The organism is Ruegeria sp. AF5 (assembly GCF_056541905.1).
The window spans coordinates 1-57,671 of record NZ_JBQFYZ010000006.1 but is presented as its reverse complement, the minus strand read 5'-3'; the positions used below and the strand labels follow the sequence as shown (position 1 = coordinate 57,671).

At 57.0% G+C, this 57,671-nt stretch carries 50 protein-coding genes (1 of these 50 running past the window's edge); 22 read left to right on the top strand and 28 right to left on the bottom strand.

Translation table 11 applies throughout. The features are described 5' to 3' along the window. On the bottom strand, nucleotides 1-49 hold the start of the coding sequence (locus ACR0DS_RS10830) for a coiled-coil domain-containing protein (RefSeq protein ID WP_267365200.1). The gene continues 1,031 nt to the left of window position 1, outside the view; only the first 49 of its 1,080 coding nucleotides appear in the window; the start codon lies at nucleotides 47-49; its stop codon lies beyond the left edge, outside the window. Between the two features lie 285 nt (nucleotides 50-334). Between ACR0DS_RS10830 and ACR0DS_RS10825 the strand changes: the two genes are divergently transcribed. Continuing rightward, entirely contained in the window at nucleotides 335-1,810 is a 1,476-nt protein-coding gene (locus ACR0DS_RS10825) for an NAD-dependent succinate-semialdehyde dehydrogenase (protein WP_480483897.1), read from the top strand. A 167-nt stretch (nucleotides 1,811-1,977) separates the two neighbouring features. Here the strand turns inward: ACR0DS_RS10825 and ACR0DS_RS10820 are convergent, their stop codons facing one another. The 7 genes from ACR0DS_RS10820 to ACR0DS_RS10790 form a co-directional block, all read right to left on the bottom strand. Further along, a complete protein-coding gene (locus ACR0DS_RS10820) occupies nucleotides 1,978-2,904 on the bottom strand; it encodes a DMT family transporter (RefSeq protein ID WP_209507228.1) in 927 nt (308 codons plus the stop codon). 170 nt (nucleotides 2,905-3,074) lie between these two features. Further along, on the bottom strand, nucleotides 3,075-3,542 hold the full coding sequence (locus ACR0DS_RS10815; protein WP_209599221.1) for an Hsp20 family protein: 468 nt from the start codon (nucleotides 3,540-3,542) through the stop codon (nucleotides 3,075-3,077). 122 nt (nucleotides 3,543-3,664) lie between these two features. Then, nucleotides 3,665-4,480, bottom strand: coding sequence for a trypsin-like serine peptidase (locus tag ACR0DS_RS10810; RefSeq protein WP_480559459.1), 816 nt, complete (start codon nucleotides 4,478-4,480; stop codon nucleotides 3,665-3,667). Then, nucleotides 4,477-5,268, bottom strand: a complete 792-nt coding sequence (locus ACR0DS_RS10805; protein WP_480483895.1) for a trypsin-like serine peptidase — start codon at nucleotides 5,266-5,268, stop codon at nucleotides 4,477-4,479. Before ACR0DS_RS10805 ends, ACR0DS_RS10810 begins: the two co-directional genes overlap by 4 nt. A 120-nt stretch (nucleotides 5,269-5,388) precedes the next feature. Then, nucleotides 5,389-6,702, bottom strand: coding sequence for a glycolate oxidase subunit GlcF (gene glcF / locus ACR0DS_RS10800; protein ID WP_480488163.1), 1,314 nt, complete (start codon nucleotides 6,700-6,702; stop codon nucleotides 5,389-5,391). A 4-nt stretch (nucleotides 6,703-6,706) separates the two neighbouring features. Then, nucleotides 6,707-7,807 carry an FAD-binding protein gene (locus ACR0DS_RS10795; protein ID WP_480559461.1) on the bottom strand — a complete coding sequence of 367 codons (1,101 nt, stop codon included), beginning with the start codon at nucleotides 7,805-7,807 and terminating at the stop codon, nucleotides 6,707-6,709. Nucleotides 7,808-7,856: 49 nt separating this feature from the next. Next, nucleotides 7,857-9,296 (bottom strand): FAD-linked oxidase C-terminal domain-containing protein, encoded by a 1,440-nt coding sequence (locus ACR0DS_RS10790; protein WP_480559463.1) that lies wholly within the window; start codon nucleotides 9,294-9,296, stop codon nucleotides 7,857-7,859. Between the two features lie 80 nt (nucleotides 9,297-9,376). Between ACR0DS_RS10790 and ACR0DS_RS10785 the strand changes: the two genes are divergently transcribed. Both ACR0DS_RS10785 and ACR0DS_RS10780 read left to right on the top strand, forming a co-directional pair. Beyond that, entirely contained in the window at nucleotides 9,377-10,087 is a 711-nt protein-coding gene (locus ACR0DS_RS10785) for a DUF599 domain-containing protein (RefSeq protein ID WP_480559464.1), read from the top strand. Between the two features lie 35 nt (nucleotides 10,088-10,122). Next, the gene (locus tag ACR0DS_RS10780; RefSeq protein ID WP_480559466.1) at nucleotides 10,123-10,470 is read left to right on the top strand and encodes a hypothetical protein; all 348 of its coding nucleotides are present in this window, start codon (nucleotides 10,123-10,125) and stop codon (nucleotides 10,468-10,470) included. A gap of 3 nt (nucleotides 10,471-10,473) precedes the next feature. On the opposite strand, the gene ACR0DS_RS10775 is transcribed toward ACR0DS_RS10780, so the two are convergent. From ACR0DS_RS10775 to ACR0DS_RS10760, 4 genes are all read right to left on the bottom strand, one after another. Beyond that, a complete protein-coding gene (locus ACR0DS_RS10775; protein ID WP_480559468.1) occupies nucleotides 10,474-10,959 on the bottom strand; it encodes a flavodoxin family protein in 486 nt (161 codons plus the stop codon). A 1-nt stretch (nucleotide 10,960) separates the two neighbouring features. Beyond that, nucleotides 10,961-11,431, bottom strand: coding sequence for a 23S rRNA (pseudouridine(1915)-N(3))-methyltransferase RlmH (gene rlmH, locus ACR0DS_RS10770; protein WP_480559470.1), 471 nt, complete (start codon nucleotides 11,429-11,431; stop codon nucleotides 10,961-10,963). Nucleotides 11,432-11,475: 44 nt separating this feature from the next. After that, the gene (gene rsfS / locus ACR0DS_RS10765) at nucleotides 11,476-11,835 is read right to left on the bottom strand and encodes a ribosome silencing factor (RefSeq protein ID WP_480520080.1); all 360 of its coding nucleotides are present in this window, start codon (nucleotides 11,833-11,835) and stop codon (nucleotides 11,476-11,478) included. A 164-nt stretch (nucleotides 11,836-11,999) separates the two neighbouring features. Beyond that, on the bottom strand, nucleotides 12,000-13,352 hold the full coding sequence (locus tag ACR0DS_RS10760; RefSeq protein ID WP_480559472.1) for a mechanosensitive ion channel family protein: 1,353 nt from the start codon (nucleotides 13,350-13,352) through the stop codon (nucleotides 12,000-12,002). A gap of 116 nt (nucleotides 13,353-13,468) precedes the next feature. Between ACR0DS_RS10760 and ACR0DS_RS10755 the strand changes: the two genes are divergently transcribed. From ACR0DS_RS10755 to ACR0DS_RS10730, 6 genes are all read left to right on the top strand, one after another. Continuing rightward, the gene (locus ACR0DS_RS10755; protein ID WP_245220657.1) at nucleotides 13,469-13,564 is read left to right on the top strand and encodes an isopropylmalate isomerase; all 96 of its coding nucleotides are present in this window, start codon (nucleotides 13,469-13,471) and stop codon (nucleotides 13,562-13,564) included. Nucleotides 13,565-13,607: 43 nt separating this feature from the next. Beyond that, nucleotides 13,608-15,011: a 3-isopropylmalate dehydratase large subunit gene (leuC, locus tag ACR0DS_RS10750; RefSeq protein WP_480483887.1), complete on the top strand. Its 1,404-nt coding sequence runs from the start codon at nucleotides 13,608-13,610 to the stop codon at nucleotides 15,009-15,011. A gap of 37 nt (nucleotides 15,012-15,048) precedes the next feature. Beyond that, the gene (locus tag ACR0DS_RS10745; RefSeq protein ID WP_480483886.1) at nucleotides 15,049-15,591 is read left to right on the top strand and encodes an HdeD family acid-resistance protein; all 543 of its coding nucleotides are present in this window, start codon (nucleotides 15,049-15,051) and stop codon (nucleotides 15,589-15,591) included. Between the two features lie 41 nt (nucleotides 15,592-15,632). Then, the gene (gene leuD, locus ACR0DS_RS10740; protein WP_480559474.1) at nucleotides 15,633-16,238 is read left to right on the top strand and encodes a 3-isopropylmalate dehydratase small subunit; all 606 of its coding nucleotides are present in this window, start codon (nucleotides 15,633-15,635) and stop codon (nucleotides 16,236-16,238) included. A 333-nt stretch (nucleotides 16,239-16,571) separates the two neighbouring features. Further along, entirely contained in the window at nucleotides 16,572-17,402 is an 831-nt protein-coding gene (locus tag ACR0DS_RS10735) for a hypothetical protein (RefSeq protein ID WP_480483884.1), read from the top strand. Next, nucleotides 17,399-18,427 (top strand): endonuclease/exonuclease/phosphatase family protein, encoded by a 1,029-nt coding sequence (locus ACR0DS_RS10730; protein WP_480483883.1) that lies wholly within the window; start codon nucleotides 17,399-17,401, stop codon nucleotides 18,425-18,427. Before ACR0DS_RS10735 ends, ACR0DS_RS10730 begins: the two co-directional genes overlap by 4 nt. Here the strand turns inward: ACR0DS_RS10730 and ACR0DS_RS10725 are convergent. Then, complete coding sequence (locus tag ACR0DS_RS10725; RefSeq protein WP_480559477.1) at nucleotides 18,424-19,326, bottom strand: Rossmann-fold NAD(P)-binding domain-containing protein; 903 nt, start codon at nucleotides 19,324-19,326, stop codon at nucleotides 18,424-18,426. The genes ACR0DS_RS10730 and ACR0DS_RS10725 overlap by 4 nt on opposite strands. 84 nt (nucleotides 19,327-19,410) lie before the next feature. Between ACR0DS_RS10725 and ACR0DS_RS10720 the strand changes: the two genes are divergently transcribed. Further along, nucleotides 19,411-20,304, top strand: coding sequence for a LysR family transcriptional regulator (locus ACR0DS_RS10720; RefSeq protein ID WP_209599231.1), 894 nt, complete (start codon nucleotides 19,411-19,413; stop codon nucleotides 20,302-20,304). A gap of 3 nt (nucleotides 20,305-20,307) precedes the next feature. On the opposite strand, the gene ACR0DS_RS10715 is transcribed toward ACR0DS_RS10720, so the two are convergent. Beyond that, complete coding sequence (locus tag ACR0DS_RS10715) at nucleotides 20,308-20,835, bottom strand: redoxin domain-containing protein (protein WP_480559479.1); 528 nt, start codon at nucleotides 20,833-20,835, stop codon at nucleotides 20,308-20,310. Between the two features lie 91 nt (nucleotides 20,836-20,926). Between ACR0DS_RS10715 and leuB the strand changes: the two genes are divergently transcribed. Continuing rightward, entirely contained in the window at nucleotides 20,927-22,030 is a 1,104-nt protein-coding gene (gene leuB, locus ACR0DS_RS10710; protein WP_209507247.1) for a 3-isopropylmalate dehydrogenase, read from the top strand. A 75-nt stretch (nucleotides 22,031-22,105) separates the two neighbouring features. On the opposite strand, the gene ACR0DS_RS10705 is transcribed toward leuB, so the two are convergent. Beyond that, nucleotides 22,106-24,268, bottom strand: a complete 2,163-nt coding sequence (locus tag ACR0DS_RS10705) for a transglycosylase domain-containing protein (protein ID WP_480559481.1) — start codon at nucleotides 24,266-24,268, stop codon at nucleotides 22,106-22,108. Between the two features lie 259 nt (nucleotides 24,269-24,527). On the opposite strand from ACR0DS_RS10705, the gene ACR0DS_RS10700 reads away from it, so the two are divergent. Beyond that, nucleotides 24,528-24,866, top strand: a complete 339-nt coding sequence (locus ACR0DS_RS10700; protein WP_209507249.1) for a P-II family nitrogen regulator — start codon at nucleotides 24,528-24,530, stop codon at nucleotides 24,864-24,866. A gap of 33 nt (nucleotides 24,867-24,899) precedes the next feature. Beyond that, nucleotides 24,900-26,225: an ammonium transporter gene (locus ACR0DS_RS10695; RefSeq protein WP_480488173.1), complete on the top strand. Its 1,326-nt coding sequence runs from the start codon at nucleotides 24,900-24,902 to the stop codon at nucleotides 26,223-26,225. A 72-nt stretch (nucleotides 26,226-26,297) separates the two neighbouring features. Here the strand turns inward: ACR0DS_RS10695 and ACR0DS_RS10690 are convergent, their stop codons facing one another. The 4 genes from ACR0DS_RS10690 to ACR0DS_RS10675 form a co-directional block, all read right to left on the bottom strand. After that, nucleotides 26,298-27,482 (bottom strand): amino acid aminotransferase, encoded by a 1,185-nt coding sequence (locus ACR0DS_RS10690; protein WP_480559483.1) that lies wholly within the window; start codon nucleotides 27,480-27,482, stop codon nucleotides 26,298-26,300. After that, the gene (gene sseA / locus ACR0DS_RS10685) at nucleotides 27,482-28,336 is read right to left on the bottom strand and encodes a 3-mercaptopyruvate sulfurtransferase (protein ID WP_480488175.1); all 855 of its coding nucleotides are present in this window, start codon (nucleotides 28,334-28,336) and stop codon (nucleotides 27,482-27,484) included. Before sseA ends, ACR0DS_RS10690 begins: the two co-directional genes overlap by 1 nt. Nucleotides 28,337-28,429: 93 nt before the next feature. After that, nucleotides 28,430-28,699 (bottom strand): CBU_0592 family membrane protein, encoded by a 270-nt coding sequence (locus ACR0DS_RS10680; protein WP_480483876.1) that lies wholly within the window; start codon nucleotides 28,697-28,699, stop codon nucleotides 28,430-28,432. Further along, nucleotides 28,696-29,259 (bottom strand): helix-turn-helix domain-containing protein, encoded by a 564-nt coding sequence (locus tag ACR0DS_RS10675; RefSeq protein ID WP_480483875.1) that lies wholly within the window; start codon nucleotides 29,257-29,259, stop codon nucleotides 28,696-28,698. Before ACR0DS_RS10675 ends, ACR0DS_RS10680 begins: the two co-directional genes overlap by 4 nt. 108 nt (nucleotides 29,260-29,367) lie before the next feature. On the opposite strand from ACR0DS_RS10675, the gene ilvD reads away from it, so the two are divergent. Then, complete coding sequence (ilvD, locus tag ACR0DS_RS10670) at nucleotides 29,368-31,200, top strand: dihydroxy-acid dehydratase (protein WP_480559485.1); 1,833 nt, start codon at nucleotides 29,368-29,370, stop codon at nucleotides 31,198-31,200. A 380-nt stretch (nucleotides 31,201-31,580) separates the two neighbouring features. Here ilvD and ACR0DS_RS10665 read toward each other — a convergent pair whose 3' ends face one another. After that, nucleotides 31,581-32,399: a sulfotransferase family protein gene (locus ACR0DS_RS10665; protein ID WP_209599235.1), complete on the bottom strand. Its 819-nt coding sequence runs from the start codon at nucleotides 32,397-32,399 to the stop codon at nucleotides 31,581-31,583. A 143-nt stretch (nucleotides 32,400-32,542) separates the two neighbouring features. Between ACR0DS_RS10665 and ACR0DS_RS10660 the strand changes: the two genes are divergently transcribed. After that, nucleotides 32,543-34,120 (top strand): DUF5928 domain-containing protein, encoded by a 1,578-nt coding sequence (locus ACR0DS_RS10660; protein ID WP_480559487.1) that lies wholly within the window; start codon nucleotides 32,543-32,545, stop codon nucleotides 34,118-34,120. Between the two features lie 316 nt (nucleotides 34,121-34,436). After that, complete coding sequence (locus ACR0DS_RS10655) at nucleotides 34,437-38,036, top strand: flavoprotein (protein ID WP_480559489.1); 3,600 nt, start codon at nucleotides 34,437-34,439, stop codon at nucleotides 38,034-38,036. On the opposite strand, the gene ACR0DS_RS10650 is transcribed toward ACR0DS_RS10655, so the two are convergent. The 3 genes from ACR0DS_RS10650 to ACR0DS_RS10640 all read right to left on the bottom strand — a co-directional run bounded on the left by ACR0DS_RS10650 (nucleotide 38,033) and on the right by ACR0DS_RS10640 (nucleotide 43,494). Then, nucleotides 38,033-39,196: a hypothetical protein gene (locus ACR0DS_RS10650; protein WP_480520108.1), complete on the bottom strand. Its 1,164-nt coding sequence runs from the start codon at nucleotides 39,194-39,196 to the stop codon at nucleotides 38,033-38,035. The two genes, ACR0DS_RS10655 and ACR0DS_RS10650, sit on opposite strands and share 4 nt — an antisense overlap. A gap of 20 nt (nucleotides 39,197-39,216) precedes the next feature. Continuing rightward, a complete protein-coding gene (locus ACR0DS_RS10645; protein WP_480559491.1) occupies nucleotides 39,217-42,492 on the bottom strand; it encodes an adenylate/guanylate cyclase domain-containing protein in 3,276 nt (1,091 codons plus the stop codon). Nucleotides 42,493-42,588: 96 nt separating this feature from the next. Beyond that, nucleotides 42,589-43,494 (bottom strand): LysR family transcriptional regulator, encoded by a 906-nt coding sequence (locus tag ACR0DS_RS10640; protein WP_480559493.1) that lies wholly within the window; start codon nucleotides 43,492-43,494, stop codon nucleotides 42,589-42,591. 103 nt (nucleotides 43,495-43,597) lie between these two features. Here ACR0DS_RS10640 and ACR0DS_RS10635 point away from each other — a divergent pair, with 103 nt between their 5' ends. The 5 genes from ACR0DS_RS10635 to ACR0DS_RS10615 are packed head-to-tail and all read left to right on the top strand — an operon-like array spanning nucleotide 43,598 to nucleotide 49,364. After that, nucleotides 43,598-45,040: an aldehyde dehydrogenase family protein gene (locus ACR0DS_RS10635; protein ID WP_480559495.1), complete on the top strand. Its 1,443-nt coding sequence runs from the start codon at nucleotides 43,598-43,600 to the stop codon at nucleotides 45,038-45,040. Beyond that, nucleotides 45,040-46,014, top strand: coding sequence for a membrane dipeptidase (locus tag ACR0DS_RS10630; protein WP_480559497.1), 975 nt, complete (start codon nucleotides 45,040-45,042; stop codon nucleotides 46,012-46,014). The genes ACR0DS_RS10635 and ACR0DS_RS10630 overlap by 1 nt, the downstream gene beginning before the upstream one ends. A gap of 4 nt (nucleotides 46,015-46,018) precedes the next feature. Continuing rightward, nucleotides 46,019-47,707 (top strand): hypothetical protein, encoded by a 1,689-nt coding sequence (locus tag ACR0DS_RS10625; RefSeq protein ID WP_480559498.1) that lies wholly within the window; start codon nucleotides 46,019-46,021, stop codon nucleotides 47,705-47,707. Continuing rightward, a complete protein-coding gene (locus ACR0DS_RS10620; RefSeq protein WP_480483864.1) occupies nucleotides 47,704-48,333 on the top strand; it encodes a DUF3726 domain-containing protein in 630 nt (209 codons plus the stop codon). The genes ACR0DS_RS10625 and ACR0DS_RS10620 overlap by 4 nt, the downstream gene beginning before the upstream one ends. An 11-nt stretch (nucleotides 48,334-48,344) precedes the next feature. Then, complete coding sequence (locus ACR0DS_RS10615; RefSeq protein WP_480559500.1) at nucleotides 48,345-49,364, top strand: Ldh family oxidoreductase; 1,020 nt, start codon at nucleotides 48,345-48,347, stop codon at nucleotides 49,362-49,364. 41 nt (nucleotides 49,365-49,405) lie between these two features. On the opposite strand, the gene ACR0DS_RS10610 is transcribed toward ACR0DS_RS10615, so the two are convergent. Next, nucleotides 49,406-50,713 (bottom strand): aminotransferase class I/II-fold pyridoxal phosphate-dependent enzyme, encoded by a 1,308-nt coding sequence (locus ACR0DS_RS10610; RefSeq protein ID WP_480559502.1) that lies wholly within the window; start codon nucleotides 50,711-50,713, stop codon nucleotides 49,406-49,408. Between the two features lie 96 nt (nucleotides 50,714-50,809). Between ACR0DS_RS10610 and ACR0DS_RS10605 the strand changes: the two genes are divergently transcribed. Then, entirely contained in the window at nucleotides 50,810-51,688 is an 879-nt protein-coding gene (locus ACR0DS_RS10605; RefSeq protein WP_480483861.1) for a LysR family transcriptional regulator, read from the top strand. Nucleotides 51,689-51,949: 261 nt separating this feature from the next. Here the strand turns inward: ACR0DS_RS10605 and ACR0DS_RS10600 are convergent, their stop codons facing one another. The 4 genes from ACR0DS_RS10600 to ACR0DS_RS10585 form a co-directional block, all read right to left on the bottom strand. Then, entirely contained in the window at nucleotides 51,950-52,378 is a 429-nt protein-coding gene (locus ACR0DS_RS10600) for a phasin family protein (protein WP_480559504.1), read from the bottom strand. A gap of 143 nt (nucleotides 52,379-52,521) precedes the next feature. Next, nucleotides 52,522-53,646 carry an ABC transporter permease gene (locus ACR0DS_RS10595; RefSeq protein WP_480559506.1) on the bottom strand — a complete coding sequence of 375 codons (1,125 nt, stop codon included), beginning with the start codon at nucleotides 53,644-53,646 and terminating at the stop codon, nucleotides 52,522-52,524. Beyond that, entirely contained in the window at nucleotides 53,647-56,343 is a 2,697-nt protein-coding gene (gene rbbA / locus ACR0DS_RS10590; protein WP_480559508.1) for a ribosome-associated ATPase/putative transporter RbbA, read from the bottom strand. It abuts the gene before it with no gap. Continuing rightward, nucleotides 56,340-57,335, bottom strand: a complete 996-nt coding sequence (locus ACR0DS_RS10585; RefSeq protein WP_480483857.1) for an HlyD family secretion protein — start codon at nucleotides 57,333-57,335, stop codon at nucleotides 56,340-56,342. The genes rbbA and ACR0DS_RS10585 overlap by 4 nt, the downstream gene beginning before the upstream one ends. Between the last annotated feature and the right edge of the window lie 336 nt (nucleotides 57,336-57,671).

The following is a 57,671-nucleotide window of genomic DNA, read 5'->3' as shown; positions in this document are numbered from 1 at the left end:
CTTTCGTTTGCGTTTCTTTGATAAGCGCTTCGAATTGCTGGTTCGACATCTCTGCTGTCCTTTTTTCTTTAATTACCCAATAAGATAGGGAATGTTACGGTCATTTACATCCCCTTGAGTCCAAAAATCACGCAAACTCTGGCAAACTTGGGGTGGAAAGGAAAGCCACGTGATCGCAACCTGACGTAGAACTCAACGCTGCGACTATGCTGCAACGATTGGGCCTGAAAATAATTTGATCAAATCTGGGCTGATCGACCCGCATCGGTGGACATAGACAAAGCCCTCAACACCTGATTGGGTGCGGCAACTCAACTTCTGCGCGGAGAATGACATGCTGGACGCAACGACCGATCTGAAATCAATTCTGAAGAATCCTGACTTGCTTGTAACCAAAGCCTATATCGGTGGTCAGTGGGTGGACGGTGACAACGGAACTTTCGACGTGACCAACCCGGCCCGGGGCGATGTGGTGGCCAAAGTGGCCGATGTCAGCCGAGCGCAAGTCGCCGGAGCAATTGCACAGGCCGAAGCCGCGCAAAAGGAATGGGCCAAGTTGACCGGCAAGGAACGAGCGGTGATCCTGCGGCGCTGGTTCGACCTGATGATGGAGAACGCCGAAGATCTGGGCAAGATCCTGACCGCGGAGCAGGGCAAACCACTGGCTGAGGCCATCGGCGAAGTCGGCTATGGTGCCTCCTTCATCGAATTTTTCGGGGAAGAGGCCAAGCGCGTGTATGGCGAGACCATCCCGGGGCATCAGCGCGACAAACGGATCATGGTGCTGAAACAGCCCATTGGTGTAGCGGCCTCGATCACACCCTGGAACTTTCCCAACGCCATGATCACTCGCAAAGCAGGACCTGCGCTGGCGGCGGGGTGTGCTTTTGTTGCCCGCCCGGCGGCAGAAACGCCACTTTCCGCGCTGGTTCTGGCGCGTCTGGCGGAACAAGCCGGCGTGCCAGCTGGCGTGTTCAACGTAGTGCCTTCTTCCCAGGCCAGCGAGATCGGCAAGGAGTTTTGCGAAAACCCCGGTGTACGCAAGCTGACCTTTACCGGCTCGACCGAGGTGGGGCGCATCCTGCTGCGGCAAGCTGCTGATCAGGTCATGAAATGTTCGATGGAACTGGGCGGCAATGCACCCTTTATCGTGTTTGATGACGCGGATCTGGATGCTGCGGTCGAAGGCGCGATGCTGTGCAAATTCCGCAATAACGGCCAGACCTGTGTCTGTGCCAACCGCATCTATGTACAGGCCGGTGTTTACGACGCGTTCGCTGCCAAACTGAAAGCGGCGGTCGAAGCCCTGAAAATCGGCGACGGTCTGGCCGAGGGCACCACAACCGGTCCGCTGATCAATGCCGATGCGGTCGCCAAGGTGGAAGAGCATATCAAGGATGTTACGGACAAGGGCGGCGCCGTTCTGACCGGCGGCTTGCCTCACGATCTGGGCGGTACGTTCTTTCAGCCGACCATCGTGACCGGAGTGACTCAGGACATGATGGTGGCGCAGGACGAAACCTTTGGCCCGCTGGCCCCGCTGTTCAAGTTCGAGGATGAAGATGACGTGATCGCAATGGCGAATGACACAATCTTTGGCCTGGCCTCGTATTTCTATGCAAAAGATCTGAGCCGCGTCTACAAAGTGGCCGAAGCGCTGGAATATGGCATTGTCGGCGTGAACACCGGCATCATCTCGACCGAGTTGGGCCCGTTCGGCGGCGTCAAGCAATCCGGTCTGGGTCGCGAAGGCAGCCACCACGGCATGGAAGACTATCTTGAGATGAAATACGTCTGCATGTCGGTCTGATCTGGCGGCCATCGCCTTGGGGCGGTGGCCATTCTGCCCACAGGCGAAGCGTTGTTCCGGTCAAACGGGCCGGTGACGGCTGGGCAATGACCTTATTTCACCAAGCATGAATTCCCTGCGGGCAAGCTTCGTGGGGACTTTTCTATAGGCCCGATCCGATCCCAAACTTACGTCTTCTCCTCTTTGGCTATCACGGTCGTTACGGTGCGCGTCACCCGACTTCTGGTGATTGCAATCGCTCCTAAAACCAAAGCACAGGCTATGGCTTGCGCAGTAGTGATTGCTTCTCCAAACGCAAAGAACCCGACTGCAAACATCGTGGGCAATTCAATGCTTCCGACAACTGCAGTTTGAGAAGCGCCGATCAGCGGCGAACAGATCGTGTAGACAAGCTGCGGCACAAGCGCCGTGACCAATCCAATTCCAATGATCAGAACCCAATCGGACTGACCGTCAGGAAGCAGCGTGGAAACGTCTGCACTCAGCATCAAAGGCAAAAGCCCAAGAACCGATCCCAGCGACACCGAGGCGATACGTGCAAGTGGCGCAATTCGGGACAACCTGTGGACCAAAACAGAAATCCCGAAGCCAAAACCAAATGGCGCAGCCAGCGAGATTAAAAGCGTAGGAATGTGCTCGAACGGAACGGATGCTGGCGAGCCTGCTATGATGGCAGCCAGAATGATGAGGCCAGACGCAAGAAACGCGCGCCTTGTGGGAGTATCTGCGAACAAAGCCCACGCAATGATCAACGTGAAAACCGGATATGTCATATAGAGCACGCCCACCGTCGATGCGGGCAGTGTCTTTAAGGCTGTGACATATCCAATCCAGCCAAGCCCCATCACCACTCCGACCGCAAGACCCCAACAAATCTCGCGCCAGGCTTTTCGGTGTACGATGAGCACTGGCAGTAACAAAACCGCTGGAACGATGTAGCGATAGAATGCGACCGCGAAAGGTGCAACGCCCTGCTCAGTCAGCCCCCTGCTGAAATAGGGAACAAGCCCGAAACAGATTGAAGCAAAAAGAACGCCAACAACCGCAAGCGGTTGCGGAATAGCCGGTCTGGTCTGCGTGGATGTCGTCGACATCTGCAAGTTCTAGCACAGGTTCGCGATGAGTGTAGCCGAGTTTACCGGGCCGACGCATTGATGAGCATAGGCGCTGACATCAAAAAACAACGCCCCGCGTCTGGAGGAACGCGGGGCGCGGGTGTTGCGGCAGTCCGGGAGGAGGAGACTGCCGCCAGGCTTTCAAAGCCTCAGTTCACGGCCTTGGCGTCAACCACGTCTTTTTCGATGGCTTTAGCCGAGGTAATTTCGATCCGGCGCGGTTTCAGGGCCTCGGGCACTTCTCGCTTCAGGTCGATGTTCAGCATTCCGTTTTCATGGCTTGCGCCGGTGACACGGACATGATCGGCCAGAGCAAAGCGACGCTCGAACGCGCGGGTTGCGATGCCGCGATGCAGATAGCTGCGGCTCTTGTCCTCGGATGCCTTCTTACCGGCAACAACCAGCGAGTTTTCTTTCACTTCAACGGACAGGTCGCTTTCCGAAAAACCAGCGACGGCCACCGAGATACGGTACGTGTCGACATCGGTTTTTTCGATGTTGTAGGGCGGATAGCTTGGCTGTGCCACATCATTGGTCAGAACGCGATCCATCATGTCGGCGATCTGGTCAAAGCCAATGGTGGCGCGGTGCAGCGGTGCAAAATCAAATGTACGCATGTGTCATATCCTCAGTCTTGAGCGATTCACGATCTGGCCCTCCGGCTGGACGGACCAATGTTGATGACGGACCCCGTTGTGGCGATCCGATATCAGTGACATGGGAAGCGATTTGACCGAGTTCAACCCCCGCCGGAGCTGATGAATTTCGCACCAGACCCGGACGTGCCGGACCCAGCCTGTAACCGGCGGATCGTAGCCGTTGGTTTTGGCGCATCGCGCCGCATGATAGACTTGAGTTCGGCCACTATCTCGTCAAGCTCCATGCCGAACCCCACCTTTCTGCGACCGTTCGTGCCTACCGCTGAAACCACGGACAAAACCTGCCAGCGCGAGCCGTTTTTTGCCAGAATGGCGGATCCGGAAGACCCGAAGGTGACGTCGCAATCAAAAGTGATCAGGCCCTGCCTGCGATCCAATACGCGGCACGACCTTTCCCGCGTGATCGCCTCGGATCGTCCGCGCCCATACGAGGCTATGCTGATCTCGTTTCCCGAAACTCGCCCGCTGTGCAACACGAAAGGATCGGCAATCGAAAACGGGATGGGCTCATTCAGCCGCATCAGGGCGACATCCATCCGAACGCCTTCGTGCGAAAGCGGGTTATTTGAAGCGTAGCCGGGCAGAACGGCAATTTGCGTAATCTGACGCTCGGCCAACGCGCTGCCGTTGCTCAGACCCGCACGAAACGTGATGTCTTCGGGCGCGTATGTTTCCCCGGTACGGCGGTCGACAGCACAATGGGCAGCGGTCAGCACCATGTCCTGCGCGATCAGAGTACCTGTGCAATAGGACTCTTCGCGCACATCCAGCCGCCCGATTGCTTCCCAACCGTAAAGGTCGTCCCGGTCTGTCAGCTTGCGTTTGTTGGCTTGCGCATGGGATGCGGTCGCCAGAACACTCAGGCCCAAAAGCAGACTTAGAAAGACCTTGGTCATGGCCGGATAAACCTTGCACCGACGTTCTTGCCCGTCCCCGAACCGGAGGTCGACAATCCAAATCCGTGCCCGGCAGACAGCTCGTCTCGCAGCAATTGCAGCGAATGTTCAACCGCAGTTCCGATCGCAACGCTCTGGCCATCCATGCTGGCCTTTGCCGCCACAACCGACACGATCTGAGGGCGCGCGCCTGTAAAAGAAAAAACCGGTGCTCCTGAAGACCCGAAGTCGACGTCGCAAGACATGATCATAACGCCTGCCTGCCGGTTCATGACCGAACAAACCTGTTGCAACGAAGGCGCTTCTGACCGGTCATGTGCATATGACACCACGCCTACTTCCGCACCCCGGCGCGGCTGATCTCCTGATTCAAACGGAATGACCGATGTGTTGCGGATCGGCTGCCAAAGCTCGATCAGGGCGACATCTGCGCCGACACGGTCCGTCGACGACTCAGCACTGAATTGATAATCCGGGTGAATTACAGCTTGTCTTGCCGTTCGATATGCCAAAGCGCGGCCCAGCCGCCACCCGGCCAGAAATTCGATATCGGACGGGTTCACCCGCTGCCCGGACACCTTGTCGAACAGGCAGTGCGCCGCTGTCAGCACAAGGGTCGGCGACACAAGCGTTCCGGTGCAGAACCCTTTTCCGGCAATATCCAGACGACCGACAGCCATCCATTCGCGCCCGGAATCCGAGGTCTCCAGGCTTTCCAGCCTGGTGTCCTGTGCTGTAGCCGCCATCGGCAAAGCACAAAGAACAATCGCCTTAATCCATTTGCGCACTCGGGTCTCCGGGGACTCACTCTGAAGCTTTTGTCCTACGTGTCACGTTGGGCAAAAATAGGGCGATCGGTGTTCAGGTGAATTTCCTGAGGAAATGATGCGGGGCGGCATCAGAGTGGCTTATCGCAAAATTGGAACAGAATCTCCTGCCCGTTGCAACGCGGGTGGTTTCGGCCCCCCTGTTGCCCAATCCAGCAACTCGACCGTATGAACGACTGGCACTTGGGTGCCGGACCCGATTTGCATCATGCAACCGATATTGCCTGCGGCGATGATATCGGGCTTCTTCGCCTCAAGTGTTTTGATTTTGCGCTGCTTCAACTGACCCGAGATTTCCGGCTGCATCAGGTTGTAAGTCCCCGCGCTGCCGCAACACAAATGGCTGTCGGCGGGCTCGACCACTTGGAACCCGGCACGTTTCAGCAGGTCTTTGGGATAGGTCTTGATCTTCTGCCCATGCTGCAGCGAACACGCTGCGTGATACGCAACTGTGAGGTCCTGATCACGCCCTTCGGGCAAATTCAGTTGCATAACCAGCTCACTGATATCCATCGCGATACCCGAGACCCGTGCAGCATCATCCGATAGCGTGTCGTTCCGGAACATATGCCCGTAATCCTTGACCGTCGTCCCACAACCCGAGGTGTTGATCACGATGGCGTCCAATCCGTCGCCGTCCATCTCGCGAACCCAAGCTCTGATATTAGCGATTGCGGCTGCATGGCTGTCTTTCACCTTTCCCATGTGATGGGTCAGTGCTCCACAACATCCAGCACCCTCAGCCACCACAACCTCACATCCCAGCCGGGTCAGCAGACGGATCGTGGCGTCATTTATGTCGGTATTCAGCGCTTTCTGCGCGCAGCCCGTCATCAGGGTCACCCGCTTTTTCCGCTCGCCTTCGGGCGCAAAGCTTTGTGGATCATCATTACGGCTGACCGACGGAATGTTCTTGGGCGCCATGTCCAGCATGGCACGCAACCGGGCATCTGGCATGAGAAACCGAAACGGGCGACCCAGTTTCGCCCCGATCAGGGCCCAGCGAAAGCGCATCGGATAGGGCAGGATCTGCGCAAGAACCCAACGCAAAATGCGATCCGTCAAAGGGCGTTTGTAATTCGCCTCGATATATTCCCGCGCGTGATCGACCAGATGCATATAGTGCACACCTGACGGGCAAGTGGTCATGCAAGCCAGACAGGACAGGCACCGGTCGATATGTTTGACCGTCTTTTCGTCGGGCTGCCGCTCGTTTTCGAGCATATCCTTGATCAGATAGATGCGCCCGCGCGGACTGTCCAACTCGTCGCCAAGAACCTGATAAGTCGGGCAAGTCGCCGTGCAGAATCCGCAATGGACGCAATTTCGCAGAATTTCGTTTGCGCGCTTGGTTGCCGGGTCTTGCAGCTGCCGTTCAGTGAATGATGTCTGCATAAACCTATCCCATCAGCCCTGGATTGAACAAACCACGTGGGTCAAACTTCGCGCGCAATCCCTTTGTCAGGGTCGAGACGGCCGCGGTCTCCGGTTGAAAGCGCCCCAGTCGCGCGACTGTTTCTGCATCCGCTCGTACAAGTGTCGCGTGGCCAGAAAACACACCCAGACGCGCGCGCAGATCCGTACCTTTCGGGACGCGCAGCCAGACAAGCCCGCCGCCCCAGTCAAAAAGCAACTGATCCGCTTCGGCACGCGCTGAAACTTCGGCCGCATCTCCGGGTTTTACAGAAAGCCGCCAGACATCCCCGTCCTGCCCCTGAAACGGATGAGCATCGCGGATACCAGCCCAAAGCGTGTCTGCATCCGCTTCCTCTGAAATCTCTCCAAACCGGGACAGTTCAGCCGCCAATTTGCCTGTGCGATATGCGACCGCGTCCGTGAAGCCTTCGACCCTAAGCAGGGCTTTCCCGGCGTCGGGATCATACGCGGCCCCCGTTACTTCGAACGGCGATCTCAGCGCAGCGGACAGAACCCGAACCGCAGTTCCAGCTTCCCGGACCCCAACAGATAATGTTGCCACCCGTTCCGGTTTTGGAAGCACCTTCAGCGAAACTTCGGTCAAAACTCCTAAAGTACCCCACGACCCGCCCATCAATTTGACCAGATCGTACCCGGTGACGTTCTTCATCACGCGGCCACCGTTCTTGATCACCTGCCCGCGCCCATCGACATAGCGTACCCCCAGCAGAAAATCCCGGCAGGCTCCGACCTGAATCCGTCGCGGGCCCGAAATATTGGCGGCGACAACGCCGCCAATGGTCGGTTCACCCTGTGTTCCCAGCAAACCGCGATGATCCATCGGCTCAAACGCCAGGTGCTGGCCCTCTGCTTCCAGCGCCGCCGTGATCTCGGCCAAGGGCGTCCCTGCCCGTGCAACAAGGGTCAGCGCCCCGGGTTCATATAGCGTAATACCGCGCAAAGCTCCGGTTTCGATTTCCGCATACGGGCTGGCAATTCCACGCGTCCCGCCACCGACAACGCGTACAGGGTTTTCTAACCCGGCCACCAGCTTTGCCAGATCGGCCTCAGTCTCAGGTCTCATCGGCTTCATCTTTTCCAAAATACTCCGGGGGCAAGGGGGCGGCGCCCCCTTATTCTGCAGCCATACGCCGCGGCTCCGACACGTCGAGCGGAAACACTTTGGCCGCGTTCAGCAGCCATTTGGGATCGAAAACGTCCTTAACCGCCATCTGCGCCTCAAGGTCGGCAGGTGAATATTGATGAGACATCAGATCCCGCTTTTCGATCCCCACACCATGTTCCCCAGTCAGACAGCCGCCCTCGTCAACACACAGCTTCAGAATCTCTGCCCCAAAAGCTTCGCATTTTTCCAGATCGCCGGGTTTGTTGGCATCGAACAAGATCAGCGGATGCATATTTCCGTCGCCCGCGTGGAACACATTTCCGACCGGCAACCCAAACTCCTCACTCAATTCTCCGATACGACGCAGAACGGTTGGTAGGGCTGACACCGGGATCGTGCCATCCAGACACATATAATCGTTCAATTGTCCCATGGCACCGAATGCAGATTTCCGACCCAACCAGATCTTGGCGCTTTCCTCAGCCGACTGGCTTTCGCGCAATTCAACCGGGTCATGGCGTTTTGCTATCTCGATGATTTTCGAAAGCTGAAAATCTATTTCAGCGTCAGACCCCTCCACTTCGACGATCAGCAGCGCGTTGCAATCGGGATACCCGGCATGGGCAAAGTTTTCGCAGGCCCTGATGCACAATGTATCCATGAACTCGATCGCGACCGGCAATATGCCCGATTGGATGATGTCCGAGACACACTGCCCCGCAACCTCATTGTCATTAAAACCCATCAGGACCGGTCGTGCGCCCTCGGGCTTGCGAAGAATACGCAGCGTGGCCTCGGTCACCACACCCAGTTGACCTTCGGACCCACAGGTGACGCCCAACAGATCCAGACCTGGTGCATCCAGATGCGCACCACCGATTTCGACAACGCTGCCGTCCATCATGACCATGGTCACGCCCAACAGGTTGTTTGTTGTTACCCCATATTTGAGGCAATGCGCTCCGCCCGAGTTCATCGCGATATTGCCAGCAATGGCACAGGCCAGCTGTGAAGACGGATCGGGGGCGTAGAAGAAATCCTCTTCCTCGACCGCACCGGTAACGCTTAGATTGGTGCGACCCGTCTGTACTTTGATGAAGCGGTTGTCATAGTCGATTTCCAACACCTCATTCATCCGTGCGACGCCCAGAATGACGCAATCCGCGGTCGGCAAGGCTCCACCGGCCAGTGAAGTGCCCGCGCCGCGCGGCACCACAGGCACGTTTTCGTCATGACAAATGCGCAGAACATCCGAAACCTGCTGTGTGCTTGACGGCAGCACGGCCAGCATTGGCGGGCATTTATAGGCCGTCAAAGCGTCACACTCGTAAGCGCGGGTTTCGGAGGGGTCATGGATGATCGCATCTTCGGGCAGAACCCGCGACAGCCGCGCAACAAGCGCAGATTTCCGGCTCAGAACATCCGGGCTTGGCTTTGGCATCTCCATGGCATTCCTCTTTTTGGTAATATTATATTACCAATTTATCGCACTGGCAAGTTCCCATGCCCGGCCTTACTGTCGCGGTCATGACCTGGATCGAACGTGCCGCTCTTTTTGCCCCTCTGGACTATGCATCGCTGCTTCTGCTGCTGGTTGCTTGGCTCTGGATTGGGTGGAAAATTGAACATCCGTCACCGCAGAGGCAATCCGTAGCCCTTATGATGGACGATTATCGGCGCGACTGGATGCGCGAGATGGTGACCCGCCAACCGCGTATGTTTGACGCACAGGTCGTGGCGGCCATGCGGCAGGGCAGTACATTTTTCGCGTCGACCACGATGATTGCCATCGGGGGCGGGCTGGCCCTGCTGGGCAACACCGAAAGACTGGCAGGCGTCGCAATCGACCTCGCCATCGGCAGTGCTCCGGCAATGGTCTGGGAGATCAAGATCCTTTTCGTCGTATTGCTGCTGGCCAACGCATTTCTGAAATATGTCTGGGCGCACCGCCTTTTCGGATATTGCGCCGTGTTGATGGCTGCAGTTCCCAATGACCCCGAAGACCCGCAAACCTATCCTCGCGCCGGTCAGGCGGCCGAGATCTGCGTTACCGCCGCGCGCAGCTTCAACCGCGGTCTGCGCGCCACCTATTTTGCACTGGCGTCGTTGGCATGGTTTCTTGGACCTGTCGCGCTCATTTTGGGTACAGCGGTCACGTTTGGCGTCTTGTATCGGCGCGAGTTCGCCTCACATTCCCGGGAAATACTGATGGCCCGAGCCGCCAGCACGGATACGTGATACCGATGCGCTACCTCACTGGCTAGACTGGTGCGATGCGATACTTGATTCTCTGTGCCTTAATGGCCAGCCCTGCCCTTGCCGACCCGCCAACAATCGAACAGGTCCGCACTAGTGCGAACGGCGATACATGGCGGTTCGATGTAACGATCTGGCATTCCGATACGGGTTGGGATCATTACGCCGACGGCTGGCGTGTTCTGGATATGGATGGAAACGAATTGGGAATGCGCGTGCTGCTCCATCCACACGAAACCGAACAACCCTTTACCCGCTCTTTGGGTGGGATGGTCATTCCAAAAGGCCAGAACCAGGTGCAAATTCAGGCACGGTGCATCGTCGATGGATGGAATGAAGGCACCACGGTTGTCAAACTGGATTGACCCTCAGAAAATACCTATGGCCAGACCCGCACCCAAAGCGGCTCCTGTCTCGCGGCATTGATCCAGCTGGTCTTGCGGGATTGTCTTTTCGGCCAAAATGGCCTCGGGCGATTGCGCATGGGTGCAAATGATCAGCGGAGGCTGAACAGCTTTCAATCGCCAACCGGTGGCTATCCGTGCGATCTGACGGGCGGCGTTTTCGCCATCTGATCCTGCGCAAATCATCTGCGCATAGGGTCGGCCTTCTAGTTTTCCCAGCACCGGGTAGTAGCAGCGGTCGAAGAATTCCTTCATCAGACCCGAAATTGCCGCCAGGTTTTCTGGCGCGCAAAAGATGTAGCCATCGGAGGCCAGCAGATCTTCCGGCCCGGCTTGATTGGCTGGAATAAGCTTTGTGTCAGCCTCACCTCGCGCTGCTTCGGCCGCCGCTTCGGCCATCTGCCGGGCACCGCCTGTGCGGGAGTGATAAACGATCAGAAGCTGCGCCATGTCAGACCCGGTGGTAGGGGCCACCTGACAGAATGGTCGCGGCCCGGTAAAGTTGCTCGGCCAGCATCACACGGACCAGCATATGGGGCCAGACCATCGACCCGAGTGAAATGGAAAAATCCGCCTCGGCCCGCAGAACCGGGTCGATTCCATCCGCGCCACCGATAACAAATGCCAGGTCCTGCCGGCCCGCGTCGCGCCAATCACCCAGCTTCTTCGCGAAATCGGGCGAGGACATGACCCGCCCCCGTTCATCCAGCGTGCACAACACTGCCCCTTTGGGTAGGGCCTTGCGCAGCAGCGCGGCCTCGGCTGCCATGCCTGCGTTTTTCTTGTCTTCAACCTCGATCACCTGCGCAGGCCCAAGGCCCAGCGCACGGCCGGTCCGGTCAAAACGGGTCAGGTAATCGTCAAGCAGTGTCTTCTCGGGTCCGGCGCGCAATCGCCCGACCGCAACTATGCTGATACGCATATCTCTCTCGCCTCCGGCCTGTTAATGCAGGCCGGGATGGCGCCTCAGTTCGCCGAGGCGCTGCTGCCCTGAGGCAGCCACATCTTTTCCAGCTGATAGAATTCACGCACTTCGGGGCGGAAGATATGGACGATGACGTCGCCCGTATCGATCAGCACCCAGTCGCCGGTGTCCTTGCCTTCGACCTTCGAGGTGAAACCGAATTCCTGCTTGATGCGATCCGTCAGCTTTTCCGCCATGGCCGAAACCTGACGGGTCGACCGACCCGAGGCAATCACCATGTGATCCGCAACCGATGATTTGCCCTGCAGGTTGATCTGCACGACGTCTTCGGCCTTGTCATCGGAAAGTGAGGAAAGGATTCGTTCAAGCAGCTTGTCGCTGATTGACTGAGAGTGGGCCATTATGTTGACCCCATCATCGGCGGGCAAACCCGCCTGTGTATGTAGAGACAGGACATAGTCCTCCTTTGCTGCGCGCCGTGAAACCCCGGCGCCGGGGTACTAATAAGGTAGCAAGGGGAATGCAACATTTCAATGAATGCACGCTGCGGGGCGTACACAGACGCTTACTCTGTGATGATCTGTTGCGCAGTTGCGCCGTCCGACAACAGCCGGACTTCGCGCTGCGGGAAGGGGATCGAGATACCTTCTTCCTTAAATGCGTCCCAGAGCGCCAGATAGACGTTGCCCCGGATATTGGTCAGCCCCTTTGTCGGGTCGCTGATCCAGAACCTCAGCACATAGTCCACGCTGCTGTCACCAAATCCGGTGATGTGGCAAACCGGTTCATGTTTGCCGCCGCTCAGGACCCGGGCAACCGCCTTCACCGCCCTGATTGCCGTCGCGCGCACTTTATGCGGATCGTCGTCATAGCTGGTACCAAAATCCAGATCCAACCTTACGAACCGGTCGGAATGAGACCAGTTCACCACCTGGTTGGTAATCAGATCTTCGTTTGGGATCAGGTACTCGCGCCCGTCCCGTGTTACGACCGACACATATCGCGCGCCAAGCGAGTTGATCCAACCGAACGTATCCCCCAACGAGATCACATCGCCCGGCTTGATCGAGCGGTCCATCAGGATGATGATCCCCGATATCAGGTTCGACACCACTTTTTGCAAACCGAACCCGATACCCACGCCGATGGCGCCAGACAAAAGCGCGATGCCGGTCAGATCGAACCCTAACGTTCGGATCGCAGCCATAAAGACTGCCCCGTAAAGCAGAACCTGTATGCCTTTTGACAATAGCACCTGCATGGACGGGGTTATGTCGTCATTGCTTTGCAATGCGCGTTCGGCTGCGCGCGTGCCGATACGGGCCAGTGTCAGCAGGATGCCAATCAGCAATGTGGCTTTGAGAATACCAAGGGCCGAAATATGCAGGTCCCCGATGGAAATCGCCACTCCGTCAAGAAAACCCGCGACATCATCCGTCAGATTCAGTGCGACTAGCGTTGCGTAGATCCACATTGCCCACTTGAAAATCCGGCGAAGCGTGCGGTTTTGGACCAGTCTCGCGACCAGTGCTATTGCCAGCCATGCCGCCGCCAGCGTAGCTATCACCCCGATGATATAGCTGCGCGACGGCCAGGTGAGCTGCTGCATGATCAGATACAATGCCCACGAAAGCAGGATGAAGTAGACCAGCGCCAACCGCCGCATCAACTGTACCAGAACCCGCAGCCGCCATTTCGGCCATCCCGTGCGTGAACGGGCCCAAGCATCCCATTTGGATTGGGTCAGGAATTTCAGCAGCAAAGCCAGCGCCCACAGCAACAGGATGATGAGCAATTGATATTGTCGCCAGCCTGGCGTGACGATCAGATCAAGCAGCCTCTCGAATTGCGCGGAAAAAGCCGCAACCATGTTGTTATAGAGGTCGGTCAGCGTACTTGGGATCAGGTCTTGGTTCATGCACGTCTCCTGCGGGGCCAGCTTGGACAGCAATGCAGGGCGATGCAAGCCTGACACTGGTTTTGAACCTTGATTGCCGGAAGGGCGCGGTATATCTGAACCGCATGAGACTCAATGTGGCCCAACTTCAGAATCTGGAAGATCGCGCGCGCTTGCGTGAACGGTTCTTTGGCGCTGCCCGCACGGTTCTGGCGCGCCTATCCGTCGCCTGAGCCAACTCGCCAGCTATTTCTCATTACATACGGGAGAGGACCGATGTCCCCCAAGACACTCTATGACAAGATCTGGGATGCCCATGTCGCGCACGAAGCCGATGATGGAACCTGCCTGCTTTATATCGACCGCCATTTGGTGCACGAAGTCACCAGCCCGCAGGCATTTGAAGGGCTGCGCATGGCAGGCCGTAAAGTGCGCGCGCCGGAAAAAACCATCGCTGTACCGGACCACAACGTGCCGACCACACCGGACCGCGTGAATGGGATCGAAAACCCGGAATCACGCATTCAGGTCGAGGCGCTGGACAAGAACGCCAAGGATTTCGGCATTCACTACTACCCGGTGAATGACGTGCGCCAGGGCATTGTCCACATCGTTGGACCGGAACAGGGTTGGACCCTGCCGGGTATGACCGTTGTCTGCGGCGACAGCCACACAGCGACCCACGGTGCATTCGGCGCGCTGGCCCACGGCATCGGTACGTCCGAGGTTGAGCATGTTCTGGCCACGCAAACGCTGATCCAGAAGAAGTCCAAAAACATGAAGGTGGAAATCACCGGCAAGTTGCAACCGGGCGTGACCGCCAAGGACATCACTCTGGCTGTGATCGGTGAGACCGGCACTGCTGGCGGTACCGGCTATGTCATCGAGTATTGCGGCGAAGCGATCCGTGATCTGTCGATGGAAGGTCGCATGACCGTCTGCAACATGGCGATTGAAGGCGGGGCTCGTGCCGGCCTGATCGCGCCGGATGAAACAACGTTCGACTATGTCAAAGGCCGCCCGCACGCGCCGAAAGGGGCGCAGTGGGAAGCGGCTCTGACATGGTGGAAAACGCTTTACACCGACGAAGACGCGCATTTCGACAAGGTCATCACTCTGCGCGGCGAAGACATCGCGCCGGTCGTGACCTGGGGCACCAGCCCCGAGGACGTTCTGCCGATCACCGCAACCGTCCCGAACCCCGAGGATTTCGAAGGCGGCAAAGTCGATGCAGCCCGCCGCTCCATAGAGTATATGGGACTGAAAGTCGGCCAGAAGCTGAGCGAAGTTGAGATCGACACCGTCTTTATCGGCTCGTGCACCAACGGCAGGATCGAGGACCTGCGAGCCGCCGCCGAGATTCTGAAAGGCAAAAAGATCAAGGACGGCATGCGCGCCATGGTCGTTCCGGGCTCGGGCCTCGTCCGCGCGCAGGCCGAAGAAGAAGGTCTGGCGGATATCTTCAAAGAAGCCGGTTTCGAGTGGCGTCTGGCAGGATGTTCGATGTGTCTGGCGATGAATCCCGACCAGTTGCAACCGGGTGAACGCTGCGCCGCGACTTCAAACCGCAACTTTGAAGGCCGTCAGGGCCGGGGCGGGCGTACCCACCTGCTAAGCCCGGCAATGGCCGCCGCAGCGGCAATCACAGGACGGCTGACAGACGTTCGTGAAATGATGTAAGCTACCCTCATAACTGGATATTTGAGGGATTGAAGACATGAGTGACTGGACAAAATGGCTATTGCTTGGACTTCTGTCCATCGTGTTCGGCATCTTTGTGCTGGGCGCACCGGTCGTGGCATCAATTACCGTGACGGTGTTCACAGGTGTATTGCTGTTGATTTCGGGCGCATTGCAGGTTGTTGGCGGCTTCACAGTCGAAGGGACCGGCAACAAGATACTGTCACTTATCATGGGTGTCGTGATGCTGTTTCTGGGCTGGTCCTTTCTGGATCACCCACTGCAAGGAACGCTGACACTGGCAACCGTCTGCCTGATCCTGTTCATGGCTGGCGGCATTGCCCGCGTGATCCTGTCGTTCCAGATGCGTGGAACACAGTATTTCTGGGCGACGCTGGTCTCGGGCATCATGTCGATTGTTCTTGCAATCCTGATCTGGCGCTTTGCTGCAATGGACCCTTCAGTGCTGCTGCAATTGCTGGGCATCCTGCTGGGGATCGAGATGATCTTTAACGGGCTCGGCCTTGTCTTCATGGCGTTCTTCGTCAAGGACGCACCAAAAGAAACGAAACAAGCTTAACGCGGGGTCTGGGCGCGGCCCTCTCCCGCAGGAGTGTGAACATGGATAAGTTTGAAAAAGTCCACGGGGTGGCCGCCCCAATGCCGCTGATCAATATCGACACCGATATGATCATCCCTAAAGTGCACCTGAAAACCATCAAACGGTCGGGCCTGGGTGTCGTTCTGTTCGACGAGATGCGTTATCACGATGACGGTCAGGAGAATGAAGAATTCGTCCTGAACAAGCCCGCCTATCGCGAGGCCGAGATTCTGGTTGCTGGCGACAACTTCGGCTGTGGGTCCTCACGCGAACACGCGCCCTGGGCGATCAAGGATTTCGGCATCAAGGTCGTGATCTCGACCAGTTTTGCCGACATCTTCTTCAACAACTGTTTCAAGAACGGCATTCTGCCGATTGTTGTCGGGGCAGAACACCACGCGATCCTGATGGATGATGCGCATAAAGGCGAAAACGCCCGCATGACCGTACATCTGGAAGACCAGCAGATCACCACATCGGACGGCGTCGTGATCGATTTCGAAATGGATCCTCACCGCAAGCACTGCCTGCTGAATGGTCTGGATGATATCGGGCTGACGATGGAAAAAGATCATCACATCGACAAGTTCGAGGATCACGCCAGTCAGGCCCGTCCCTGGGTGTGATTCTGGGGACGAATCTGTGGATACTCAACCTGACGGGGTCGCCAAGGCGGCCCCGCTCGCATTCTTGGGGTTGATTTTTCGATAACCACAACATGTGGGTATCAATTTGAGATACACGTCGGATTTGCGTCGAAAATGATGCAATACCGCACCAGTTGCGCCATCTTTTTGCCCGAAATCCCGTGTTTTCTGCACCTCGGCTTGAGCAAAATGCCGCTTATCGTTCATGTTGACGCTGAAGAGGCATCCGTCAACGTCAGACGAAGCGACGGGCACAAGTTGGAAACAAGTCGACAAAGATCGGCTGATCCGGTTTGAAAAAGGGTTCGGATAGTGATTGCGCGCACAACAGGGGCGGCGATACGCGGTATACTTGTTGCACTTATGGTGCTGACACCTGCGTTGTACCTGCCTGTCTCATCTACGAACGGGACCGAGATACTGGTCTTTCTCGCGATCCTCGCGTTTATCCTGACCTTTGCCGAATACAATTCCGCCTTTCCCAGCTTCATCGAATTCCGCGACGCGCCCCCGGTCAATCGCCTTCGGTTTGTCGGCCTGATGTCGATGGTCACCTTTCTGACGCTGATCTGCAAAAACGCCTTTGAACCAACGCAGTTGACCACATTCTCTTATTCGGTTGGTTTGGCTGTCGCAAATGTGGTGGACTTCCCCTATTCTCCGGTGCGCCTCATCGTGTTGATGTTGCCCCCGGATGCCAGCCACGCCTTGATTGAACTGGTCCGCATCACGGCCAGCGTGGCTTATGTCGCGGCATTGGTCACGATTGTCAGCTTTGCCTATGCGGTCAGGGTTCGGGGATGGCCAACCGGAAATGGCGCCTTCAATGTTTGGACAAACCTGCCGCTGTTTGACCCGACCAAAGGGGGCGATGTCGTTACGCGCCTTCAACGGGATGGCCGCCTGAACATCTGTATCGGCATTCTGCTGCCATTCCTCATTCCGGCGATAATCAAGTTGATGAGCAGTGTGATCGCCCCGATCTCTCTCGGGAACCCACAGACCTTGATCTGGACCATGAGCGCATGGGCCTTCCTGCCCGCCAGCATGATCATGCGCGGCATGGCGACCCTTAGGATCGCGGGCTTGATCATGGAAAAACGCCGCGCTTATTCGACCAGCGAGTCAACACAGGCCGCATGATCCGCACCCTATGTCTGCTATTGCTGCCCTTTGCGGCACAGGCAGAGGTCGTGCGTATCGCCACCTATAATACCGAGCTCAGCGAAAAAGGTCCTGGCCTACTGCTTCGCGACATTCAACGCGATGACGCGCAGGTTCTGGCCGTTGTTGACGTTATTGCATCGGCACGCCCTGACATAATCGCCCTTCAGGGTATCGATTGGGACCTGAACAATACTGCTGTAATCGCCCTGACCGGGAAACTGCGCAACGCGGGGCTTGATTACGGATATTACCTTGCCGCACAACCCAATGCCGGGCTGGAAACCTCGCTTGATCTGGACGGTGATGGCAAGACCCAAGGCCCCGGCGACGCCCAAGGCTGGGGGCAGTTCACAGGTCAAGGTGGGCTGGCGGTGTTGTCGCGATACGAAATCATCACCGCTGAGGTTCAGGATTATTCCGAGCTGTTGTGGCGGAGTTTACCGGGCGCCATCCTGCCTAGAGCAAACGGGCACCCCTTCCCGTCTGACGCGGCACATCAGATACAACGCCTGTCTTCGACCGCACATTGGGTTGTACCGATCGAAACCCCTTATGGGCGGCTCAATCTCATGACCTTTCATGCCGCGCCACCCGTTTTCGATGGGCCCGAGGATCGAAACGGATTGCGCAACCAGGATGAGATCAGGCTCTGGTCCGTTTTACTGAACGGTGAACTGAGGCCAGTTCCCAAAGGTCCCTTCGTAATCGCCGGCGATGCCAACCTTGACCCAACGCGTGGAAAGGGCCGTAAACAGGCCATTCAGTCCCTTCTGGCCCATCCGCGTTTGCAAGACCCGCTGCCGAAAGACCCGTCAGGTTCGACCTCAACGGTCGCGTGGAAGGCCACGGGTGAAATGCGCGTGGATTATGTGTTGCCGTCGGCCGACCTGCGCATTTCGGATGCCGGTGTAACGTGGCCGGAAGAAGGCACCAAGCTATACGAATCCGCCCTGCGCGCCAGCAGGCACCGATTGGTCTGGATTGACGTCACCCTGCCCTAAGGCGTGACCGACTCTCCGTTCGCATAGGGCAAAGCCACAAGGCTGGGTGAGATCGCAGAACGCAATGCATCATCCAGATCTGTCTGATGCACGGAACCCAGCAACTCGGTCAGGTACGATCCGTCCAACTGATGTGGCACCTGCCACAGGTACCGCATTTCAATCAGGTGTGAGGACATGCGCCAGAATGGTCGCGCCAGCTGCAATGGCCACCATTGCATAGGCTTCACGGATATGTCCCGCCCGGTCACTCTCGTCAGAGACTGCGCGATCTCAGCTCCGGTCAGGGTGTAGCCAGCAAAAGGAACATCGCAGAACCGCGGCAGATCCTTTCGGATTTCACATAGCGCGACGGCAGCTTGGGCCAGATCAGGCAGATAGGCCCAGGCGTGCGGGGCCTCCGGATCTCCGGGATACACGAATTGATTGCGCGACAGATGCTTGATCATGACCTGATCGAACCAGTTTCCAGATGCCTCGGTGTCAATGAAATCACCCGCACGCAGAAGGATCGTACGGACGGTTGAGGCGCGATACGTCTCCTCCATCTCGATCCGGATGCGGCCAAGCGGATTGGTGGCCAAGTGCGGTGTACTCCCGGACCATGGGCCTTGCGTGTCCGCTCCAAACACATAGACGTTGCCTGGAACCAGTACGGTGGCTCCGGTCTCGGACGCGGCATCTATCACACGTCTGGTCAGGTCGGGCATTTCACGCGACCAATCAGGATAGAGCGGGTTCCACCCATTTACGATGACATCCACCCCTTTTGCCGCCTGGGAAAGAGAATCGGACCCGCGACGGAATGTCTGCACGGTCCAACCCGCATTCCGAAACGCCTTTGCAGCATTACGCCCAAACCGGCCCGACGCGCCGAGTATCAGAGCAGTTTGTGTCATTGATACCTCCTGTTTCGGACCAATCTATCCATTCAATGCACGTATGGAATTGCCGGGAAATGTAGAATGTGTATTCAATTATGAATGGATAAAGCACTGACGCATGCGGATTGGTCTCTGATCCAAAGCTTTCTGGCCGTGGCCGAAACAGGATCCCTGTCTGCCGCTGCTCGGCACCTTGATCGCAGCCAACCCACATTGGGGCGGCAAGTACAAAGCCTTGAGACCGAACTGGGCGTATCCTTGTTCGACCGCCACGCGCGCGGCCTGAAACTAAGCGTGGCAGGTTCCCAGCTCTTGCCGATGGCGCAGCAAATGCACAGCGCCATGACTGCCTTCAGCCTTGCCGCCGCAGGGCAGTCGCAGCAGCTTGAAGGCTCGGTCCGCATCACCGCTTCGGTCTTCGCGTCGCATCATCTGCTGCCTCCGATTCTGGCGAATATCCGAAGGCAGGAACCCGCCATTCAACTTGAGCTGGTCGCCACCGATACCACGGAAAACCTGTTATACCGCGAGGCAGATATTGCCGTTCGCATGTATCGCCCCGCGCAGATGGATATCATTTCGCGTTATCTGGGCGAGGTGCCGTTATGCTTTTGCGCGGCCAGGTCCTATCTCGACCGTAAGGGACGCCCCAAGACACCCGAGGAACTTTTTTCCCACGACCTTGTGGGGTTTGACGCCAATCAGGAAATCATCAAGGCCATGCGCGAAAAAGGATGGCCCGCAAGCCGCAACAGTTTTGCGACCCGCTGCGATCTGCAAAGCGCCTATTGGGAACTGATCCGCGCGGGATGCGGCATTGGCTTCAGTCAGGTCCAGATGGCCGAAGCCGACCCGGATGTCGAAATCTTGCCGCTGGATGTAGAAATCCCGGTTCTGCCCGTGTGGTTGGCTGCGCCGCAGGCCATGCGCCAGACCCCACGTATCCGCAGGGTCTGGGATTTGCTGGCAGAAGGGCTCAAGGCCAGCCTCTGAGGATCAAAGTGGGCCCGTATACGTTCCGCGCGCCGGGTAGTTATTGCCCAACGTGAACTTCAGACCACCCGCGATATCCGACATCGACGGGCGACCGAAAGGCGTGGTCTGTCGCCAAGCATAGTACAGCGTCCGGTCAGGTGCGATGTAGAAATGTCCGGGCTCTGCGAACAGGTCTGGTTCGGCACTGCCTTCGCGCCTGGTCGAGATGTTCAGCCCCCAACCCTCCCGTGCCTCAGACAGGGGCAGGCTGTGGCCTACACGCAGGCGGGAAACATTGGCTTTTGCTGCGGTTTCAGCGGCACGTTCGGCGGTATCGGTGGTGATCATGATAACCTCGACACCCAGCGCCGCGAAATCGTCCAGCGCCGCCTCGGCCTCGGTCATCTGCCTGATGCAGATCGGGCAATGCAATCCGCGATATTGAATCACCAGCGTTCCGTTTTCGCCCTTGTTGGTCTCGAGGTCGAAACTGCCATGGGCGACAGTTTCAATTTTCAGCGCAGGAACCAGATTTCCGGGTGTCAGCATGTGTTTTCCTTGTGTTTTGACAGGTCTGTCTCATTGACCCGATGCTGCGCAGACGCTAGGGCCTGTGCAACAAAACGCAAGGAGACCCTTCATGCCCAACCCCTCGCTCCTCATCCTGCCCGGAGACGGAATTGGCCCAGAAGTTATGGCCGAAGTGCGCAGAATCATCGATTGGTTCGGTGCCAATCGTGGTCTTCAATTTGACGTGAGCGAGGACCTGGTGGGTGGTGCCGCCTATGACGCCCACGGCAAGCCTCTGTCCGATGAGACCATGGCAAAGGCGCAAGAGGTTGACGCGGTTCTGCTGGGCGCCGTCGGCGGTCCGAAATACGACGATCTGGATTTCAGCCTGAAACCCGAACGTGGCCTGCTGCGCCTGCGTAAGGAAATGGACCTGTATTCGAACCTGCGCCCCGCGCAGTGTTTTGACGCGCTTGCCGATTTCTCTTCGCTGAAGAAAGACATCGTTGCCGGTCTGGATATCATGATCGTGCGCGAACTGACGTCGGGCGTCTATTTCGGTGAGCCGCGCGGCATCTTCGAGGAAGGCAACGAACGCGTCGGCATCAACACCCAGCGTTACACCGAATCCGAGATCGAACGCGCCGCGCGCTCGGCTTTTGAACTGGCAATGCGCCGCAACAAAAAGCTGTGCTCGATGGAAAAAGCCAACGTGATGGAATCGGGCATCCTGTGGCGCGAAGTCGTCACCCGCGTCGCAGCGGACTACCCCGAAGTTGAGCTGAGCCATATGTATGCCGACAACGGCGCGATGCAGCTTGTACGCGCACCGAAACAGTTTGATGTGATCCTGACCGACAACCTGTTCGGTGACATCCTGTCCGACTGCGCCGCGATGCTGACCGGGTCGCTGGGCATGTTGCCTTCGGCCTCTCTGGGCGCGCCGATGGCTAATGGTCGGCCCAAGGCAATGTATGAACCCGTCCATGGCTCGGCCCCGGATATCGCCGGTCAGGGCAAAGCCAACCCGATCGCCTGTATCCTCAGCTTTGCTATGGCCCTGCGCTACAGCTTTGATCAGGGCGAAGAAGCGGATCGTCTGGAGGCCGCGATCGAGAAAGTACTGGCCGATGGTGTACGCACCGGCGACCTGCTTGCAGATGAGGGCGTTCAGCCCGTATCAACCACTGAAATGGGCGACGCGATCCTTGCGGCCTTGGATGCCAGCGTCTGAAACACGAAACAGCGAAATGACAAAAGGCGGTGCCCGATGCACCGCCTTTTTTCGTTTTTTCCCTCAGAGAAGGCTCTAGTTTCCACCGAAAATATTCTTCAGAAGATTGTTGATATCATCGGCAAAGCCTCCGCGCTTTCGGCGCGGTTGTGGCTGTGCGACCTGAACCGGCGGCGCTGGTGCCATCATCGGCAAGGGTGTCGGTGTCATCCCTTCGGTGACTCGCAGCATGGTTTCTCTCCAGATTTCCGCGGGCAAACCCCCACCGGTCACACCAGATAGGGGCGTGTTGTCGTCGTAGCCCATCCAAACGCCGGTTACGTAATCCGCAGTAAACCCGATGAACCATGCATCCCGCGCCGCCTGGGTTGTGCCCGTTTTGCCCGCCACCTGCCAGCCGGGCAACTTGGCCCGTCCACCTGTGCCCTCGGACACCACACGTTCCATCATCCATGTCAGCTGTTTGGCAGCCGCGTCGTTAATCACCCGTTCACCGATACCGGTTGTCGTAACCATGACAGGAGCTTCATCACCCAGTAGCTTCAACTCGGTCAGGCCATAAGGTTCAACGGCAGAGCCGCCGTTCAGAATACCTGCATAAGCCCCCGTCATCTCAATCAGCGTGCTTTCCGACGCGCCCAGCGCCAAGGCCGGACCTTGCGCCAGATCGCTGGCAATGCCAAAACCACTGGCCACGGTGCGGACGTTATCCAAACCCGAAATCTCGGCAACTTTCACCGCCGGAATATTCAGCGAGTTCTTCAGCGCATCCGCCAGTGACACGCGCCCGTAGTACTTGTTGGTATAGTTCTTGGGGCACCATTGACCGGACCCGGGAATGTCCACGCAGTAAGGTTCATCCATCACCGTATCCAGCGGCGAATAGCCGAGTTCCAGCGCGGTAGCGTAGACAAAAGGTTTGAAGGACGAACCGGTTTGGCGCTTGGCGATGGTGGCCCGGTTGAACACCCCGGCAACCCGTGTTTCTCGGCCGCCGACCATGGCTCTCACCGCTCCGTCCGCGGACATGACCACGATGGCCGCCTGCGCCTTGGAGCCTTCGCGCACCTTTTCCTGAAAGATGAATTGCAAAGCCTCTTCCGCCGATCGCTGAATCCGCTGATCCAAAGTCGTCTGGATTACAACATCTTCGGTTGTGTTGTCGCCAAAATAACTGGGAAGTTCCGAAACAACCCAATCTGCGAAGTAACCGCCCGCTCGGGCAGCTGCCGCTTCAGACAGTTGCGCCGGTCGCGTACGCGCTTCGCTGGCCTGTGCGGCGGTCAGATATCCCTGATCCTCCATCAGACCGATCACCAGCCGCGCCCGATCCTGAGACCGTTGCAGGTTGTTGGTCGGTGCATAGCGTGTAGGCGCAACCAGCAGACCAGCCAGCATCGCGGCCTCTGCGGGCGAAACCTCGGCGGCGGATTTTCCAAAGTAGCGCTGGCTTGCGGCTTCGAACCCACGCGCGCCTGCGCCAAGAAAGGCACGGTTCAGGTAGATCGTCAAAACCTCGCCCTTGGAGTATTTCACCTCCATTGCCAGCGCATAGACGGCTTCCTTAGCCTTGCGCCACAAGGAACCCTGACGGCAGTCGGCCTCATACGCGGCCTCGGAATCCCAATCGCTGGGATCATAGGGAACACCCAGACACAGCAGTTTCGCGGTCTGTTGCGTGATGGTCGACCCGCCATGCCCGGACAGAGGCCCGCGCCCTTCGCTCAGGTTGATGCTGACCGCGCTGGCGACGCCACGCGGGCTGACCCCGAAATGCCGGTAAAATCGCTTGTCTTCAGTTGCGATGACTGCGTACTTGAGATGCGGAGACACGGTATCGGCCGTGATCACGCCACCAAACTGATCGCCACGCCAGGCAAAGACCTTGCCGTCACGATCCAGCAAGGTCACGGAACCCCGCGCGCGCCCATCCAGCAAGGCATCGACATCCGGCAACGTGGCGTAAACGATACCCACCGCCAGCGCGAGCAGCATGGCCGAAATCGCACCGACACGCCAGGTCAATCCCCAGATCAACCGCCAGATCCATCGGAACAAACGGCGAAAGATACCACCGCCTTTACCCCCTGATGACTTGCGGGTTTTCCTGCGCGTGGTCGGTTTGCGCACCGTCGATTTCTTGCCCGCCGTGCTTTTGGTCGCAGCCAGTTTTCGGCCCTTCGAAGGGTACCGTTTATCCGCGACCAATGTCGGCTTGCGGCGCTTGGACTCAGTCATGCTCAAACTCTGCCCGGTTATACTTTTTGGTCACCATACCTCGACAACCGCAGTATGTAGAGGTCCGAATTTCCGGAATTTCCCCTCTCTATAGCGCTCATTTATTGGGCACAATGCCCAAGTTGTGCAAAAAATGTGCAACTTTGCATTACTTCCCGGCAGGTTTTGACCCCGAAAGCGTTTCTTACTGCGTCGCGGCGCGCTTTTTTTCTGCAGGTGCAAACAAGCCGGTCCCACCGGACAATCAGAGGGGAAAGACGTGAAACTGATCATTGCGACAATCAAGCCGTTCAAGCTGGAGGAGGTGCGCGAAGCACTGACCGAGGCTGGCGTGCGCGGCATGATGGTAACCGAGATCAAGGGCTTCGGCTCACAGTCCGGTCACACCGAAATCTATCGTGGTGCCGAATATGCGGTGAACTTCGTGCCCAAGATCAAGCTTGAGATCGTGGTGCCTGCGACAATGGCCGACCAGATCGTCGAGACCATCACCAAAACCGCCAAAACCGGCAAGATCGGTGACGGCAAGATTTTTGTCCTCGATGTCGAACAGGCGATGCGTGTGCGTACCGGGGAAACCAACGAGGACGCGCTGTAAGTGCGCCCACTCACAATCATTCGAGGACTGACAATGAACCTGATGAAATCTCTCATCCCTGCCGCCGCCATTGTTGCGCTGCCGCAGATGGGTCTTGCGCAAGAGGCCGCCGCAACCGGCGAAGCGGCACAGCACACCCAGTATATCTTTACCACGCTTCTGTTTCTGATGGCGGGCTTTCTTGTTTTCTTCATGGCCGCAGGTTTCGCCATGCTGGAAGGCGGTCTGGTACGATCCAAGAACGTTGCCATGCAGATGATCAAGAACGTGGCATTGTTTTCATTTGCCGCAATCATGTACTGGCTGATCGGGTTCAACCTGATGTATCCCGGCGACGGCTGGTCCATCACGGGCTGGCTTGGCCCGTTCTTCTCGACCACAACGCTTGATGCGGTTGGTGTTGCGCCGGCGGATGCGGCACTGGACTATGCTTCGGTCGGTTCAGATTTCTTCTTCCAGCTTGTGTTCGTGGCCGCGACCGCATCCATCGTTTCCGGCGCCGTGGCGGAACGGATCAAGCTTTGGCCCTTTCTGATCTTCGTCATCGTGCTGACAGGCATCATGTACCCGATTTCCGGTTCGTGGAAATGGGGTGGCGGCTGGTTGGATGCCAAGGGCTTCTCAGACTTTGCCGGTTCGACCATCGTACACTCGGTCGGTGGCTGGGCTGCGCTGGCAGGGGCCCTTATCCTGGGTCCGCGGATCGGCAAGTACAAAGATGGCAAAGTTCACCCGATGCCCGGCTCTAACCTGGCGCTGGCGACCCTGGGAACGTTCATCCTGTGGCTGGGTTGGTTCGGATTCAACGGCGGCTCGCAGCTGGCGATGGGAACAGTGGGTGATGTATCGGACGTGTCACGCATCTTTGCCAACACCAACATGGCGGCTGCTTCGGGCTCGGTTGCAGCGCTGATCCTGACTCAGGTTCTGTACAGGAAGCCCGACCTGACGATGGTGCTGAACGGCGCGCTGGCGGGTCTGGTCTCGATCACGGCCGAACCGCTGGCCCCAACCCTGTTCGGTGCCCTGTGGATCGGTGCCGTGGGTGGTATTATCGTGGTCTTCGCGGTCCCGATGCTGGACAAGTTCAAGATCGATGATGTTGTCGGTGCCATCCCGGTCCACCTGTTCTGTGGCATCTGGGGCACCATCGCCGTCGTCTTCTACGGTGACGCAAGCCTGGGCGCGCAGCTACTGGGCATCGTCGCATACGGCGTTTTCACCTTTGTCGGCGCACTGATCCTGTGGACGATCCTGAAATCCACCGTCGGCATCCGTGTCAGCGAAGAGGATGAGATCAACGGCCTCGACATGGCGGAACTGGGAATGGAAGCATACCCCGAATTCTCGAAAGGCTAAGCCTTGCCGCCACCTGACAAAAAAACCCGGGCGTTCGCGCCCGGGTTTCCGTTTCGAATGTCGCGTCGGCGTTTAAACCCCGACATCCACAATTGCTTTGGCCAAAATCGGCACAGTCGCTGCGTTCAGCCCGGCAATGTTCAGGCGACTGTCGCCGACCATGTAGATACCGTGTTCAACGCGCAGTTTCTCGACCAGTTCCGGTGCCGCCCCAAGACGCGAGAACATTCCGCGGTGCTGGGCGATGAACCCAAACCGGTCGGATCCGGCCAGACGCTGCAACTCGTCAGCCAATTGCTGGCGCAGGCCCAGCATGGACAGCCGAACCTCTTCCAGTTCAGTTGCCCAGTCTGCCCGCAACGCCTCATCCATAAGAATGGTCGTCACCACGCGCGCGCCGTGGTCAGGCGGGAAGGAATAGTTCTGGCGATTCAGGAACGCCAGTGTACCTTGGTTCAAGGCCGTCTGCCCCGCATCCGCACTGATCGCCATCAGCAACCCGGTGCGCTCGCGATAGACGCCGAAGTTTTTGGAACATGACGCCGCAATCAGACATTCCTTTACCGATGAGGCCACCAGCCGCACGCCTTGCGCATCCTCTTCCAGACCATCACCAAAACCCTGATAGGCAATGTCGATCATCGCAACGAGGCCCAGCGCATTGATCAGGTTCACAACCTCCTGCCATTGCACCATGTTCAGATTGGCACCGGTCGGATTGTGGCAGCAGCCATGCAGCAAAACCACGTCACCCGCTTTGGCGGTTTTCAGGTCTGCGATCATCCCATCGAAATCGACGCCCCGGGTCTCTTCATCGAAGTAACGATACTGAACGGTTTCCATCCCCAGGTAATTCAGGATCGAAAGATGGTTGGGCCAGGTCGGGTTCGACACGAACATACGTGCCGAGGGGTTCGCCATCCGGATCAACTCGAACGCCTGACGGCAGGCGCCGGTGCCTCCGGGTGTCGCCACTGCGGCGATGTTGCCGCGCGGCACCGAAGTACCCAAAATCAATCCGATCATCGCATCCGCATATGCCGGATCACCGGCCAGACCGGTATAGGCCTTGGTTTCCTGTTCTTCCCAGATGCGCTGTTCGGCGGCTTTCACCGCGCGCATCACCGGCGTCACGCCTTCGGCATTCTTGTAGACACCAACACCCAGATCGATCTTCTGATCACGCGGGTCTTCGCGGTACATCTGCATCAGCGCCAGAATCTTGTCGGCGGGCTGCGGTTTCAGGTTCTCGAACATCAGTTCTCTCCGGTTGCGACGGGCAGGGTCGGGAAGGCACCCCATTCAGCCCAGGAGCCGTCATAAAGCGAGTGGTCTTTCTTGCCCATGCGTTCCAACGCAAGGCTGAGAATGGCGGCCGTGACACCAGACCCACAAGAGGTGATCGCCGGTTTCGACAGATCGACACCTGCAGCCTCGAATATGGCGCGGCAGTCCTCGGGCGACTTCATTGTTCCGTTGGCGTTCAACAACTGCCCAAAGGGCACATTCCGCGAGCCGGGAATATGGCCCGAACGCAGCCCTTCGCGCGGCTCGGGTGCGGTTCCGGCAAACCGGTCGGCCGAGCGGGCATCGATGATCTCGTGATCTGCCAGCTTGGCGGCGGCGGAAACTTGCGTGACATCCCGGACAAGCTGGTTTTGCACGCGAACAGTCATGTGACGGTCGCGAATGACCGGAGGCAGATCCTCGATCTCGCGCCCCTCGGCCTGCCACTTCGGCAACCCCCCATCCAGAACCGCGATGTTTTCCTGCCCCATCAGACGGAACAGCCACCAAACGCGCGCTGCGGACATCAGCCCGGCACCATCATAAACCACAACCTGATGACCATCACCGACACCCATGGCCCGCAGGCGTGACATGAATTTTTCGACCGGTGGCGCCATATGAGGCAAGTCGGAACGGTGATCTGATATCTCATCAATATCGAAGAACCGTGCTCCGGGGATATGCCCGGCATCATATTCGGCCTTGGCATCACGGTTTTGCGCGGGCAAATACCACGACCCGTCCAGAATCCGCAGATCCGGGTCTTTCATATGCGCGGCCAGCCATTCGGTGGATACGAGGGTTTTTGGATCGTCCTGCATCAAAGCCTCCCCTAAGCGAGCTTGGGGTTTCCCTATACCCCGTGGCATGGGCGTTCAAGGCTGGATAGCACTAGCGCTTGTTGACCTCAGGAATTATCGCGCCTTGCGCAGGCGGAAATGCTGGATGATGCCGATGACACTGATCACAATCCAAAACCCTTCGATCAGCATCGAGGCCAGATTGAAATTCTCAAGCAGCGAAAAGACGATCAGGACAGACCCCAGCAGGTTGATCACCGGAAAGGCCAGGTCATCGGAATTCATCATCCGCATCTGCGTCGCGAAATACGCCGCCACCACGATCAGCGCCCCGAACGAGCCGATGGCATCCACGATGGTAAGTGTGTCAAAGATAGCCGTCATATCTGGGCCGTGCCATTTTCAGGAGATTCAGTGTGTTGCGCATAGTGATGCATGTTTAGAAACGCGGCTCCTTGCGAACCGGCGCGATACCCGTGCGGCAGGTCCGCAGCAAAGCGCAACCCCTGCCCGGCCTGTAAGGGCACCCATTCCTCGCCACGCAGAATTTCCAAAGTACCGCTGAGGACAAATACTTCCTCGGTCACCCCGGCGGCATGAGCCGGGGATTCGTGGCTTTGGTTCGCGGCAAGGTTCACGTGAAAAGTCTCGGCTCCCAGTGCGGGATCGAAGGGAAAGACGATCTTGACCTCGATACTGCCGGGAAAGGTTACAGTCTGAAAGACCGATGGATCGCCCAGCGTTGTGTCGATCAACCCGCTGAGCGGTATCTGAAAGCCTTTGGCGATTTTCCAAAGCGTGGCGATCGTTGGGCTCGATTCGCCGCGCTCAATCTGGCCAAGCATGGCTTTGCTGACCCCGGTCATCTCGGCGACTTTGGACAGGCTCAACCCCGAAGCTGTCCGCACATCCCGTAATTTCAGCGTAATGTCGTCCATAGCCATACCCGCGCCCTGCGATTTACCTTGTACGTTATAACGCACATGTGCTACGTGCGCTATAACGTACGAACCCCGAATTATGCAACCCGAGGCAACAGGGAAAACAGCATCATGCCAATGTACCGATCCAGAACCTCTACCCATGGCCGCAACATGGCTGGCGCACGTGGCCTTTGGCGGGCCACAGGTATGGGTGACGACGATTTCGGCAAACCGATCATCGCCATCGTCAACTCATTCACCCAGTTTGTGCCGGGTCACGTGCATCTGAAGGACCTGGGCCAGATGGTCGCGCGCGAGGTCGAAGCCGCAGGTGGCGTGGCGAAAGAGTTCAACACGATCGCCGTGGATGACGGTATCGCCATGGGCCATGACGGGATGCTGTATTCGCTGCCCTCACGCGAAGTGATCGCGGATTCGGTCGAATATATGGTCAACGCCCATTGTGCGGACGCTATGGTCTGCATTTCGAACTGCGACAAGATCACTCCCGGCATGCTGATGGCCGCCATGCGTCTGAACATCCCGGCCATTTTCGTCTCAGGCGGTCCGATGGAAGCGGGCAAGATCGACATCGCCGATCTGGAAGCCAAGAAGATTGACCTTGTGGACGCTATGGTGGCCGCTGCGAACGACAAGTTCACCGACGAACAGGTTCAGCACATCGAAGAAAACGCCTGCCCCACATGTGGTTCATGTTCGGGCATGTTCACCGCGAATTCGATGAATTGTCTGGCTGAGGCACTGGGTCTGGCCCTGCCGGGTAACGGCTCGACTCTGGCGACGCACGCGGACCGCAAAGAACTGTTCCTTGAAGCCGGCCGCAGGATCGTCGAGATCACCAAGCGCCATTACGATCTGGACGAAAAAGGCTTTCTGCCCCGTGAGATTGCCACCTTTGATGCGTTCGAAAATGCCATGAGCCTTGATATCGCCATGGGTGGATCGACCAACACGGTGCTGCACCTGCTGGCCATCGCGCATGAGGGTGAGGTTGACTTCACCATGGCCGATATGGACCGCCTCAGCCGTCGCGTTCCCTGCCTCTGCAAAGTCGCACCGAACACCGAGAATGTGCATATGGAAGACGTCCACCGTGCCGGTGGTATCTTCTCGATCCTGGGTGAGCTCAGCCGTGCGGGCCTGCTGCACAACGAATGCAGCACCGTGCATTCGGCCACGATGGGAGAGGCGATTGCCAACTGGGACATCACCATTGCCAACAACCCCAAGGCACAGGAGCTGTTCAAGGCCGCCCCCGGCGGTGTGCGCACCACACAGGCGTTCAGCCAGTCGAACCGGTTCAAGGAACTGGACACCGATCGTAAGGGTGGCGTGATCCGGTCCAAGGAACACGCGTTCAGTCAGGACGGCGGTCTGGCGGTTCTGTTCGGCAACATCGCACGTGACGGCTGTATCGTGAAAACCGCTGGTGTGGATGCCAATATCCTGCAATTCACCGGCTCAGCCTATGTATGCGAAAGCCAGGATCAGGCGGTCAGCGACATCCTGACCGGCAAGGTGAAAGAGGGCGATGTTGTGGTGATCCGCTATGAAGGCCCGCGTGGCGGTCCGGGGATGCAGGAAATGCTGTACCCGACATCCTACCTGAAATCGAAGGGGCTTGGCAAAGCCTGCGCCCTGCTGACCGACGGGCGGTTTTCGGGCGGCACGTCCGGTCTGTCGATCGGCCATGTCTCGCCCGAGGCGGCCGAAGGCGGTGAGATTGGTTTGGTCCAGAATGGCGACACAATTGAAATCGACATCCCCAACCGCTCGATCCATCTGGCCGTCTCAGATGAAGAGCTCGCCGCCCGGCGCGAAGCACAGGACGCAAAGGGCTGGGTGCCTGCTGCGCCGCGCAAACGCAAGGTGTCTACTGCGCTTAAGGCCTATGCCAAGCTGACCACCAGCGCGGCAAAAGGAGCCGTGCGTCAGGTTTGAGATTGCGAAATAGATATCGACCCAGAGCCACACCTGCAGCTCTGGGTGTGTTGCGCAAGATCTTCTCGTGCTAAGGTTGTTTTCTAGCTTTTGCGTACTTAAATAGGCTTCACTCACTCATTTGTGAGGAAAATACCAACATTCAAAGGAAAAAAGATATGGGAAAAGGTGCACCTCAAAACGATCCAAACGGAGCTGGGTACCCTTCACAAACTAACAACCCATCTGGCGGAGGTCGTGGTAACGACAATGCCGGCGGCAAAAAATAAACTACATATGCCTGAAGTCTTGGATGCGGTTTTCTGACGTGGATATCGCGACGAAAAGACGGCGCTGCGTAAGTGACTTACTTACGCAGCGAAATACAAACTCTCAAACCATCAATCGCCCAGCTTGGCGTGAATTTCGTCCAGATCGATTTCGCCAATCGGCATCTTATTTGCCGGGTTTTCGAAATCGTATTTGAACAACTCGAAATCCTGCTTGTAGATTTCATAGACCAGATGCATCGACAGGTCGTCGAAATAGTCCTCAACCGGATGTGCGCGCTTGGGTCCATGGCCTTCGGATTCGTTGAATCGGGGTATTTCGGACAGCGAAACTGAATGCTTCAGCTTGGTATTATCCAGAACCCCCTGCATCCCATCGTTGAACGCTTCGGTCCAGAAGATCCGATCATAACGACCGCCGTTCACGATGAAGGTCGACACATGACCAGACATGGCAGACCAGTGAATATCCGGGTCCATCGGGCGTCGCCAGCGGATGGTATCACGCGCAAACAACAGGAACCGGCGAAAGCTGGCGATCTGGTCAAACTCTCCCTTGCCATCGTCTCCGCCCACTTCGATCCCGTAATTGTAGATCAGCGTTGGCACCAGATTGCCACGATACCGTTTGCCGTTACGCTGGATCCCGCAGATCTTGTCGAAAAACGAGCTCAGAATACGCGTGTACGGGTTGCGCACACAGGTAAAGGAATACGAGGCGTGATCGCGCACATTTTTGGAAATCAGGTCCTGGCTCTGATCAAAGGCCCACTTGTGCATACCATCCTTGGCGTCATGGATATCGCCGTCAAAGAACTGGCCATGATCCGAATAATACATGATCTGTCCAATGGTCGAGCAGGCGCATTTGGGCACGACGCGGTACACCATGCTTTCGCTCTCGGTCATCCAGGTACCGGGAAAACCCATCTGCTGTGCCTCCTACGCTGGTCTGGTCTCAAACCGATATGCCAGCTTTTGATAACAAGGAACCAAAATTATTCTGTTTATTCAATCGCTCATCCTCAGTATCACGGTTGAAACCGGGCAGAAACGGAAATTACCTAACCTCGATGGCTAAGATTGCCTATATATTGTTGTGCCATAAGGACCCTGATGCAATCATTGCACAGGCTGAACAGCTGACTGCTGCGGGCGATTGCATGGCGATCCACTTTGACGCCAGCGCCAGCCCCGAAGCTTACGGGCGCATCCGTTCCGCGCTGGATCAAAATCCGAACGTGACCTTTGCAAAAAGGCGCATCAAATGCGGCTGGGGAGAGTGGTCGCTGGTGCAGGCCACGCTGAACGCGCTGCAGGCTGCTGTCGAAACCTTCCCACGCGCCACGCATTTTTATATGCTGTCCGGTGATTGCATGGCGATCAAAACGGCAGAATACACCCATCGGTTTCTGGATAATCACGACAAGGATTTCATTGAAAGCCACGACTTTTTCGAAAGCGACTGGATCAAGACTGGCATGAAAGAAGACCGGCTAATCTATCGCCATTATTTCAATGAACGAGCCCAGCCCAAACTATTCTACACCGCCTACGAAACGCAGAAGCGTTTTGGGTTGACGCGCAAAATTCCTGAAGACCTTCAGGTGATGATTGGCAGCCAATGGTGGTGTCTTCGCCGCCGAACGGTCGAGATGATCCTGGATCTTCTGCAGCAGCGTAGGGACATAATCCGGTTTTTTTCGACCACTTGGATACCCGATGAAACCTTCTTTCAAACGCTGGTTCGTCACCTGATCCCGAAGGGCGAAATCGAAAACCGTACACCGACATTTCTGATGTTTTCGGATTATGGAATGCCCGTCACGTTCTACAACGATCACTATGACATGCTTCTGGGTCAGGACTATTTGTTTGCCCGCAAGATCAGCCCAGAGGCACATGAGCTGAAAGAGCGTCTCGGCTCACTTTACGCGAGTGAGGGCATCGACTTTCCCATCTCGAACGAGGGGCGCAGCCTGTATGCGTTTCTGGCTGGCCGGGGGCGCATCGGGCGCCGGTTCGGGCAACGTTTCTGGGAGGCCGAAAGTGTTCTGGGCCCTGACCGAGAGCTGTTCGTGATCGTCAGCAAGAAGTGGCATGTTGCCAAAAGGCTGGTCGATCAGATCGCGTCTGAAACAGATATCCCTTGCGTCGAATACTTGTTTAACGAAGAGGATACCCAACTGCCTGATCTGGGCGGTATTGAGACGACGCTGACCAAGCGCTCGCGCCATCGGCGGGCCGTTGTACGAATGCTTTTCGAAAGTTTCGGATCAGACCAGTTGGTTCTGTGCCTCGACCCGGCCAATCTGGACGTTGTTCAGGATTTCTGCGGTGATCAGGCCAAAACCCATGTGCTTGAGATCGAATGCGAATATTCGGACGAATACCTGATCGGACATGCGCGCCGCGTCGGATTGGCAGGGGACAACAGCCCAGTCGAGACTGTTTCCCATCTGCTGCCGACACTTCGCAACGATCTGAGTTACGAGTCCCAACAAATCCGCGCCGCCGGTTTGGACAATTACCTGCGACTGCGGGAAACCGCCCAGCGCGCCGAAAACGTAGCTGTCATATCCGAATTTCTAGGGGTGGACGAAGAAAAGGCCAGCGCGGTGATGCGGCTGGACTACCTGTTCGCCGATTAAACGGAAGATCAGCCTGAAATCCGACAGCTTTCCGGCCCCCTTCGGTGCATAGGGTGCACCGCATATTTGCCTGCCGGAGCGGGCCGCCTAAACCCAACATCACTGCCATCGTGATTTTTATTCAAAAATCGGATACTGTGCAGCCAATTGGGCCAATTTGCTTATACTTTTTCTTTGGCAGGCCGGCCCTGGCCAGTGACAGGCAAAAACAGACCCGCCCTTAATTCAGAATGACGGGTGTCTGCACATCGCAAAACCCGAAAGCCCCGGCTGGCCGCACTTAGACATTTGAAACGCAACTCCGGGGGGAACAGTTGTGCTTATAGATCAAATTGAAACGTCCAGATCATATATCCCAAATGACGCAGACTGGAAGCTGATATACAAGGTTCTGCCGGGCGAGGCCAAGATTGCCGACCCGTCAGTTATTAACCTTCATTTCGAATGTATCGAGGTGACCGACAACACGGTTCTGCCAGCAAGCGGCATGTATGTTGTTCTGCGCGGTGTGGTTCAGTTGCGGCAGAATGGAAATCCTTTGGCCAGCGCGGATGTCGGTGACTATTTCTATGAAGAGCACCTTCAGATATCGGACATTCCCGTCAGCCTCGAAGCGCTTGCGCTGGACGGATCGCGGCTGGCCTTTCTGTCCAGCGAGAACTGGCGTCAGGTACCAGAGGAAATCCGGCAACCCTGCTTCGCCACGATGTTCGGCGATCTGGTCAGTGTTCAATTGCAGAATTTCCAGCAGCCGATCAATTGTTGCAGCGTGACGGCTGCCGCCCTCAGCATGTCCGCGTTGGGCTTCAGTTGCGAAGTGAACGACATTTTCCGTGAATGCTCGCTGCCTTCGTCTTTCGTCGTCAATGACGGTATCTCACTGGGTGAGCTGTTTGACGTCGCGTGTACCTACATTCATTCGCAGGGCCTGCGGGACAGGGTTCAGGTTCAGGCCTATTTCATGGACGAGGACACGACAAACGTGCAGCTGTTGTTGGATGCGATTGACGAGTCCAACCGGCTGGGTGGTGACAACGATATTCTGGTGGCGAATTTTCAGGTCGGCGTCGCCCATGGCAAAGCGAATATGCCGGGCGGGCATTTTGCCGTCATCGCCAAGTGCAACCCAAGCACTGGGCTGGTGCACATGATGGACGTACATCCTGAGAAATACGGCAAGCTTTGGGTTACAACCGCAGACCGGCTTTGGAAGGCGATGTCGGACCGTGACGGAACCTCGATGCGGTCGCGTGGTATTTTGCGCTTCTCGGCGCGTGCCGCGGTCAAGACGCATCTGAAGACATTCAAGCAACGATGCAACTATGTCGACAGCACGCTCTATCTGGCAAAAGACCCCAAGAAACGGCGCAACCTGTTCCGCCGCGCCACTCCGAACATGAACTCCTTAGGTGTGTTGGTGGAAAGCCTGGCCATTCACGGCGATGACAAGGTGGACGAAGACGAGCTGCTGCGGGCCACCGAAGCCTCTTTCACGGATGTTGTCTCACGGGTGGCCACGGCCGCGGACATGCACGACATGGCCCAGAAATACCTGAACGGGTCCGAAAACGTGCACCTGAGCAGTTCACTTCGCAGTTTCGGAACGCGCGAGGACACATCGATCGATACCCCCGAAGACTGGTTCAAGATGCAACTTCAGGGCCTGGACGCCATTACGGACCGTCACCTGATGATCAATATCGACTTTAATCGGGTCACCGGGATCGAAGCCATCCACCCGCCGGTAAACGTTTACCGGGAAACCGCGTTGCTCGAAGAATTCTGGTGCCTGTGTATCGCATATGATGAAGCAACCGACCTTGTGACGATCGTCGACATGAGCCCCGCAACGTCACAGGTCTGGCAAGCCCCTCGCGGAAACATCTTCCGCGGCCTGCGCGATCTGGAAAACCCGGCGTTGCTGGTGATCGAAACGGTTGAGCCTCCCGAAGACCCCGGAGATGTCGCAAGCATTATCCGGAACAACCCTATGGTTCTGTTTTATGAAGATGAAGACCCATGGTCCTACATGCTCAGAAGTGTTCTTTCAAACATCGGTGCGACCAGCGTAAAGCAGGTGGATGTGGGCGGTCGCGACCCCAACGCGATAAAGATGCGACGTCAGCTGATATCTTTAGGTGAAAAACCCAAAGTTCCCTACCTGTTTTTCCAAGGCCAGTGCATCAGCAAAGGCGAAAAGCTGGAAGACATTGTGGACATGATCAAGGCGGGTCACCTTCAGGACCGCATGATCGAAGCGGGTCTTCCCGTTTCCAAGCTTGAAGAGACACCCAGCCTGAACAAGAACATGTTCGGCTATCCCAAAGGTGTGATGAACGAGGTAAGCAGCGGCAAACGCAACGTGCTGCTTTGTGCCTGCGGGTCATCGGCGGCAGACAAGATACCAGAACTTGTTGAACGCATCGTCGACGCCGGACACAATGTCAAACTGATCCCTTCTACTTCGGCTGAAAAGTTTTTTCGGGACTTCGGCGCTGAACGGATCGACGCCAAGATCACCCATAACGACTATTACCGCGACGATGATGAATGGAACTTCCGTTACATGGAATTCGACATGCCGGTGCGAGCGTCTCATCTGGCGCTATGCGACTGGGCCGATTGCGTGATCGTCGCTCCTATCACCTGCAACACCATGGGCAAAGTGGCAAACGGGATCGCCGATAACCTTCTGACCTCTGTCTTTGTGGCGTGGCAGTACCAGAAGAAGCCCGTGATCCTGTGCCCGGCCTGCAACACGAATATGTGGAACAACATCACCACCCAGAACAATGTCGCAAGGCTGAAGACGCTGGGCATCGATTTCATAGGCCCTCGGGAGGGCCGCCTGTCCAACGGCCGGATGGGGATTGGTATGATGGCCACGCCTGACCAGATCATGGAAGCACTGGGCGACGCATTCGAAGAACTGGACGACCAGAAATACCGCGTGTGCAAATGGGCCCGAGAGGCTGCCGCCGCCGATGATATCAATGAATGGAAACGTGTGTTCCGCGCCATCGATGAAGGTGTCGTGGGAGTCAATATCGTGGACGAAGCCCACGGCGATTCATTGCTGCATTATGCGGCTGGCGGCGAAGGCGAATTGAACGAAGGCGGTCACGATCTGGGCAAGCCAGATTATGAAGCGGCACAGGATTTGATCGACCGCGATATCGACGTCAATATCGTCAACGATCACGGTTTCACGGCATTGCATGTGGCTGTGATGAACAAAGCCCCAAGGATGGTCGACATCCTGTTGCGCGCCAAAGGCATGGATGCAACCTCGTGCATTAAATTTGTTCAGGGCATTGATATCGCCCCCGAGATACGGACCATGCTGGATGCTTGGGCGCGAGACCACAACCTTAAGATAAAAAACGCGGAACAGGGCCGTGACGAAACCTTTATTGCCGTTCAGGAACCCACCTATCTGTATTTCACATACGGCTCCCTGAAACAGGGGTTCCCGAACCATGAGGCACACAGCCGGGTCTTGAATGACTTCGTCGGGCCTGCCCGCACGCGGCAACCAATGCCCCTGATCGTTCCAAATGAACCGTACTGCGACAATCCGAACTGTGGCTTCCTGCACCGAATGGCGACCCTTGTCGATCAGCAGGGCATGGGCAAACAAGTAAGCGGAGAGGTTTACCGGGTGACGGAATCGGGCCTGCACGAGCTGGACAAGCTGGAAGGTTATCATGGTCCGGGCTCGTCCAAGAACGTCTATATCCGCAAAAAGATCAACGTGATCTTGGATGGCGTGATGAAACCCGCCTACGCCTATGTGATCGCCGATCCTGAAAAGTACATGCAAAACTGGCGTGACGGCAAATCAGATGTCATCAGCGACTACACGCTGGATATGGCGCAGGGTGAACCCAAGCCCGGATTCGAGCCGGCTATCTAGTTTTCCACTGTGCTGACTGGTGGCGGTTTCGGGCTTTCCTTGGAACTGAGATTATAGGCCGTGATCACCACCATACAAAGCAGGACGAACGGCCAGAACCCGGCCTTGGGAATAAGGTTGTCCCGATAGTGGATGATCCGCAACGACGTCTCAACGTCGGACGCAAACAGGTATGTATTGACCGAAACTGCCAGCAGCATGAAGTACATCAGGAAAAAGAACGACTCCATATAGATCACAGGAGAACCTGCGAACCCTTCACGCAGCTGCACATGGGCCAACAGGATCACGAAAAACAGAACCGAGCAGGTTCCGATTACACTGGACGTGCTGAAGTCATGCCGATCGGCCAGCCCCTCGCGGCGCGTGACGGTCATCAGCGCCCCAAACAGCAGCATTGTCACGACAAGCAGCGGGACCATGTGCACGATGAACGCGTTTGCGAAATTGCGTTTGATGACAAAGTTATAATGCAGCTCGGGCATGTTGGTTTGATAGGCGTTCTGAGCGATGCCCAACGTCGTATCCAGGCTTGACAACTTATAGTCGAAATAGGTGTTCTCACGTTCCCACGTACCCATCACGATCTGACTGTCGATGCCGAAAATATCATCCGGACCGGTCGCGGAATAAGCCTCAAAGTCAGGAACCAGCGCAACATTGATGTCAAAAGATGCGGGCCAGAAGCGCACCCAGACCGTTTTGTGATCAAAGGGGTAGCGGGTGTAGTCAAAACTCTGCCGAAGGGTTTGTTCAAAATACCACCCGATCAGCAACCCATCTTGTTGCGGCAGCCGATAGGCCTCTTCGATCAGGCCGTTTGCTGTATCGACCGCTTCCGGCAGAAGAAAACCGATCTCACCCTCGGCCGGACGGATCTCATCATGAACACCTGTGATGTAGCGCTGCCAGACGTAACCGGTGACCTGCACGTCGCTGGCACCAAGAAAGCTGAATGATTTTAAGAAGATCCCCGTTTTAACGCGGTAATCCGGCACGGCATCCAGTTTTTCCAGATATGCGTCTACTGATGCCTGATCCGGAAGTTGAGTGGGATCACCCTCAAAATGATTCAGTTCGATCCAAAGTTTGAGCAAGAGACCCCCAAGCCCAAGGGTCAACAAGCCAGAAATCAGCCACACCTTTCTTTCAACGCTCATTCAGCCTCCTGCCGTGTCACCTAATCAGCCAGAAACCCCACTGAACCCAGAAGGGATTGCGTGATACCCATAGCGGCAAACTGCGTTGTCAGATCGGCATACCCCCCGTGTTGTATTGGCGGAGTGTTCTGCTGTCCGCTTTCAGCCAAAAGTCGTGTTTGACAAATGGATAAATCGACCATTGGCAAAGGCTCGGTAGTCGTGAAGGCTGCAAGCCCATCCGCATATTCAATTGCTGCGTCCCAATCGCCGCGCGCCAGCATGACGGCGCAGGCGTCCGAGTAAAAGTGAAGGTGACTGTGACCCACACATCCCTCGGAAATGATCTCAGACCCCAGGTTCAACAAGCGCGTTTGCTCATCAGGGTTGGCCTCGGCCATTGCCAGGGCCGACAAGGCCTTGGGCCCTACAAAGTTCCGCCCATGTTCAAGCGCGATTTCAACCGCGCGACGACCTGTTTCCCGACCGTGGTCCAACTTTCCGGCATAAACCTGCGTTCGCGCCAGATGTTCAAGGGCCTGCGCCTCAAGGCGTTTTGCACCGACGCGTTCCGCAATTTCAGCTGAAACACTGAACGCTTCCAGTGCCTGATCAAGGTTGCCCAAAAAGGTCTCGGCCACGCCAAGGCAGGTCTGTGCAACGCATTCCGGAACAAAGGCAAAATACGTTTGCGAGACTTCGATGGCCTCAATGGCGTCCGCCTTGCCCTGTGCTACGTCCCCGGTGTAACTGCGCGCGACGCTGAGATTGTGCAGATTGGCGGCCAGATCGCGGACCAGCCCTTTTTCGCGCGCTCGTTCAACAGCTTGCGTATAAAAGCCTGTCGCTGTCTTCATGGTGGCTTTCATGAAGTTTGCATCACCAAATCCGCTTAGCGCGCCTACCTCAAGGCGGGCAGAACCAAGTTTGCGGGCAAGCGTCAGGGCGCGTTCATTAGCGCTTAGCGCTTCCTTGTCCCGGCCCAGAGGGAAATAGACATTACCGCGCACGTAGTTGATCTGAGCCACATCCCGCTCTGACCCGCAACGCTCGGCGGCGGATTCAGCCAGATCGAGCGCCTCCAGCGCGTCCTGATACAGGCTGGCTTGCCGCGCAGCCTGCGCAAGCCCGATATGCGCGCGGCTTATTTGCTCATCGGTTTCGGCAACACGGGCAGCTTCCCGAAATTCACGCAGTGCGTCGCTGGAAAGACCCTGAAGCCTGTGCGTTTCAGCCCGTGCGCAAAGCAGATCGAACCGGACACCTGCAGGGGACGGCAGTTCCAGGGCACGTTCGATCAATGGGCTGGCATCGTCGAACCTGAAGGCCTGGATCAGTTTTTCCGCCGCTTCCAGATACGCCTGTGCAGCGTTATTCGCCCCTGCCCGATCCAAATGTTGTGCGCACAAAGTTGCATCGCGATCCTCGAACCACTTGGCGGCCTGCCTATGCAGGCGCGCACGCTCGGATTTGACCAACGTTGCATAGGATCCATCCCTGATCAGCGCGTGGGCAAACATGAGGTCAGGCCCCGCCTCTCGGACCAGCGCGGATCGGATCAGGCTGGTCGTATCCAGATGCCCTTCACCCAGAATAAAGTTCAGCACTTCTGCAGAGAACCGTTGCCCCAGTACCGATGCTGCCTGAATGGCGGAGCGGCTGTTTCGATCCAGTGCATCCAGTCGGGACTGAACGATACCCTGAATACTGCCAGGCACGCTTTGCTGTGTAAGCACATCCGTATTGCGCAACAACTGCTCAAGAAACAGCGGATTTCCCCCGGCACGTTTGACGCAGGTGTCCAGCAACTCGGGGTCGATGGCCGTGAATTCTTCGACCAACAGTCTGGCCTGTTCCTCGCCCATCGGCGCCAGTTCCATCTTGGATACCAGCGCGCCATCGGTTGCCATTTGCCATTCCCGGTCAATCGGGTCGCCTTCGGCCCGGCTGGTCATCATCAACACGCAAGGGATATCCCGAGTTGCCGCCGCCATATGAGAGCAGGCCATCAGGATCTCGGGCGAAGCCCAGTGGATGTCCTCGATCTGGATCAGCAGGGGGGCTTCCTGGCTGCAGGCCGACAGCAACTCTTCAATGACCTGCCGCCGTCCGCGCAGGCGGGTCTTGTTGTCCATCACCGCAAACACCTCGGCCAGTCCCGAATCCTGCTCCAGTTCAAGCAGCGCATTGAGGTGCGCGGCGTTCGGAGGGCTGACCCAGCCCCTGGCGATTGTCTCCCTGGCCGCTGCGGCACCTGTTTCCGCGCCATCTGCCGGGTCAAGACCCAAGATACTGCGGGCGACCATCTGAATGGCCGAATGCCCTTCGCGCGCGCCGAAATCCATCACGACACCGTTGTGGATCGTGTAGGACTGGCCGGATGCCAGCTCAGCAACTTGCTCGGACAAATGGGTTTTCCCGATCCCGGGCTCACCCAGGATCACATGGACTTCGCCCTTGCCGTGACGCTTGCATCGGTCAAATGTGGCCGAGAACACCGACAACTCCCGCTCGCGCCCGATGAATTTGTGACGCCGTGTGCGAATGTTCCGGGCCAATCGATCCAGACGCCAGACTTCAACGGGATCATTCAGCCCTTTGATGGCCTTCACACCAATGGATTCGCCCACGAATAGCGGCCCCAACGCGCGCTGAATGTCGTGTGAAACCAGAGTCTCACCCCCCGCGGAAATATCCGTCAGGCGGGACGCCAGATTCACCCCGTCTCCTGTAACGGTGTATTCCGTATGCGACTGACTTCCGGTCGTACTGGCAATGACTTGACCCGAGGCAATACCGATGTGGCAGGAAAGCGGCGGTGACAAGGTCGGCAGAGCTGCATGTATCTCGGCAGCAGCACGCGCGGCCCTTTCGGTATCATTGGTGTGTGAAATCGGCGCTCCGAAGACGGCCATGACCGCATCGCCGATATGCTTGTCTATACGACCACCGTATTTTTCGACGACATTGTCCACTTTGCTAAAGAATTGATTCAGCAGCGCATGCAGATCTTCAGCATCCAGCTCGCTGGATAGTTTCGTGAATGCGGTCAGATCGGCAAACATCACAGTAACCTGTCGCCGCGCGGGCTCGAGCTGTGCAGCAGATTCAGGTTCTGCTGAGGTTTGGCTGGCATCAATCTGTTCGATGGCGCGCAGCAGCCGCCGCCGATCACCGACGGCCGTCACCCCAATTTCGATCAAATCCTCGGCCGTCAAATCAGGCAGGATGGAGAAATCGATTTTGTTGTCTGCGAAGGCCTGCGCGTACTCGTTTAATCCAATTGCGCTCAGCCAGCCCCTCAGGTCCTGAGACATGTTGCCCCTCTGAAGTCCCCCACTTCATTCAGGAACCTAGCATGTGCGCCGCTTCGAGTCTGCTAGAACCTATTTAATTTATGCTTTTGAGCAGGGTTAATCCAAAACTGGCTCCTGCACCAAGCCAGCGTTTCCAAAACCGCTCGACAGGATATACGAACAGCAGGCCTGGGTGATCTCGCGGAAGCGGGCTCTTTCCCGACGGTAAATATATACCTCTCGCTTGTCTGGCAAATCTGAAATCGGACGAAAGGCGACCGCATCCGGGATGAACTGTGCGACGGTCTGCGGCAGGACCGTGATCCACTGGCCTGCCCTGACAGTCGTGATCAGGGAATGCGTGTTGTGAATGGTAACCTCGGCCCTGTCTAGGATCTCTCGGAAAGGCGCGGACTCGATAAAGTCGCACAAGGCGTTTCGCACGAAGGGCGCCGCCATCAGGTCACAGATTTCAGGCGGTTTGGCCCGTGTCATAAGCGGATGATCAGAAGCTGCGACCAGTCCGAACCGATCCTGAAACAGCGGCTCGGCACTGACCCCGTTCAGGGGATGATGACCGGATGCAATGCCGATGTCCGCCTTATCCCCGGCAACGGCGTCCAGAACCTGTTGCGAATCCCCGTCTCGCAACTCGATCTTCAACCCGGGAAAGCGTGATGTCATATGTCCCAGCAAGGCGGGAAAGACCAAGGCCCCCACCGACGGCACGGATACGATGCGGATCAACCCTTGTTCCGCCTGCGCCGCCATTTCTATGTTCTGAACAGTCTGATCAAAATCGCGCACTTGTTTGAGAGCAAGGTCCAGAACCTGCTGACCCAGCGGCGACAGGTGATTTTTCCGTTCACCTTCAAATAGTTTCTTGCCCAGATGATCTTCAAACTGCTTCAGCATCATTGAGACGGCGGATTGCGTCCGACCCAGACGGCTCGCAGCCTCGGCAAGGTTTCCAGTTTGGGCCACGGTACAAAAACACCGCAGCATCTCGATTTTCATCGCCATACTTCAAACTTTCTGAAGTTTCCTAAAGTTATTTGAGTTTGACTGATGTTAGCCGAAAGTTCCATCCTGACCCAAATCGAAATTTGCGAATTTGGGGCCTGACGTGACCAAACTGAACCTGATTGCCGGCGAATGGCTGGCGGGCGAAAGCGAAATTGAAAACCGCAACCCTTCGGATCTAAGCGATCTGGTTGGCATGTTCACACAGGCCAGCGCCGATCAGCTTGAGGCGGCGCTGGATCAGGCGCGCGTCGCGCAGGCCGAATGGGCCGCCTACGGATTGGAGCGGAAACAGGCCGTCCTGAACGCCATCGGCAACGAGTTGATGGCCCGCGCCGAAGAGCTGGGTACATTGCTGAGCCGCGAAGAAGGCAAGCCGCTGGCTGAAGGCAAGGGCGAGGTTTACCGCGCCGGTCAGTTCTTCACATATTACGCCGCCGAGTGCCTGCGCCAGATCGGTGAGAACGCCGATTCCGTACGCCCCGATATCGAGGTGGACGTGCGCCGCGAAGCTGTTGGCGTTGTCGCAATCATCAGCCCGTGGAACTTCCCCACTGCAACCGCCTCGTGGAAGATTGCCCCGGCGCTGTGCTATGGCAACGCGGTGGTGTGGAAACCCGCCAACATCACACCCGCCTCGGCTGTGGCCCTGACTGAAATCATCGAACGTCAGGATATCCCGAAAGGTTTGTTCAGCCTTGTGATGGGCTCGGGCCGTTCGGTCGGGCAACGTCTGGTGGAAAGCCCCAAGGTCAATGCGATTTCCTTCACCGGGTCTGTGCCCGTGGGCAAAGGCATCGCCGCCGCGGCGATCCAGAACCTGACCAAGGTGCAAATGGAAATGGGGTCCAAAAACGCGCTGGCCGTGATGGACGACGCCGATCTGGATCTGGCAGTAACTCTGGCGCTGGGCGGGGCCTTTGGCGGTACCGGTCAAAAATGCACCGCCTCATCGCGGCTGGTGGTTCACGCGGGCATCCACGATGCCTTTGTCGAGAAACTGGTTGCCGGAGCGCAGGCAATGAAAGTGGGTCACGCGCTGGAAGCAGGCGTGCAGATGGGCCCCGTCGTCAGCCAGCAGCAGTTGAATGAAAACCTTGCCTATGTCGACCTGGGCAAATCCGAAGGGGCCGAGCTGGCCTGCGGCGGTCAGCGTCTGGAGATGCCCCATGACGGGTTCTACATGTCGCCGGGCGTCTTCCTGAACACCACCAACGACATGCGCATCAACCGCGAAGAAATGTTTGCGCCCCTGACATCCGTCATCAAGGTCGGCAGCTATGACGAGGCGCTGAGTGTGGTCAACGACACCAATTTCGGCCTGACCTCGGGCATCGTGACCAAATCGCTGGCCCGCGCCAACCATTTCCGCCGCAACGCGCGCACCGGTGTTGTGACGGTCAACCTGCCCACCGCTGGCACCGATTACCACGTACCATTCGGTGGCCGGGGCGACAGCTCGTACGGGCCGCGCGAACAGGGTAAGGCAGCGGCTGAATTCTATACAACCGTCAAAACCGCCTATATCAGCGCAGGCCCGGTCTGATGCGGATCGACGGGCTGCAATACGCCAACTGGTCGGAAAAGATCTTCCGCCAACTGCGCGAAGGGGGCGTGGACGCGATCCATGTCACCATCTCTTATCATGAGAATTTCCGCGAAACGGTTCTGAACTTCGAGAAATGGAACCGCTGGTTCGAGCAATATCCGGATCTGATCATGAAAGGCCGGTGGGCCAGTGATATCGACACAGCCCGTGAAACAGGCCGGACCGCCGTGTTTTTCGGATTTCAGAACCCTTCGCCCATTGAAGACGATATCGGGCTGGTCGGAATCCTGCACGATCTGGGCGCGCGGTTCATGCAACTGACCTATAACAACCAATCCCTGCTGGCGACCGGTTGTTATGAGGCCGAAGACACCGGCATCACCCGCATGGGCAAGCAGGTCATCAAAGAGATGAACCGCGTGGGCCTTGTGGTCGACATGAGCCATTCGGCTGACCGGTCCACAATCGAGGCGGCTGAACTCTCAGACAGGCCCATCGCAATCACGCATGCCAATCCGCACGATTGGTCCCCGGCCCTGCGCAACAAGCGAGATGATGTCATCCGCGCCGTGACGGAGAACGGTGGGATGCTGGGTTTTTCGGTCTACCCTCACCACCTGAAGGACAAGTCCGACTGCACGCTGGAAAGCTTTTGCGAGATGATTGCCCGCACTGCGGACAAATATGGGGCCAGTCATCTGGGGATCGGCACTGACCTGTGCCAGGATCAGCCTGACAGTATCGTTGAATGGATGCGTGTGGGGCGGTGGACAAAAGAAATCGACTATGGCGAAGGCTCGGCCTCTGCTCCGGGGTTTCCACCAATGCCGGGCTGGTTTCAGGACAACCGAGACTTTGGAAACATCGAACAAGGGTTACGCGCGACCGGCCTGAACGATGACGAAGTGGCCGGGATCATGGGCAGGAACTGGTATCGGTTCTTTGCCGAGAACTTCGTCCCACAAAGGTAGCCAAATGGAACCACACGCGCAGACAGAGATCGCCAGACGTGACCCCGCTACGGTCATGCGGCTGTCACGGCTGGGATCATTGCATCAATGCCGGCTCAGCTTTATGCGGCAACTGACACGCCGCATGGCCGATGAAAACTGGAGCTTTTCGCGACCTGCATTCGAAATTGACGACAAAGGTGTCGGCCATGCGGTCTATACCGCGCAAGGCCCCGATCGCGCCTATTCGCTGGTTGCATTTGCCCATGACCTGCCTGCCGATCAACGGTCAGACCGGGTTATTGCCGAAGCCTGGGACGCCACCTTTGCGCTGTTCGACGGTATCCCGACGCTAGAAGACATTGATCGGCTGTCGCGGAACGTACCGCTGCAAGAGGCAGGGCGTGTCAGCGAAACCGAATTGTCACTGTCACGCGCCAACCGTTCCGTGCGACTCTGGGCTCATGTGGTGGATCGTCTGGCTGCGGGCCAGCAACCGGACCTGGAACAGATTTATCAGGTCGGCTATCTGATGAGGACCACGGCTGTTTACGGGTCGGGCAAATTCGGCGCTGCGGATCGTGAGAAAACGGCGGACCGGGATGAGGTCAGCGGTCCCTTCCAGATCGAAATGCTGTCGGTGTACCTGACCCGGATTTTTGTACGCGATCTGGTGCAATATATGGCGCAGGTCAAAGGTGGGGATCAAACCGCCGAGCTTGATCCTGAAATCGCACGCTGGCTGGGCATCGGAAATTCCACAGGACTGGGAATGGCGCCGTTCATCGTGAACCATCCCGTTCTGTTCAACAACTGGATCATGGCGCGGGAAGAGGCCATCTCGCGCGTGCGGTCAATTAAGACAGCGACCGAAAAAGACGCGTGCGTCTTTCGCGACGTATTCGCGCGCAGCAAACAGTCAATCGCGTGGTGGCAATCCGAACATCCGATACAGGTGGAAAAACTGGCGGCACTGAAGGACGACCTGAATTCGATCGACGTATTTCTGGCTACAGACGACCTGACACGAGACCATCCGTGGGATCGCATGATCCGATGGTCGGAAACCGCGCTCAGCGAAGAAGGCCAGGAGTTGCTGGCCTCGCTGATCCTTGAGCCTTACGGAGATGTCGTGGATGGGCTGTCCAGCTGCATGGCGGACACAAACACGGCTGCACAGGTTATTGATGGAACAATGCCGGTGTCAGGGGTGCGTACCTTGATCCGGAACAGTTTTGACTGGGCGCTGGATCTTGATTGGAGTGATCCGAAAAACTGCGCGCGCGCCTGGTACGTTTCCGAAGAGAAACTTGAACCCCGACTGGGTGAACGGTTTGAAGAACCAATTGCGGACTATGAACAACCGCTCGCGCCCGCGCGTGATGCGGCGATGGCTTTCAGGGCTCTGCAAGACTGGCCGGATGATGCGCCGATAGCAGAATTTCTTTTGCGCCACCCCGAGCACCGCCACACCGTGCGCCGCGCCCAAATCAGCCGTATCGCGCCATATGGTGAGATTCATGACAACACAATCGGCGCGAAAGTGATGCCCATCGATATGTTGCGCGCAAAGCTGTCCTTCTTTGGCGCGACGCATTTCGACCCTCGTTCAGATCGCTGGGTCCGCATCTGCATGTATGCCGGCGCCCCCTACCCTGATGAGCTAAATACCGCAAACTCAGATTTGTGGGTTTATCCGGAGGTTGCACAATGACTTTTTCATTGAACGAAGTCGAAGCAACCGCCAAACGCGCAACCCGCGGGGCCGGATATGCCTGGGGCGTGGCGGAAGAGGCTGCAAAGGCCACCCGTTGGCTAAGCGCCCAAGGGTTCGACGGGCCCGCTATTCTGGCCCAACTGCTCAAACGTGAATATGCGCCCTGTCTGGAACGCCACATTCCTGTGCTTCCGAACGGAGTATGGGTTGGCGAACAAGACCTGTGCCCCCTGATGACCGGAGCTGTGATATCGGATTCCCCGACCGTCCTGTCCCAAGGCACCATTGCGATTTCAAATCTCGCAGCACCGCTGCTGTTGCTGCCCTTTGTCGCTGCGGGGGCTAAAAAGCTGGGAAAGACAGTAAAAGTCACCTTCGACGGGTATTCTGCGACAACTGATGGTGTTCATCTAAGCTGTGCAGACAGCAATTTGGACCGCGCTGATCATGTTGAGATAACCGAGGGCGACCACATTCAATACGGTCGCCCCCTGCTAAGCCGTGCCGCCCCAAATGCAGAGGCGTGGCAGATCCTCAACTCCATGGCGCACCGTACATATGCCCCTGCAACTGAAGAATCCCGACTGCTTGGCGCTGGTTCCGGCCTGTCGGACAATGACTGAAGGATCATCAGATGACCGAGACCCAAACCCTGTCGCTTGCCGAAATCGAAAAGCTGTCCTTCACCGCGTTGGTTGCCGCTGGCACAAGTGAAGAAAGCGCGCGCCCTCTGGCCGTGGCCACTGCGGCAACCGAAGCGGATGGGGTGGCCAGTCATGGTCTGGCTTATATCCCGATCTACTGTGAACACGTACAATGCGGGAAGGTTGACGGTCAGGCAGTACCGACGCTGGAAACGCCGCGCCCCGGCCTTATCCGCGTAGACGCTGCGACCGGGTTCGCACATGCAGCCATTGAAATGGGCTTTGATGCATTGATCCCGGCGGCTCGTGAACAGGGCATCGCGGCCCTTGCGATCACCAACAGCTACAATTGCGGTGTGTTGGGTTATCACACGTATCGACTGGCGCAGGCGGGTCTGGTTGGTCTTGGATTCACCAATGCACCAGCATCCATTGCACCTTCGGGTGGATCGAAGCCCGTTGTCGGCACCAACCCGTTCTCTGTTGCGGTACCGGGTACAGACGGACTACCCGCGTTGCTGATCGACCAGAGCGCCAGCACCATCGCCAAAAGCGAAGTGATGAAACACGCCAGAGAAGGCAAAGCCATTCCGGTCGGCTGGGCGCTGGACCCGGATGGAAACCCGACAACAGACCCGAATGTCGGTCTGAAAGGAAGCATGGCCCCATCCGGCGGATACAAAGGTGTGGGTATCGCTTTGCTGACTGAAATCATGGCGGCAGCTTTGACGGGGTCTACACTTGGGCTGCATGCCTCTCCGTTCTCGGGGACGGTCGGGGGTCCACCGAAAACCGGGCAGTTCTTCATCGCTATTGATCCTGCGGTTTCGTCAAATGGACTGTTTTCAAACGCAATTTCGGACTTGGTCGCGTCGATCAGAAATCAGGACGGCGCGCACCTGCCCGGAGATGGGCGCCGTGCATGTCGCCTTGCGGCAGGTCAAAAAGGTGTCGCCGTCAACTCTGCTACATTGGCCAGAATTGAGGCGATTATTCAGGAAAACAGTTAAGAGCAGCCACCAGACCGGGCGATTGTGGTGGCCGCTTGCGCCTAGTTCACGAAATGCAGCGTGTCGAATTCACTGCGCCAGGCAGAGACTTCCAAAGCGACAGGCGCGTCGTCCAGTCCTCGCGTGATCAAATCGGCGAGGCGATCAGCATCTCGAGAGGTCATGCCCCAGCGAACCAATTCAGGAGTGCCAATCCGCAACCCATTCAAGTCCCCTTCAACCGGCTTGACAGGTAATCCGATGCCGCATGCAAGAAACCCGCTTTCGCGAAGCTTCTTCGATGCCGCCTGCCCTCCGCCATAGGGCTCTGCCAGAACCGCGAACTGATGCGAATTGGTGAAGCCTTCCGCACCCTCAAAGACGCGAACACCCTGCGCATCCAACGCTGCGGCCAGTGCTTTTGACAGTGCGATCATCTCGTTCGCGTACGCCTGACCAAAGTCTTTCCAATCCAGCATGGTAACCGCAAGAGCGGCCGTTTTGGCGGCATCGAAATTGGCTGTCATCCCGGGAAAAGCAATAGCATCCAATGATTTGGCAATGTCGACATCATTCGACACGATCAATCCACCTGCTGGTCCACCAAGGCTTTTATAGGTGCTCATGGTCATGAAATGCGCGCCCTCGTTCAACGGGTTCGACCAGGCACGCCCCGCGATTATCCCGCACTGATGCGCGGCGTCGAACATGACTTTCGCGTCAACTTCGTCCGCAATGGCCCGCACCTCGGCAACAGGGTGTTCAAAAAGGTTCAGACTTCCGCCGATCGTGATCAGCTTGGGGCGCTCAGCCCGCGCCAGGTCGCGCAGTTGGTCCAGATCGACTGTGTAGCCATTTGTGTTAACCGGTGCCTCGATCGTGCGCAGCCCGAACAGCCCTGCACAGCCCGCAGTATGATGGGTCACATGGCCGCCGATCATTGCGGGTGGCGCAATGATTGTATCACCCGGCTTACAGGTCGCCATGAAGCCATAAAGATTTGCAATTGCGCCCGACGGCACACGAACCTCTGCAAATCGGGCATCAAAGACCTCTGCACAAAGCTCGGCCGCGATGACTTCGATTTCTTCGATTGCTTCCAGCCCCATTTCATATTTGTCACCGGGATAGCCCAGCGAAGGCCGCGACCCGATGCCCGACGACAAAAGCGCCTCGGCCTTGGGGTTCATGACATTGGTCGCGGGGTTGAGGTTGAAACACTCTTCCTCGTGAATACGGCGGTTTTCCTCTGCCAGATGCACGATCCGGTCCAATAGGTCGCCAGACGATGCCGATGCTGTCTTTGTCGCGATATTCTGAACCAATGTTTCGCTTGCGGTGGGCACCCAGTCTCTATGTGCAAGTGTCATCTGACATCCTCCTGTTTCGTGCACTGTGACTGCTGCTGCGTGACTTCGCAAAGCAGATTTGTTATTTCTTGGCGTAGAAAAACTAAGGCTAAGGTGATGAGCGTTTCCCCAAAGCGTCCCAAAGGGCCCCCACTGAACGCAATGCGCGCTTTTGAGGCAGCGGCGCGCCACATCAGCTTTGTCGCCGCGGCTGAAGAGTTGAACGTCACACCGGGTGCAATCTCGCAACACGTCAAAACGCTGGAAGGCTGGGCCGGTGCAGCACTTTTCCGGCGCAACGCGCAAGGCGTAGAACTCACGCCCGAGGGGCAGTCGCTTGTCGCTGAATTTACCAGGGCTTTTGACCAATTGGCCGACGCGGCCCGTGCGCTGCGCAACCTTAAACCCAATGCAGATTTTCATATCGCTGCTTTACCGGCCATTGCTCAGCTCTGGCTTCCCAAAAGGCTGCGCCAGATCCGATCTCAATTTCCTGACATCAGTTTTTCAGTCACTGCGCTGGAAGCGCCGCCGAGCCTGGGGCGCGAACTGTTCGACCTGTCAATCTTCTTCGCTCCACCGGACGACACGGCCAATCAGGTGGTCGTTTGCCCGGACGAGATCGTGCCGGTTTGCGCCCCGGCGCTTAAGGACCAAGTTTGCCGCGCAAACGGTTTTCTGGGCGTACCGTTGCTGCACGATCTGGTGTGGAACGAAGATTGGACCAAATGGGCCCAACACTCTGGCTATGACCTGCATAGTGCCAAGGGCGGTGCTCAATTCTCCCTCTACAGTCTGGCCGTAGAGGAAGCGAAGGCGGGCGCAGGAATACTGATGGGACACCTGTGCCTGATCGAAGACGCCTTGGCCACAGGCGAGCTGACAGCTGCGCACACCAAATTGTTCCGCACCGACCGATCTCTGGTTATCCAAATGCCACAACGAACCCGCAGGAGACCGGAAACGGACCAGATTATCGCATGTTTGTCCCGTTGACCCAAATTGTCCCAGACCTCAGCGCGGGATAGATGGGAACTGAAAGGGGGGCGAAAGATTGCCCAAAACACCGGGCACTTATCTTCGTCAAACTCGAACGCTTGGTCCCAACTTTGCATGTTCAATCATGTTTGGGTACACACGAAAAACTGTCAGAGCGCTTCCGCAATCGTGGCCGCTCGGTTTGGCCAGCGACACGTGGAGGGTTACAGTGCACCGCGCCCGTCGAAGAAAGGCTGCGTCAAACGGGTTTAGTCGGTCTCAGCTTTTGGCTTTGCCTGCGACCTTGGAGGCAGCTTCCATGTTTTCGCCGATGATGTCTGCTTCTGTTTCGCTTACGTATTTTGCACAGCGCGACACCATTTCGAACCATTCACGTGCGTCTTCCACCATTCGTTCCATGGAATGGCGTTGCCATTCGGCGACGGCTTGCATCGTTTTGCTTGGATCTGGGCTGTCGCCAAACGTAGCTTCCCGGGCAGTTTGCAGCGCGGTGCGTGCAGCCTCACGGCGGCGCTTGAACCAGAGGCGGGAGTATTCCTCCGCCTCGCTCAGCAGGTGGTCCTGCGCTTTCCAAAACTGCTCGATCTGCGGCGTCACCGCGGAGTTCATGGACATCATGCCCTGCATGGATTTCAACACGTCGGTAAGGGCTTCCTGTGTCTCGATTTCGGCTGATTTTGTGGGCATTTGAACTCTCCCTGGAAAAGAAGACGGTGATTAATTTTACCACACCCAGAGGTGCACTCACATTAACCGAGATCAAATTCACTGGGTAATTCGCGCCGTCGTTTCACAATACGCCCGTCCACAACATACACGGTCGGTTGATATCAACTCATCTGGGCGACTGACCGTCTGAACATAACCAGACTTGTCATCAACAGGGCCAGACCCAACACAGCCATCCAAACGAATTCCGGCCAGACCGTTTCGATTCCAGCACCTTTGAAAACAATTGCTTGGCTGGCTGACATATAGTGGCGCGATGGTAGAAACAGCGTTCCGGCTTGCAACCAGCCTGGTTGCCCTTCGACGGGTGTTTCCCCTCCGGACAGCATCAGCATTGGCAGGACAATCAGCATGACCAGAAGCGCAAATTGCGCCATTGAGCGCGCGATCGTCGCCAGAAATACCCCAAGCGCCGTGGCTGTAAACAGAAAAAGTGCGGTTCCAAATAGGAACAGTGTCTTTGATCCGGCAATACGAATGTCCAACGAACCCTGCATGACAAAAGTCAGCGATAACCCCGCAGCGATCAGAACAACGGCCGCATTGGCCCAGATTTTGGCCATCGCAATGTCGAGCGGAGTTAGCGGCATGGCGAGCAGATGCTCAATTGTTCCATGCTCTCTCTCCCGGATCATGGCAGCGCCGGTCAGGATGGTCGTGAGCCACATGATCTGACCGATCAGCGCAACGATGCCCGCAAAACGCACCGTATCTCTGTTTGGGTTGAAGGCACTTCTCAGAATGACATTGATTGCGGGGGGATCTACGAGGTCGACACCAACTGCAAAGCGATGGATTTCAGCGCTCAATATATTGGTGATGTAATTGGCGCCGATACCTGCCTGCTCCATAGCCGTGGCGTCTATCAGAACCTGTATCTCCGGTGTGCTTCTGGCACGCAGGTCTTTTTCAAAACCTGGAGGAATGGCAACGATGAAGATAAACCGCCCGGCATCCATGTGCGCTGGGCCGGTCCCCGGTTCAATTTGCACGACCGGTTGAAACTCCGGTGGGAAAAACGCAGTGGCAAGGGTGCGCGATAATGGAGAGTTATCCTCATCTGCAAATGCGATTGAGGCGTTATTCACCGAGCTTGCAACGCCTGTTGCTTCCATGATCGGAGCCAGCGTGAATGACCAGACCAGCAAGGCCATCATCACCCAATCGCGGCGCAGGCTCATCATTTCCTTCAACCCCAGCCAGAATATGCAAAAAAGGCGCTGCATTCACTTCTCCTGTGCGCGCAGGCAAAGGGCGGCGGCGAGTGTCAGCACTGGACCGAAACAGGCAAGCGCAAGAATGTCCGGGGCAAGTGATTCCCACCCCAAGCCCTTGGTGAACGCGCCGACGTTCAGGTGCAAAAAATAGGAAGATGGCCAAAGCGAGCCGATGAACTGAGCCCCCCCTTCCAAAGTGGAGACGGGCTGCAACAGGCCCGAGAACTGGATGGTCGGCACAACCGAGGCGATGGCTGTCGCAAATGTCGCTGCCACCTGGCTGGATGTCATTGTGGCAATCAGCAATCCATAGGACGTCGTTGCCCAGATATACAAAAACGCACCAACCGCTAGCGGAATGGGATCGCCTTTGAGCGGCACACCGAAGACGAAAATGGTCATCGCTGCCAGCAACAGAAAGTTTGCAAAAGCAATTGCAATATAGGGAATTTGCTTACCAATCAGGAATTCGAGCCGGGTTGTCGGTGTTACGTAGAAATTCACCACAGATCCCAGCTCACGCTCACGCGCGACACTAACCGCCGTCAAGACGGCCGGCAACATGATAAGCAAAATCGCCGGCATGGCCGGGGCCATTGCTGCAATGCTTTCAAAACTCTGATTGTAGCGAAATCGCGGTTCTATCCGGGCAATCTCGAAGTCCCGTTGCCCCGTGTTTCGGGCGTGTTCGTCCAGAAAGGACTGATGCAGTCCCGCGACATATCCTTCAACGGTCTCGCCTTTGAACGGAATGGCACCATCGACTGTCGCGAGAACCTGTGTCGGCTCGCCTGTGCGCAGCTTACGACCGAAGTTCGGTGGCAACTCTAAGACCAGTGAAACGTCTCCTGCCTGGAGCCGGTTGTGGCCTTCCATAGCGCTTTCCAATGGCGGCGTGGGTTTGAAATAGGACGACCCCGCGAACTCAGTTGCATAGGCACGGCTCTCAGGACCCTGAGAAAGGTCTAGAACGGCAAAGTCCAGTTCATCAATATCAAGCGTGATGCCAAAGCAGAAAACCAACATCAAAATGGCTGACCCAAGAAACGCGAAGGCAAGGCGCACAGGATCGCGCGCCACCTCGACAGCCTCGCGTCGTGTATAAGCCAGTGCGCGCCCGACGCTGCCACCGACGTGTCTGGAATTGGTGGCCAAATCAACTCTCGGTGCTTCAACCGGCGCCGGTCTTTCTGCCGCCTCCAGAATTGAGATGAACGCAGCCTCAAGGCTGTCGGCGCTTTCAGCGGCGATCAATTCGGCTGGTGTGCCTTCTGCCAAGACCTGGCCTGCGTGCATGAACGAAACACGGTCACATCGTTCTGCTTCTGCCATGAAATGGGTGGAGACAAAGATCGTTACCGCGTCTTGTCGGGACAACTCGACGAGCAAGGCCCAAAACGTATCTCGCGCCTCTGGGTCCACTCCGGATGTCGGCTCATCCAATATCAGCACACGCGGGCGATGGATGATCGCAACCGCCAGCGATAGGCGCTGTTTGATCCCAAGGGGCAGGGCGGCCGCAAGGGTATCACGGTGCGTGCCGAGTCCGAATCGTTCCGTCAGCTCCGAAATGCGCGCGTCGCGGTCAGGGATTGCGAAAATCCGGGCGTGCAACTGAAGGTTCTGGTACACTGACAATTCACCGTACAATGAAAACGCCTGACTCATGTACCCAATCTCGCGACGCACCTTTCGATCCCTGGCGTCAACGGGTTTGCCGAATAACAATGCCTCACCTGAGCTTGCAGGCAGCAAACCGGTCAGCATTTTCATCGTCGTGGATTTTCCGCATCCGTTCGATCCCAGAAACCCGAAAATCTCTCCGCGATTGATCGAGAAATCAACGTTGTTCACGGCGATGAAATCGCCAAAGCGCCGTGTCAGCCCGCGTGCAGTAATCACTGGATCCGATTTGATCTGTCGAACGATTGATTGACCCGGCGCTGAACCAGATGCCTCGTCTGCCCGCAAGCGTCGGTACGCAGTTTCGAAGTCCTTGTCGGCACACTTCAATTCGGCGGGTTTACCCTGAAAGATGACGCGACCTGCGTCCATCGCGACGATCCAGTCAAAGCCTTCGGCCTCCTCCATATAGGCTGTAGACACAAGGACAGAGAGCTTGGGGTTTTCCGTTCGGATAGCGTCGATCAATGCCCAAAACTGTCGACGCGACAACGGATCAACCCCGGTTGTTGGCTCATCCAGAACCAGGAGTTTGGGGTCATGAATCAACGCACAGCACAGGCCAAGCTTCTGTTTCATTCCACCAGAAAGCCTGCCCATCAGGCGATCCTCAAATGGTGCAAGCGCGGTCGCTGTCAGCAATGCGGTGATCCGGGCGTCACGCTCGTCGTGTCCCTGTCCGAAAAGGCCCGAGAAGAACTCCAAATTTTCGCGTACCGACAGTTCTGAATAGAGATTCCGACCCAAACCTTGCGGCATGAATGCGATCGCAGGGCATATTCGTCTACGATGAGTGGGCTCATCAATCGCTCCGCCCAGAACGTCGATTGATCCGGATTGAAGCTTTTTTGCACCGGTGATCAACCCAAGCAATGTGGACTTGCCCACCCCGTCTGGGCCAATGAAGCCGACAAGCTGTCCGGTTGGAAGGTCCAAGGTTACAGAGTTCAACGCGATGTGTTTTCGATACCTGTGTGTAACACCGGCAATTCGAAACTCTGACGAGGCGACTGTGGCATTCATTCGAACAGCTCTTGCGGGATGGGCTGTTCAAGCGCCTCGGGCCATGCGCTGGTGGGATCGATCCGTATCACGGCAATGCCGCGCAGGCCCGTTTTTACGTGTTCAATCCGGCTTTCAACCAGGTCCTGGGGGATACGAACGCGGACACGAAAGACCAGTTGCTCGCGTTCATCCAGAGTCTCGACTTGTTTGGGCGTGAATTGCGCCTCGGGAGAAACAAAGCTGACATATGCAGGTGTGGCGTATTCGGGTAAAGCATCAAGCACGATGCGAGCTTCGGCTCCAATCGGCAACAGCCCGGCTTCCCGCGCAGGAAGGAAAACTTCCATATACACGTTCTCGAGACTGAGAAGGGTCAGGATCGGTTCACCCGCTCCGACGACCTCGCCCGGCTCGGCCAATCGATAAAGAACGCGACCCGGCATTGGTGCCAGCAAGGAACTGTCTTCGATTTGCGCCTCAATCCTGCGCACCTCGGCTTCTGCAGCGGCAATCCGGCTTTCTGCGGTTGCAACTCGGGCTTTGGCGGCACCCAACACAGCAGACGCAACTTGGTGGATGGTTTCACGTTCCTCAAAAACTGTCTTAGAGATATTGTTCCCGGTCAGTAGCGCTGTAGCACGTTCAAGTTCCTGCGCCGCCCGACGTTGCTCACTTTGGCGTTGCAGAACCAAGGCTTCAGCTTCTGCTTTTGTCTGGCGCGCCAAGGCGACCTCGGCTTTTGCCCGGTCCAGCGCTGCAGACAATTCGTCTATATCCATCCTGGCAAGTACATCACCGGCGGCGACCATGCCGCCTTCAGGTGCCAGAACTTTGGCAACACGCCCGGCGATCGTTGGCGCAATTTCAACCTGCTCTGCCTCAATCCTTCCATTACCCTGTACGAAGCCACTCGGCAATTGATCGCCGTCTTGGGAGATGACGGAGTAAACAACCGCGCCAGCAACCACGATGACTACCAGAGCAAAAAAGATGGGCGAACTCTTCTTCATAGCTTTTGCCAGATCGTTGAATGCGACGGTCAGTCTAGTGCCTGGCAGGATTGGGGACTTTGCGATGGATCAAGCGTTTCCAAAGCATGCTTGGGGGAACAACATATCCTGTCTGTCGGAATGGACGTGTCCTGTTTTCGTGCCGCCCCAGGTGCTCGTTCAGCCTCTGTTGCGCATTCATCACAGGGTGAATTGCGTCCCCTGTTGCTTCCAGAGTGCTTTGAGTTGTGCAGTGGCCCTGAACGCAGAAAGCGCCCCTTGGGGCGCTAAGTGTTTGATATCTGACTTGAAGTATTGGTTGCGGGAGCAGGATTTGAACCTGCGACCTTCAGGTTA

Excerpts from the sequence above, each read along its gene's own strand:
- ACR0DS_RS10825 (WP_480483897.1), top strand. The coding sequence starts at position 335 with ATGCTGGACGCAACGACCGATCTGAAATCAATTCTGAAGAATCCTGAC.
- ACR0DS_RS10820 (WP_209507228.1), bottom strand. The coding sequence starts at position 2,904 with ATGTCGACGACATCCACGCAGACCAGACCGGCTATTCCGCAACCGCTT.
- ACR0DS_RS10815 (WP_209599221.1), bottom strand. The coding sequence starts at position 3,542 with ATGCGTACATTTGATTTTGCACCGCTGCACCGCGCCACCATTGGCTTT.
- ACR0DS_RS10810 (WP_480559459.1), bottom strand. The coding sequence starts at position 4,480 with ATGACCAAGGTCTTTCTAAGTCTGCTTTTGGGCCTGAGTGTTCTGGCG.
- glcF (WP_480488163.1), bottom strand. The coding sequence starts at position 6,702 with ATGCAGACATCATTCACTGAACGGCAGCTGCAAGACCCGGCAACCAAG.
- ACR0DS_RS10795 (WP_480559461.1), bottom strand. The coding sequence starts at position 7,807 with ATGAGACCTGAGACTGAGGCCGATCTGGCAAAGCTGGTGGCCGGGTTA.
- ACR0DS_RS10790 (WP_480559463.1), bottom strand. The coding sequence starts at position 9,296 with ATGGAGATGCCAAAGCCAAGCCCGGATGTTCTGAGCCGGAAATCTGCG.
- ACR0DS_RS10785 (WP_480559464.1), top strand. The coding sequence starts at position 9,377 with ATGACCTGGATCGAACGTGCCGCTCTTTTTGCCCCTCTGGACTATGCA.
- ACR0DS_RS10780 (WP_480559466.1), top strand. The coding sequence starts at position 10,123 with ATGCGATACTTGATTCTCTGTGCCTTAATGGCCAGCCCTGCCCTTGCC.
- ACR0DS_RS10775 (WP_480559468.1), bottom strand. The coding sequence starts at position 10,959 with ATGGCGCAGCTTCTGATCGTTTATCACTCCCGCACAGGCGGTGCCCGG.
- rlmH (WP_480559470.1), bottom strand. The coding sequence starts at position 11,431 with ATGCGTATCAGCATAGTTGCGGTCGGGCGATTGCGCGCCGGACCCGAG.
- rsfS (WP_480520080.1), bottom strand. The coding sequence starts at position 11,835 with ATGGCCCACTCTCAGTCAATCAGCGACAAGCTGCTTGAACGAATCCTT.
- ACR0DS_RS10760 (WP_480559472.1), bottom strand. The coding sequence starts at position 13,352 with ATGAACCAAGACCTGATCCCAAGTACGCTGACCGACCTCTATAACAAC.
- leuC (WP_480483887.1), top strand. The coding sequence starts at position 13,608 with ATGTCCCCCAAGACACTCTATGACAAGATCTGGGATGCCCATGTCGCG.
- ACR0DS_RS10745 (WP_480483886.1), top strand. The coding sequence starts at position 15,049 with ATGAGTGACTGGACAAAATGGCTATTGCTTGGACTTCTGTCCATCGTG.
- leuD (WP_480559474.1), top strand. The coding sequence starts at position 15,633 with ATGGATAAGTTTGAAAAAGTCCACGGGGTGGCCGCCCCAATGCCGCTG.
- ACR0DS_RS10730 (WP_480483883.1), top strand. The coding sequence starts at position 17,399 with ATGATCCGCACCCTATGTCTGCTATTGCTGCCCTTTGCGGCACAGGCA.
- ACR0DS_RS10725 (WP_480559477.1), bottom strand. The coding sequence starts at position 19,326 with ATGACACAAACTGCTCTGATACTCGGCGCGTCGGGCCGGTTTGGGCGT.
- ACR0DS_RS10720 (WP_209599231.1), top strand. The coding sequence starts at position 19,411 with ATGGATAAAGCACTGACGCATGCGGATTGGTCTCTGATCCAAAGCTTT.
- ACR0DS_RS10715 (WP_480559479.1), bottom strand. The coding sequence starts at position 20,835 with ATGCTGACACCCGGAAATCTGGTTCCTGCGCTGAAAATTGAAACTGTC.
- leuB (WP_209507247.1), top strand. The coding sequence starts at position 20,927 with ATGCCCAACCCCTCGCTCCTCATCCTGCCCGGAGACGGAATTGGCCCA.
- ACR0DS_RS10705 (WP_480559481.1), bottom strand. The coding sequence starts at position 24,268 with ATGACTGAGTCCAAGCGCCGCAAGCCGACATTGGTCGCGGATAAACGG.
- ACR0DS_RS10695 (WP_480488173.1), top strand. The coding sequence starts at position 24,900 with ATGAACCTGATGAAATCTCTCATCCCTGCCGCCGCCATTGTTGCGCTG.
- ACR0DS_RS10690 (WP_480559483.1), bottom strand. The coding sequence starts at position 27,482 with ATGTTCGAGAACCTGAAACCGCAGCCCGCCGACAAGATTCTGGCGCTG.
- sseA (WP_480488175.1), bottom strand. The coding sequence starts at position 28,336 with ATGCAGGACGATCCAAAAACCCTCGTATCCACCGAATGGCTGGCCGCG.
- ACR0DS_RS10680 (WP_480483876.1), bottom strand. The coding sequence starts at position 28,699 with ATGACGGCTATCTTTGACACACTTACCATCGTGGATGCCATCGGCTCG.
- ACR0DS_RS10675 (WP_480483875.1), bottom strand. The coding sequence starts at position 29,259 with ATGGCTATGGACGACATTACGCTGAAATTACGGGATGTGCGGACAGCT.
- ilvD (WP_480559485.1), top strand. The coding sequence starts at position 29,368 with ATGCCAATGTACCGATCCAGAACCTCTACCCATGGCCGCAACATGGCT.
- ACR0DS_RS10665 (WP_209599235.1), bottom strand. The coding sequence starts at position 32,399 with ATGGGTTTTCCCGGTACCTGGATGACCGAGAGCGAAAGCATGGTGTAC.
- ACR0DS_RS10660 (WP_480559487.1), top strand. The coding sequence starts at position 32,543 with ATGGCTAAGATTGCCTATATATTGTTGTGCCATAAGGACCCTGATGCA.
- ACR0DS_RS10650 (WP_480520108.1), bottom strand. The coding sequence starts at position 39,196 with ATGAGCGTTGAAAGAAAGGTGTGGCTGATTTCTGGCTTGTTGACCCTT.
- ACR0DS_RS10645 (WP_480559491.1), bottom strand. The coding sequence starts at position 42,492 with ATGTCTCAGGACCTGAGGGGCTGGCTGAGCGCAATTGGATTAAACGAG.
- ACR0DS_RS10640 (WP_480559493.1), bottom strand. The coding sequence starts at position 43,494 with ATGGCGATGAAAATCGAGATGCTGCGGTGTTTTTGTACCGTGGCCCAA.
- ACR0DS_RS10630 (WP_480559497.1), top strand. The coding sequence starts at position 45,040 with ATGCGGATCGACGGGCTGCAATACGCCAACTGGTCGGAAAAGATCTTC.
- ACR0DS_RS10625 (WP_480559498.1), top strand. The coding sequence starts at position 46,019 with ATGGAACCACACGCGCAGACAGAGATCGCCAGACGTGACCCCGCTACG.
- ACR0DS_RS10620 (WP_480483864.1), top strand. The coding sequence starts at position 47,704 with ATGACTTTTTCATTGAACGAAGTCGAAGCAACCGCCAAACGCGCAACC.
- ACR0DS_RS10615 (WP_480559500.1), top strand. The coding sequence starts at position 48,345 with ATGACCGAGACCCAAACCCTGTCGCTTGCCGAAATCGAAAAGCTGTCC.
- ACR0DS_RS10610 (WP_480559502.1), bottom strand. The coding sequence starts at position 50,713 with ATGACACTTGCACATAGAGACTGGGTGCCCACCGCAAGCGAAACATTG.
- ACR0DS_RS10605 (WP_480483861.1), top strand. The coding sequence starts at position 50,810 with ATGAGCGTTTCCCCAAAGCGTCCCAAAGGGCCCCCACTGAACGCAATG.
- ACR0DS_RS10600 (WP_480559504.1), bottom strand. The coding sequence starts at position 52,378 with ATGCCCACAAAATCAGCCGAAATCGAGACACAGGAAGCCCTTACCGAC.
- ACR0DS_RS10595 (WP_480559506.1), bottom strand. The coding sequence starts at position 53,646 with ATGCAGCGCCTTTTTTGCATATTCTGGCTGGGGTTGAAGGAAATGATG.
- rbbA (WP_480559508.1), bottom strand. The coding sequence starts at position 56,343 with ATGAATGCCACAGTCGCCTCGTCAGAGTTTCGAATTGCCGGTGTTACA.
- ACR0DS_RS10585 (WP_480483857.1), bottom strand. The coding sequence starts at position 57,335 with ATGAAGAAGAGTTCGCCCATCTTTTTTGCTCTGGTAGTCATCGTGGTT.